The following is a 57,671-nucleotide window of genomic DNA, read 5'->3' as shown; positions in this document are numbered from 1 at the left end:
TGTATATCTGGACCCCATAAATTAATTCCTCTATGCCAGATAACCATAATATGTGCAGTTAAATCTTCGTCCCTTCCCTGCATATTATCACAATATTTTTCTATATTATCATGGATAGCCTGAATATGCATATTTGAAAAATGTAGTTCATATGGGACAGGATAATCACATGGTTTAAGACAACTTTTCAATACAATACTCATCTCCAACCCTTTAGGAGGAGTTTGGGGCAACAAAGTATAAAGAGATTGAATTATTCTTATTTTTTCTATCTGTGTTAAGGAATGTTCAACAACTACTAGAAAATCTACATCACTATTCTCCCAGATAAAGCTACCTGTTGCAAGAGAACCATGCAGATAGATACCAAGTAAATTCTCTCCTAATTCATTTTGGAATATGATACAAATTTCATTCAGTAATTCTTGAATATCATTACTCTTCATCATCCCTCAACGCCTCAAACTTGGCTTTCATGGTTGGGTTATTGCGGGTTAGTTTTTTGACGGAGACGTCATCTAGTTTATTATTGGCTAGGCGAAGCTGGTTTTCGCTGGTGGTCAGGGCTGCCTTGACAGCTTCCATTCGCTTGATTGCCTTGTCGATTTCATCAATAGCTTTTTGGAAATTGTTGCTGGCCGATTGATAGTTTTTTGCAAAAGCATTCTTGAATATTTCCAAATCTTCTTCAAAATGAGTAATATCGATATTCTGCTCCTTAACCAAGGCTAACTCCTGCTGGTATTGCAGACTATTAAGCGCAGCATTTCGTAAAATTCCGATTAATTGGATAAAGAACTGTGGTCGAATAACATACATCTTATCATATTCATGACTAACATCCACAATCCCTGTATTGTAATAGTCATTGTCCGCCTCTAACATGCTAACTAATACGGCATATTCGCATTTTTTCTCCCTACGGTCCTTATCCAACTCCTTAAAGAAATCAGCGTTTTTATGCTTGGTCTTGGTCGTATCCGCCTCATTTTTCATTTCGAACATGATGGAAATGAATTCCAAACCCGACTCGTCAAAATCACGGAAGATGAAATCTCCTTTTGAACCGGAAACTGATACTTCGTTGTCCTTCGCAAATTTGGCACGAGGAAAAGCATAGGAACGAACCTTGTTAAACTCCGCCTCAGCAAATTGCTCCAAGCTCTCTCCAATTGCCTTTGTAGACTGCTGGGCCTTGAAATTTTTGTAAAATTCCACCTGCTCATCCGCGGCCTTAAGCCGTACTTCGTACTCCTGACGAATAGTCGCCATGGCTAACTCTTGCTTTTGTTCCTGCAAAACCAAAGCATTTTGCGCCGCATCCCGCTCCTTCTCCATCTGAGCTACCGCCTGCTGCAACTCCAAATCCTTGGCAAGACGGATTTGCCCCAATTGAGCCTTAAGTTCTTGGATTTCTTGGTCTTTTTTAGAAATGGCAGAGCTGAGTTTGAGTTCCGTCTGACTAGCAAATGTATCAAGTTTTGCGGTCAGTTCCAGAATCTCCTTATCCTTATCACTCAATCTAGCCTGCAAATCATTTTCAGCCCGCTGAGCCAATAGTTCTGTCTCACGCGCCAATCGTTCATGGATTTCTTTATCAAATTCCGCACCACGCACCTGAGCTAAGAGTTGACTGTATTCTGTTTCATTGACCTGAAAGGCCGTCCCACAATGAGGGCAGGTAATATTATGAGTCATCTTTTTCTCCTCTAATCAGTAATCTTTCAATTGTTCTTCTAAAAAATATCCACTTCTCCTGTAAGTTTTTGCGCTCAGGTAAGTCCTCTAGATGTAAGAGCGCCCTGTATGCATTCGTTCTGAACGAGCCAACCAGTCATATCTTTTTGAGCGTTCGCAAATTCATTACCAAAATCTTCTGGAATTCGTTCCTCAAAAGAAATCAAGGTCCGATTTTCTTGATGAGACAGTGTAAATGAAACAATTGCTGAATCCCACGTGTAGGCAATTTTCTGGTTTTCTCGATAGTCAAGAAGAACCATCACTTCACAGAATCCTTCCATTTAAAAACCAGCTTATCGCCCTCAACTCTCAACTGTGGAAACTAGCGTACAAAACCAGAATCGGTCGCTAGCAGATTCCACGTTACAGCCAAACCAGCTGGAACAATATAAGAGATAGTTAGTAAATAGGTATCTAATTCTTTCTGGACATTAATCTTAAAACGTGACTCCTCTTCTATTTTCTTATTATACCAAAAAACACCGGCCAATAACCGATGTTCACTAGCTGTCTATAAATTTTTAATCATGACCAAACAAGGGAGCTATTCATTCCAAAGGATTGAAAAAATAATATCTTGATAAAAGCGACAATCTGTTCTCTTTCCTTCATCAACCATTTCTACCTATTGAAACACGGTTTACGTGGCACATGCTCCAAGATTTGTTTTCCAAGTGAATTTAGATTCTCTTGGCACACAATGAACATTGCTATTTTTGATATAGCTCTATTTATTAATACTTTTATTTCAATCATCTATCACCTAATGTATTTTACTATTCAGAATAGGATTAACTATTTCAATCATTCCTCTCCCGATTTGTGCTATACTAGTCTTATTGAAAACAAGGAGGATATTATGATAAAACTCATCGCCCTTGATATGGACGGAACGCTTTTAAATGAAAAAAAAGAGTTGAAACAAGCAGAGATTGACGCTATTCATAAAGCTGTTAAAGCTGGTGTCACAGTGGTTTTATGCACAGGACGTCCTTTAGTTGGCGTAAAACCCTTTGTCAAACAACTAGGGTTTGATACGGAAGAAGAATATATCATTGTCAATAATGGTTGTTCGACACATGCTACAAAAAATTGGGCCCTAGTTGACTGGGAGGAATTAGCTATTTCAGACATCGAATATCTCAGTACCTTCACAACTAGTGATGCTGTCCAAATCTCCCTTTTTGATGAAGAGGAGTACTTTGTATTAGCAGAACAAGCAAATGCGACAGTGTCCTTAGATGCTGGATTAGTTGGTATGACACCAATACCAATTGATCTTAAAGAGGCTACATCAGGTAAACATCGTTTCTTCGAAGCCATGTTTGTTGGTGAAAAAAATGCCATTGATGCATTTGAAAATCAATATAACACTTTGCTCAGCCAACGCTATTCCACCGTTCGTTCACAGGACTATCTCTTGGAAATTCTACCAGAAGGAGCAAGCAAAGCTTCTGGTTTGAAAAAGCTAGCAGACCGCCTCAGTATTCTTCCTGAGGAAATTATGGCCATAGGTGATGCCAACAACGACCTTGAAATGATAGCATTTGCAGGTCTGGGAATCGCCATGGGCAACGCCAATGAACAAGTCAAGGCTATTGCCCAAGACATTACAGATACCAATGAAAACAATGGTGTTGCAAAAGCCATTGAAAAACATATTTTGAACAAGTAAGGAGACAACATGAAATACCCTACACTTTTAGAACGTTTTTTAGTTTATGTCAAAGAAAATACACGCTCTGATGAAAGCTCAACAACTACACCTTCTACCTATAATCAAGTTGAGTTTGCACAAAACATTCTCTTGCCTGAAATGAAACGCATTGGTTTACAGAATGTTCACTATCTACCAAATGGATTTGCGGTAGGGACACTACCTGCCACTGATCCAAGTTTAACACGCAAAATTGGTTTCATTGCCCACATGGATACGGCTGATTTCAACGCAGAAGGTGTCAACCCACAAATCATCGAAAACTACGACGGCAATCCAATTGCCTTGGGCACTTCTGGCTATGAATTGCATCCAAAAGACTTCCCACAACTTGCCAACTACCAGGGTCAAACCCTGATTACCACAGACGGTACTACCTTGCTAGGATCTGATGACAAGTCAGGAATTGCAGAAATCATGACGGCAATTGAGTACCTGGTGCAGAACCCTGACATCAAACACTGTGAAATCCGTGTCGGATTTGGTCCTGACGAAGAAATCGGTGTCGGTGCAGACAAGTTTGATGTGGAAGATTTTGATGTAGACTTCGCCTATACGATGGATGGTGGACCGCTAGGCGAGCTCCAGTACGAGACCTTCTCAGCTGCAGCTGCTAAAGTTGATTTTCTAGGACGCAATGTGCACCCAGGTTCAGCCAAAGATCAAATGATCAACGCTTTCCAACTAGCTATCGACTTCCACAATGCTCTTCCTGAAGAAGACCGCCCTGAAAAAACGGAAGGCTATCAAGGCTTCTTCCACTTGATGAACATGGAAGGTACTGTTGATACCGCTTCAACTAGCTACATAATCCGTGACTTTGAAGAAAAAGATTTTAAGGCACGTAAACAACTCATGCTGGACATTGCTGAGGAAATGAATGCCAACTTTGACACTCCACGCGTCATTGTCCACTTGCATGATCAGTACTATAATATGAAGAAAGTCATCGAAAAAGACATGACTCCAATCAACATTGCTAAAGAAGTTATGGAAAATCTTGGTATCAAACCTCTCATTGAACCTGTTCGCGGGGGAACAGATGGGTCTAAGATTTCTTTCATGGGCATTCCAACGCCAAATATCTTCGCAGGTGGTGAAAACATGCATGGCCGTTTCGAATTCGTTAGTCTTGAAACCATGGAACAAGCTGTTGACGTCATCCTTGGAATTGTTACTTCTAAATAAGATTTAAATCGGTTATCAAATGATAGCCGATTTTTTAAAATGTTTAAAAAATATATAAAAAATGCAAAACTATATTGTATTATTGAACTAATACTATTATAATGGAATTATCAAATAGAAATGGAGAATTATTATGACAAACGAAACATTACTACAAGGTATCCTTATCGGTATTTGGGGAACAGCACTTCTTTTCTCACTTATTTGGTATATCTTGGTTGCTATTTCAAACTACCTCCTTTTTGAAAAAGCAGGCTATGCAGGTTGGAAATCATTGATTCCATTTTACAATCTCTATATCCAACAATGTATCACATTTGGCTATGAAAAAAGATGGTTCATCCTACTTTTACTGATTCCACTAGTAGGACCTCTATACGGCATCTATCTGGTTTACTCTTTTGGCCGTAGTTTTGGACTGTCAGCCCTACAAGCTGTCTTGTATGTTTTCTTTACACCAATCTTTAACCTCTACCTAGCCTTCAATGACGGAAGTCGTTACCAAGGCCCGCAGGAATTCTTTATTGATTAATATATTGGAAATAAGACTTGCGAAACAAGTCACTATCGTAGAGTACGACAAGCCGAAAGCGACGATGTATCAAAGCCAAATCAAATGACTAAACCTTGAAATGAGAAAGTAAAAGAGCTATATCTATAGCTTAATGACGCAAACACAGTTCTCCCTATTTCCAGCCTTCAAGATCTCCCAGATAGCTGAAACTAGGCTACTTTTGATTTTCATTGAGTACAAGATAGATTTTAAGCCCTCGCACAAGCAAAGACTTTTTTATACGAATAGAAAAATCAGAAGTACCATCACAGCAAGGCTAACCAGTATAGATAAGGAATTGACATTCGCAGGTTCTGCAGAACGGCTTCCTAATTTTAATGCATAAATTGGTGACATGACCGAAATTGGAGATGCTAAGCACACCAGAAGCATTATTTTCATAGACTGCTCAATTGGGAATAGAAAATAGATGAGGGCCCCCATCAAGATATTGGCCCCTACTCGCAGAAACAAGAGGTAGGACAATCGACCAATTTCCTTCCAATTCAGTTTTAAATCAAGGAGGATTCCCAACATCAGCATCGCTAAAAATGGATTAGCATTGCTAGCAATCGTCAAAGTAGAGAGAATTTCTTGTGGAAGTTGTATGGATAAACTAGCTAGTAAAAGACTGACTAAGTATACCATTAGCGGAATTGAGCGCGAAATGTTTTTTAAAAATGATGTAACAGACATCCCTTCTTTTTCTACATCAATTCCAGTTGCAATACTGTAATTTCCTCCTAAAACCATAATTGCATTTCCTGCATCAAAGACGATAACACTTAGCAAACTGCTCGCTGGAAAGAAGGCTTGAACAAAAGGTAGTGTGAAAGTACCTATATTGTATCCAGATAATTGCATGAGCCCGACTGACGCTTGATGTCCAGAGTGTTTAGCCTCCCAGTAACCCACTAGATTCAAAAGAAGATTACACAAAATTCCTAAAAGGAATGGGAGATAGAGACTGAGCGATACTTGTGCTGTTGAGGAGGCGATGAATAAGGAAGCTGGCAAAGTTACATTCATGACCAGAGTGGAAAAAATAGTGGCATCTTCTCTTCGGACTATTCCCTGGATTTTTAAAATGTAACCGAGACCTATTACGCAAATAAAACTAAAAGCGCGAGTTAATAATTCAAGTTCTTTCATGGATATAGTATAGCATAGAGAAGTTCATTCTGATTATATATAAAAATTTTATATAAACACTTGATTTAGGAAATGATAGGAATTGACCTTCCAAACTATTATGATCCAAAAGCCACAGATTACCTCTACATCTCTACACTATATGAAGAACTGACTATTCGATAATTGCAAAAAGCCCTCCTCACGGAAGGCTTTTTAGCTTAGTTGAATAATAAGATTGAAATGAGGGTTAGGATTGCTGGCCCTCCCTGGGTCAAAAGGATTTTAGGACTAGAAGTCGCTGCTCCGTAGCCTGCCGCTCCAATAACAAACAAGACAAAAATAGTTGTCACTTCAAGGTTGCCTGTGAAAATTCCATACAAGAGAAAGACAGCTAATAAACCATTATAGATTCCCTGATTCTTAAATAGAGTGGTCACAGATTTACGTTGCAACTCATCCTTGGCCATATTGAAGACACGGCTTGTAGAATTTGAATGGGTCGCAAAGGTTTCCAAGTACATGATATATAAATGTTCAATAGCTACGATACTAGCTAGAATAGTGGTAAAAATAGACATAATGTCTCCTCTCTAAAAATTAAATAGGTAACTCTTGCAAGCCAATTAGTAGTTTGTCAAGCATGGCAAGAAATTGATTCCTCTCTTCGAGAGTCAAAACTTGGTTCATTGCTTCCTTGATCGCAAGATGATGGGCTGGAGGGGCAGAAATCAGTGCTTCTCGAGCCTGCTCAGTCGGCCATACAAGTACTTCTCTCTGATTCTTAGGATTTCGTTCACGACTAATATAGCCTTGTTCTTCTAACAATTTCAGATGCCTAGTAATAGCTGCTCGATCAATCTGAAGTCGCTGCTGTAATGCTAATTGATGCATCGGGGCATCCTCCAACAATATCCGTAATATGGTGTAGCGTGTCAAGCTGATTCCCAATTGCTTTTCAAATAGATTAGAAATCGATTCATCAGCCACTTTCAATCTGTATAACAAATCTTCCATTTCTTGCATAGATTTACCTCTTTTGATTGATTCGTCAATCGTTGATAAATCAATTATATTACAATACGAACAATTTGCAATTTATTTGCTTATCTATCAAAAAAATGTGTTTCCTATACCTATATTTTGTTATAATGAAGGAAAACAAGCGGAAGGACATATTGATGGAAAATACTCCTAGACTAAACTTAGTCATAGATGTACTCATGCTAGCTGGTGCTATTTTAGCGCAAAGCGGAGCTGAAATTCATCGAGTAGAGGATACAATGATTCGGATTTCACATTCACAAGGAATCGAACAAGCTAATGTTCTGGCGATTCCTGCTGCAATCTTTTTCTCCATTGATCATACAAACATTTCTCGTATGAAACGTATTGTGAGCTCAAATTACGACATGCAAAAAGTTTGTGATGTCAATCAAGTCTCCCGCTCTCTTGCCAATGAAGAAATTAGTTTGGAAGAGGCTTGGCAACAATTAAATAGAATAAAACAACAAAAACCACCATATAATAATATCCAAGTAGCCTTGGCCGCAGTGATCGCTGCTCCTTTTTTTACCATTATGTTTGGTGGATCGCTTTTAGATGCTGCAAGCGCTATCCTTGCCACGGCCCTAGCTTTTCCTCTCTCTCTCATTGTAGATCGCTATATTGGAATTGACTTTGTCACAACTTTTGTCGGCGCTTTTGTGTTCTCACTCACATCCTACATACTAAGTACCCATACGAACCTTACCATCAATCCAAACCTGATTAACGCTGGTGCGGTCATGCCATTTGTACCTGGCATTGCATTCACAAATGCTGTGAGGGACCTGATGACCAACCATATTAATACTGGAATGACCAAGTTCTTTCAAACTGCGCTGATTATTTTATCACTTGGTGCTGGAACTACAGTCGCCCTGATGCTTGTGAGGTAAGGTATGACTTCCATTAATTTTTTGTTTCAGGCGATTGCATCTTATATCGCTATTGCTACTTTTTTAGTTGTTCTCAATGTTCAAAAGAAAATGTTGATTCCGGGTGGTCTTCTAGGTATGCTTGTTTGGCTTATTTATCTTTTACTATTGGAACCAACAAATGTCTTAATTGCTACCTTTTTCGCAGCAATTATCGGATCCTGTGTCAGTCAGATCATGAGTATTTGGTTAAAAACACCCTCCGTCATCTTTTCATTAGCTATACTTGCTCCACTTGTTCCGGGTTACCGCGCATACATGTCTACTACCTATTTTGTTTCAGGCGAATATGCTCAAGCACTCACCAATATTACAACCGTATTGACACTAGCTTTGGTTATCCCAATTAGTATGGCAAGTGGCACTATCTTATTACGCCTTTATAAGGTCATGAATGCTCATAAAAATTCAGTCTAACCCCTTGAAAACAGGGGGGCTTTTTGTTACAATGAAAACTTATTAAAGGAGATGCCATGAACCAAACTGTTTCCAATCTAAAGTTTGCTGAACGTGGTGCCTTACTATCAATAGGTACCTACATAGTCTTGTCAATTATAAAACTGACTGCAGGTCAAGTCTTTCATTCAGATGCCTTGCGAGCAGATGCCTTCAATAATATTTCCGATATTATTGGAAATGTCGCCGTACTGGTTGGATTGAAAATGGCCCAAAAACCTGCTGACACTGACCATAAATTCGGACATTGGAAAATGGAAGACCTCGCTAGTTTGATGACTTCTTTCATCATGTTCGTCGTTGGTTTTCAAGTCCTCTATGATACCTTACAAAAAATAATTAGTAATTCTCCAGTCGAGGTAGACATCACGGGGGCAATAGTAGGTGTTTTCTCCGCACTCGTTATGTTGGCCGTATATTTTTATAATAATCGCCTAGCGAAAAGAGTTCATTCTAAAGCACTTGAAGCAGCTGCCAAGGACAATCTATCTGACGCTGTCACCTCCATTGGAACTTCTATCGCAATCTTTGCTGCAGCCTTTAACTTCCCAATTGTTGATAAAATTGCTGCCATTATCATTACTTTCTTCATTCTAAAAACTGCATATGATATTTTTATGGAGAGCTTTTTCACACTCTCAGATGGTTTTGATGAAAACTTGTTGAAAAAGTACGAGGAAGATATTCTCAAACTTCCTAAAATTGTTTCTGTCAATTCACAACGTGGTCGCACCTATGGTGCCAATATCTATCTGGATATTGTCCTCGAAATGAATCCGGATATGTCCGTTTATGAAAGTCATGAAATAACCGAACAGGTTGAGCAACTCCTAACACTCAAACATGGTGTTTTTGATGTAGATATACACGTAGAACCATCTGAAATTCCTCACGATGAGATGTATGAACACGTCAATGATAAACTCTTCCGATTTGAAACAGAGATACAAGCACATGCAACTGGATATGAGACCTTAATTGATGAGAACTACCTTCTCATCGATGCCAAAGGTCGGTATCAAGATAAAACTCAAATGCTTGAAAGTCACCCTGTTCAAACAACCTATCTTTCCAACTATCAGATGATTTCTATTAGTCAAAAGTCTAAACTAGTTACATTTGAAATTGGCGACTTTGTCCACGCATCCCTCTGGCGTCGTCATGAAAATTGGACTGTCATTTTCCACCAAATATCAAAGAAACAAGCCTAGTCGAACGACTTGGCTATTCTTTTGCACCAAAAAAGAGCACTAGGCTCTTTTGATTATATTCTTAGTTTTTTACTGCATCAGTTGCCACATCATCTCCAAACCATTTTTGAGAGATTTCTTGGAACTTACCTTCTTGGTACAATTCAGTAAATGCTTTATTGATATTTTCTACAAGTGTCGTATCTGACTGACGAGCTCCGACAGCGAATGCTTCATTTTCAAAACCAGCATCAATGATATTATAGTCATCGATGATCCCCTCTTGTTGCAAGTAGTAATTAGCATATACTCGGTCAATCAAGAGACCATCAATACGATCATTTTTCAAGTCAATCAAGGCTTCATTGAATGTTGCATATTGGCTTGCATCATTATTTTGCACAATATCTTTTAGGATCGCAGGCTGGCCTTCAAATACTGAATATCCTGAGGAACCGGCTTGCGCGCCCAACACCTTGTCTTTCATATCAGATACCTGACTGATGTTGGAAGATTTTTTGGTGACAAGAACTTGTTGATTGTCCATGTAAGGATTAGTAAATAGAACTTTCTCTTTCCGTTCGTCCGTAATAGAATACCCATTCCAAATTAAATCAATATTGCCATTCGTTAATTCCGTTTCTTTCAAGTCCCAGTCAATTGGCTGCCATTCAACAGTTATTCCATATTTTTCAAAAACAGCATTTGCTAAATCAATATCAAAACCTGTGTAGGAACCATCTGTTTGTTCAAATCCCATAGGAACGAAGGTTTTATCAAACCCAATCGTAATAGATTTTTCAGATTCGTAGGTAGACCAGTTATCTGACTTGGTTGCTGAGTCGCTAGACCCACATGCTACTAAAGCGAGACTCGATACGAGAGCAACTGCTCCTAAAACAATCTTTTTCATATTCATCATTTTAATTACCTCAATGTTTTGGTTCAATTTTGATGATTTCATCTGCGATATTTTCAGCAAACTGCATATCGTGAGTCACTACGATTTGCGTTATACCTGTCGCCCGATTTTCAAGAATCAATTTTTCAACTTCTTTTCTCAATTCGGGGTCCAAGGCTGAAGTTGGTTCATCATAACCAATAATCTCAGGATCAATCATCATAGCACGGGCTAGGGCCACTCGTTGCTTTTGTCCACCCGATAAGGAAAATGGATAAGCAGTCGCATGGTTGGCTAACCCAAGAGTATCCAATAGTTTACGGGCCTTGTCTTCCGCATCTGAACGAGACATGTTCTGTGTCTTTATTGGTGAAAGAATCAAATTTTCCAAAACGGATAAGTGTGGAAAAAGCTGGAAATCTTGAAAGACAAAGCCCAGCAAATGTCGTTTCTCTAATTCTTCAAGCGGTAGAGTTTGACCATTGTAAATCAATGTTCCTGAATCAATTGTTTCCAATCCTGCCAACATCCTCAATAAGGTCGTTTTACCACCACCTGATTGACCAACAATAGCTACAATTTTCCCCTCAGGAATAACTAAATCATAGTTGGAGAAAATCTGTTTGTTACCAAAACGTTTTGTAAGATTACGTAATTCTAACATGGCTTCCTCCTATCTATAGTAGTCAAATTTCTTTTCTACCTGTTTAGAAACGAGTGTCACAACTCCAATCATCAAAAGGTAGATGGCACCTGCAATAAACATTGGTGCAAGGCTTGCATCTCGGTTGGCAGCCGTTCGACTAGCTAGCAAGAGATCGCTCACCCCAAGAGCATAAACCAATGAAGTGTCCTTCACCAATGTCATTACTTCATTGAAAACACTAGGTAGTACGATTTTTACTACCTGTGGTAAAACGATATATCGAATCGTCTGAACGGGTGTAAATTTTAATACTTTAGCGGCTTCGTATTGGCCGGCAGGGATGGCTTCAATCCCACCTCGGAAAATTTCTGAGAAATAAGCCGCATAATTTAGGGTGAAAGCAAGAATAACCGCTGGCATTCGATCAAAAGTAATACCCACACTTGGTAAAACGTAGTAAACAAAAATTAATTGTAACAGCAATGGTGTTCCACGCATAATTAGTACATAGATATGCAATAACCACTGCAAGGGTTTAAATCGAATCTGCATCAAAAACGCAAAAACTGCTCCTAAAGGCAGGGATAAAATTAATACGAAAAAAAATACCTGCAAGGAGACAACCGCCCCACTCAATAGACTGGGTAGGACTTCCAAAACATAATCCATAGAGCTCTCCTAAAAGAATTAGTAGGTTCTAGTATATCAAAAAATATCCTTTATTTCAAAGAATTTTTAATAAATTCTCCATCGTATTGTATATTTTTGCAAAAAGAGCCTGAAAACTTTAAAAAACGGATTTTTATTGCTTTGAACAGTGAAAAGGGCTGCGGAGAGCCCTTTTCAGCTTATCTCCTAAAAAAAGAAAGAGATAAAGAAAGAGAGAACGAAGTTCGTCCTCTCTAGGTGTTAGCTTTTCATCTACCCACTACAGTTGACAAAGAGCCGAAGATTTGGATTCACCAAATCTCCTCTACAAATTATTCAACTGTTACTGATTTCGCCAAATTACGTGGTTTATCGACGTCCAAACCGCGTTGTAATGTTGCATAGTAAGCAATCAACTGTGTTGGAACGACCATAGCAATCGCTGACAAGAATGGATGAACAGTTGTAACAGTGATGTCATCTTCTTCCTTAGCTACTGCTTCATCTACTATTGTCAAGACATTGGCACCACGCGCCACTACTTCCTGGATATTGCCTCGAGTATGACTTGCGAGATGTGGATGATTTGAAATCAAGGCCAAAACTGGAACACCATCTTCAATCAATGAAATGGTACCGTGTTTCAATTCACCTGCCGCAAAACCTTCACATTGGATGTATGAAATTTCTTTCAATTTCAAGCTTGCTTCCATAGAAACGTAATAGTCACTTCCACGTCCAATGTAAAATGCATTACGAGTTGTAGCTAACAATTTTTCCACTTTTTCAGCAATCACATCTTTTTCTGACAAGCTAGCCTCGATGGATTGTGCAACGATTGACAATTCATGTACCAAATCAAAATCTTTTGCGTAGGCATTGCCATTTGCATCACCGACAGCCTTAGCCAAAACTGCCAAGGTAGCAATTTGGGCAGTATAGGCTTTTGTAGAAGCTACCGCAATTTCTGGACCTGCATGGAGCAACATAGTGTAAGTTGCTTCGCGTGACAGTGTTGAGCCTGGTACATTGGTTACTGTCAAGCTTGGAATGCCCATTTCATTAGCTTTAACCAATACCTGACGGCTATCAGCAGTTTCACCTGACTGGCTAATCATGACAAAGAGCGGCTTTTTACTCAAAAGCGGCATATTGTAGCCCCACTCTGATGAAATTCCCAGCTCTACTGGTGTATCAGTCAATTTTTCCAAGAAGTCTTTTGAGGCAAATCCTGCGTGATAGGAAGTTCCAGCAGCCAAGATATAGATACGGTCAGCTTCTTGTACTGCCTTGATAATATCCGCATCAACCGTTACCTGACCAGCTTCATTAGTATATGCGCTAATCAATTTACGCATTACAGTTGGTTGCTCATCAATTTCCTTGAGCATGTAGTATGGATAAGTTCCCTTACCAATATCTGACAAATCAAGCTCAGCTGTATAACTTCCACGTTCAATCGCATTGCCATCATAGTCCATGACTTCAACACTATCTTTTTTCACGATAACCAATTCCTTATCGTGAATTTCCATATATTCACTTGTCTCACGAATCATAGCCATGGCATCTGAGCAGACCATGTTATAACCATCGCCTAATCCAATCAAAAGTGGAGATTTATTTTTGGCAACATAGATAGTATCTGCATCCGTAGCATCAATCAAGGCAAAGGCATATGAACCTTGAATAATCTTCAATGCTTTTTTGAAGGCTTCTAGAGTTGACAAACCTTCCTCAACAAATTGACCAATCAAGTGGACAGCAATCTCTGTATCTGTTTGTCCTTTGAAACTGTGGCCTTCTAAAAAATCATTCTTTATTTCTAGATAGTTTTCAATCACACCATTGTGTACGAGAACAAAACGACCAGTTTGTGATGTATGAGGGTGAGCATTGTCTTCAGTCGGTTTTCCATGTGTTGCCCAACGTGTATGACCAATTCCTGTTGTTCCTTCAGTCTTATCGCCAAGCTTTGCTGATAGTTCAGCAATACGGCCGACTGCTTTTACAAGATGCGCTTGGTCCCCATCTGCTACAAAAATACCTGCTGAATCATAACCGCGATATTCCAATTTTTCAAGACCTTGGATTAAGATATCAGTTGCATTTGCATTACCCACGACACCAACGATTCCACACATATTATTTACCTAAGATGTTTACTAACATATTCTTTCATTATTAATAAAATTGGTATAGCCCTATTTCAGGTCAATAAACCAGTAAAAACAGTATACAATACGCGTTTCTTTTTGTCAACACAAAAATTGGTATAGCCCTTTTCTTTATGTAAGCAAAAAAATAGGACTAGTTTTCGTTTACTAATCCTGTTTTTATAAAACCAAAATCTGAAAGCGGACTAATTCTAAACGTTAATCGACCAATCACATTTTTTTTAGGAATCAATCCAAAAGTCCTACTATCATCTTTATTCGTGCGATTATCATTCAAAACCAAAAAATAATCCCTTGGAATTACTTGAAGCTTTCCATCTGTGATGGTAGCCACCGTTAAATCCTCCGTATAATATTCTTGAAATTGAGGAGCATCCAAATAAGTTTCATCCACAACGACATCATTTCGATATAATACATCATCCATATAAGTAACTCTCTCATTAGTCATCGCAATGACTCTGCTGACATATTCGTGACCATCAATCTCATACAAAATGAAATCTCCATGTTCAATCGTTGCATTTTTAAATGCAATAATGTAATCATTTTCATGTAAATAAGTATTTGATTCATCTTTGGTAATTGTTACTGGCTCAAAAAACCAAACACGTAAACCAATGATTCCCGTTAGTAACAATAATAACAATACAATGTGTTTTACAAAATCTCTTTTAACCATAATCTCACCCTTTCACTTAACATTATATCATATTTCAAACTATTTCATTGACGAGATGACGGTAAATTTCAGAAGCAATTACTTGGTTTCCTAGTGGATTCAAATGGAGCCCATCACTATAATACTCATTATGACCTTTTGTTACTGAATAGAGATTTATAACTGGAAGATCCAATTGATTCCCTATTTCAGCAATAATTGTTTGAAGTTCTGCTTCAACAATTTGATTATTCAATCCAAAGCGACTGGTTGGAACAAAAGGTGGAATAACAAGATATACATCTGGCTGACTTGAGAGATTAGCATAACGCTCTGCCATTTCTTTATACTCCCGGACAAACCGTTCTCTATTCCAATAAGGCGCTCGGCTATCATTACTGCCTATCATGATGATCACAATATCCGCTTCGCTATCCAAAGATAACTGAGCATTTTTCTCATTAAAATAAGGAAAATCTGCAGTTGACTGAAGTGAACGCCCACTCAAACCATAATTTGAAACTTGATAATGTGAGCCAAGTTTCTCAGCTAGAATAAAAGGATAGGCATCTTTTTCACGATTCTCTAAGCCATATCCATAAGTCAAACTATCTCCGACTGTTGCAACTTTTACGGCCCCACTTCCAACGGTTAGGACCTCAGGATACATTATATCTGACACACGAACTCCTCAATTTTTCTTATTTTCTATTGTATCATGTTGAAAAAAATAAATAAACTTATGAATTTGTGATATAATTAACTTATGAAAAAACAAGTTATTATTATAGGCGGAGGAATAGTCGGTTCAACAGCCGCCTTCTATCTCTCCCAAGAAGAACAAATTGACCTTACACTAATAGACTCTGGAGTAGGAACAGCTACTCGAGCTGCTGCTGGTATCATTTGCCCATGGATGGCTCAAAAGAAAAATAAAGACTGGTATAAGTTAACATCCGATGGTGCTGTTTTCTACCGAAAATTGGTAGCCGATTTGGAAAAATCGGGTGCTACTGAGATTCCCTTCAAACAGACTGGAACTATCGGCCTAAAAAGCAAGCCTGAACTACTTGATAAAATACAAAAAATAGCGGAGGACCGTCGTGTTGACACTCCAACAATTGGGAAAATCACCCCTTTAATTGGCGCAGAAATCAGCCAGTACCTTCCACCACTCAAACCCGATTTTTTTGGAATTCATTTAGAAGGTGGCGGTCGTATAGATGGCGGTCGTTTAATCGATATCCTTCAAGAGCAAGTGTTAAAAAATGGCGGAGCGCTTCTACAAGGACAGGCAAAACTGTTAGATGCCAATACAGTCGAAGTAGAACATCAAGTGTTTAGTGCTGACCATATAATCTTAGCCACAGGGGCCTGGTTGCCACATATTCTTGAACCTCTTGGTTATCAAGTGGATGTTCGACCACAAAAAGGACAATTGTTAGAATTAGATACAGAATTCGATACAGATAATTGGCCAGTTTGTATGCCTTACGGAGAGATTGACATCCTACCATTTGAAAATGGAAAAATCATTATTGGTGCAACTCATGAAGATGATATGGGGTACGATTTAGAACTAGACCCTGAAAAAATCCAAGCCATGCATGTTAAAATAGCTGAATTCATGCCTGATTTGGCAAATTATCCTGTAGCAAGAACTCGCATTGGAACGCGAGCCTATACTTCAACTTATTCTCCATTCTACGGAAATATTGAGGATATGCCTAATGTCTGGGTTGCTAGCGGTCTAGGCTCTACTGGTTTAACAAATGGGCCAATTATCGCTTGGCAAATCGCAAATGAAATTCTTGGATACGAAACAAACTTTGATCGTACACCATACTCACCTAATAATTATATAAAAAGAGTCAAAAACTAGCCTTTGACTCTTTTATTTTTCCCTTTATTTAATATATTTGAGAACTGATTCATACTACTTGAAATTGCTAAACATATAAAAACCTACTGTACAACGAATAATCGTTGATACAATAGGCTTTTCCATTATTAAATTATTTTACAGTGCGGATACGCATTGTGTTTGTATTACCTGAACCAACTGGAACACCAGCGACGATAACGATGTTATCACCTGATTGAACCAATCCTGATTCAAGGGCAGTTTTTTCAGCAACTTCAAACATGTCATCAGTTGATGCAGGTTTTTCAGTTACAACTGGAATAACACCCCAGTTCATCATCAATGATTTTTGAGTTTTTTCGTCAAATGTTATAGCCAAGATGTCAGCATCTGGACGGTATTTAGAGATAAGACGAGCAGTGTTACCAGATTCGGTAAGAGCTACGACAAGTTTGATATCCATTGAGCTTGTTGCATCTTTAACTGCTGAAGCCACAACTTCTGTTTTAGAAGCACGGTTAAAGTGATCTGAAGTCAAACGACCGTATTCATTCAACAAACTTTGAGCATTCTTAGCAATAGTTGCCATTGTGCGTACTGATTCAACAGGGTATTTACCATTTGCTGTCTCCCCAGAAAGCATTGTGGCATCTGTACCATCGATAACTGCGTTGAACACGTCTGAAACTTCTGAACGAGTTGCACGTGGTTTTTCAGTCATTGTTTCCAACATGTTTGTTGCCGTAATAACTGCTTTACCAGCCGCATTCACTTTAGTGATAATCATTTTTTGGTAAACTGGAACCATTTCGAATGGTACTTCAATACCCAAATCACCACGCGCAATCATAATACCATCAGCTGCTTCGATGATTTCATCAATATTATCGATACCTTGTTGGTTTTCAATTTTTGCGAACAATTGAACGTGATCGTTACCAGTTTCTTTACAGATGTTACGAACTTCTTCAACGTCTTTTGCAGTACGTACAAATGAAATAGCGATGAAGTTCAAACCTTGCTCAAGACCAAAACGAATATCTGCGTTATCACGGTCTGCAAGAGCTGGGAAAGGAATTTTAGTGTAAGGAATGTTTACACCTTTTTGTTTTGCGATAACACCATCATTTTCAACACCAACGATGAATTCACGAGTTTCTTCGTCTTTTGCGATAACAGTCAATCCAAGCTTACCATCATCAATAAGAATTTGTTTACCAACTTCAACGTCGTCGAACACATCCAAACCACCTGCAACGTTCAAAGCAATCACTTCTTTAGTTGATTTAATACCTTGTTTTGTTGCTACACGCAGTTGGTCACCAGTGGTATAAGAATACTCTTTTGCATCACCTTCGAATAACTCAGTACGGATTTCAGGACCTTTTGTATCCAACAAGAAAGCTACTTTTTTACCAGCAATTTCTTCAGCTCGACGTACAGTTGCCATACGTTCCCCTTGCTCTTGGTGGTCACCATGTGAGAAGTTGAAACGGAATACGTTAGCACCTTCAGTAATCAATTGGGCAATTTTTTGAGCAGATGCTTCAACATCTAATTTTTCGCCCCAGTAACCATCGTCACCAAATTTTTTACCACCGCGGATTTCAACCGCAGGACCAAGAGTTGCAACGATTTTGACACGTTTGTTCATGATAAATAAAACTCCTTTTATAAATAACTGGTCTTATGACCCTTGTTTACAATCTATGATGTGTGACTTATTAGATTGAGATGTCACGATTTAACTTTGCAAGTCCCAAATCGGCTTTATGTGGATTATTGACAATAATCTTGCCATCTTCAGCCAAGCTGAACAATGCACCTTCTTCTGCAGTCCCTAGAATTGGATTTTCAACCATTTCTTCATTTCGAATTCCGACCGCTAAACCACCACGACCTGCTTTCAATAATTTAACTGCATGTGAGCCCATACGAGATGCGAGCACACGATCACGAGCTGTTGGTGAACCGCCACGTTGGATATGACCAAGTTCAGCTACACGAAGATCGCTAACGTCACCAGCTGCTTTCAATTCTTTAGCGAATTGACTAGCCGGCATAACACCTTCTGCCAATACAATGATACTGTGTTTCTTACCATTTTCATAGCCAGATTTAACTTTTTCAACAACATCTTGAATGTCAAATCCTTCTTCTGGGATAATGATAACATCTGCACCAGATGCAATACCTGACCACAACGCAATATCCCCAGCGTTACGTCCCATTACTTCAACAACGAAAGTACGGCGGTGACTTGAAGAAGTGTCACGAATTTTATCGATAGCTTCCATGGCTGTTGTAACAGCAGTATCAAAACCAATAGTGAAATCAGTTCCTACAATATCGTTATCAATCGTACCAGGTAACCCAATTGCTGGGAAACCATGTTCAGTAAGACGCATAGCTCCATGATAAGAGCCGTCGCCACCAATAACTACAACACCTTCAATTCCGTGTTTTTTCAATTGCTCGATCCCTTTTAGTTGACCTTCCAACTTGGCAAATTCTGGATAACGAGCAGTACCAAGGAATGTACCACCACGAGAGATGATATCTCCAACGGAACGGACAGTTAATGGGTGAATATCTCCAGCTACCATTCCAGCATAGCCTTCATTGATACCATATACTTCCATTCCTTCTGAAATTGCTTGGCGAACAACTGCACGAATGGCAGCATTCATACCAGGTGCGTCTCCACCACTGGTTAAAACACCAATACGCTTCATTTCATTTGCTCCTTTAAATTTCATTTTAACTGCCTTATTATAACATACTTGCAAGGAAGATGCTTGACTTTTTGCTATTTTTCAATGAAAAACCGTTTTCATAACAAATTCTGCCAACTCTTCTACTAATTGTGGTGATTTTACAACGCTAAATTGCTCAACTTTTATTGTTTCGTTCCGATCTTGATAGTGTAATATAACTGGGATGGGGCCTTTGTATCTGTCTAAGATTCGAGCAATCGCAAAATCATTTTCCCGATTTTCCATCAAAATCCAACATTTTTCCTGAGAAACCAATTCCAACTGGTCTAGTACAAGTTGGTGCTGTCCCTCTCTTTCTTGAACCCTTCCCGTGATATAACAGAAACTATTTTCCTTTAATAATGACTGATACTTCCTGTAAGTTTCAGGAAACAAGGTAACATCTAATTTCTGTTTCGTATCAGTCACCTGTAAAAAGGCCATCTGCTCCCCAGTTTTTTTTGTTCGAATAACACGCACAGATTGAATTTGAACCAAAACTGTCGCCTTGCTTTCAGTTTCTAAATCTGCAATGTCAGTAAGTCGTTGGGAAGATTGTTTTCGTAATTGAATGAGAGGGTGTGGACTAATCCCCAAACCAATTATTTCTTGTTCCATGTTGTATTTCTCGATATTCGAATAGTCATCCACATGCTTCCAACTATAGGCTTCCTCCGCAAAAAATGTCCCAAATGCTTCCGCAAAAACGAACAGATTTTCAAGATTTTCAACTATTTTCTTCCGATTCGACTCAATCTCATCAAATAAACCAAGTTGTATCAATGGCAATAATTGTTCTTTTTTTCTATATTGATGAGGTAGTCGTAGAATAAAATCTTCGAATGTAATGAATGGTCGATTTTCTATTATCCAAATAGCGAAATCTTTAGATAATCCTTTAATAGTTTTTAGACCCATGTAGATTTTATCTTTCTCAAATTTATCATGGTAGGGAATGGTATTGATGTACAATGGAGCAATGTGAAATTCGAATTGCAAGGCATCATGAATATAACCTACATTCGAATAATTCATCATCACTTCAAAAAATACATCTGGATAATGAGTTTTAAAAAAGGCCATCTGAAAGGCAAGGGCTGAATACGCATAGGCATGACTTCTATTAAAACCATAGCCAGCAAACTTGGCCATCATCGCAAAAATATCTTTGGTTTTTGACTTCTCATGGCCATTCTTTTCAGCTCCTAATAAAAAATCAGCCTCCATCGCTTGCATCTCCTGAGCATTTTTCTTAGACATGGCTCGACGGAGCAAGTCGGCTTTCCCAAGTGTAAATCCAGCATACACTTGAGCAATCTGCATGACCTGTTCTTGATAAAGCATAATCCCGTAGGTCGGTTCAAGAATGGAAGCAATTGATGGATCTAACAAGACGACTGCTTCTTTGCCCTGTTTTCGTTGAACAAAATTCTCTGAATAATCACTCGCACCAGGACGGTTCAAACTTGTAGTAGCTACAATATCCTCAAAACGAGTAGGTTTTACACGTTTTAATAAGCTAATAGCACCTGGCTGTTCAAATTGAAAAATACCTTTGGTCAGCCCTTTGGCAAATAATTCTAAAGTTGCCGAATCCTCCAAATCAATTGCAGCAATATCAATCGTTTTATTATATTTCTTCTTGACCAATTCCGCCATTTTCTGAACAAATGTCAGGTTTCTTAACCCCAGAAAATCCATCTTTAGAAGTCCATTAGCTTCAACCGCGTGAGCATCATACTGCGTTATCAGCATATCCTCGCCGATTTTTAATGGAATAGTATCCGTCAAGTCCTCGTCACTAACCACAACACCCGCAGCATGAATTGATGTTTGCCTTGGCTGGCCTTCAATTTGTCTAGCAATAGCAAAGGCTTTTTGATACTCTATTTTACTATTGATGATTTGGCGAAATGCGGCGTTTCTCTGATAAGCGGACTCCAGACTATCACGAAAAGAAATTTTTTTAGTAATATTGGTCAGTTCATATTCCGGTGTTCCAAAACGCTTAAAGACATCGCGGATAGCTTGCTTGGCTCCAAAAGTAGAATAGGTCACAATTTGAGCTGCATGCGTCCTACCATAGCGATCACGGACATAACGGATAAAATCCGAGCGATGGACATCCGGTATATCAATATCTATATCAGGCATAGAATACCTTTCACTGTTTAGAAACCGTTCAAATAGCAAGTTGTGTTTGACAGGATCAATACCTGTAATATTTAATGCATAAGCAACCAAACTTCCTACAGCTGATCCTCGTCCCATTCCCATATAGTAACCCTGGCTACGACCAAATCGAAGTAAATCCCATACAATCAGGAAATAATCATCAAATCCCATCTGATGAATGATGGCCAATTCCTTATCCAAACGTTCTTGATAAAGGGGGAAATCCAATTGTTTTTCCACTAAGCCTGCCTGTGCTTTTTCTCTCAATTCCTCAACTGCAGGTCGCTGACGATTAAATCGAGGAAGTTTAACTTTTTTATCAAGATGATAAGAAACGTTCTCCACTAATTGTGCAAGATTGGAGATTGCCTGAGGATATCGGTCGATGAAGCTCATCGTCAATCTTTCAGCAGATAATAAAACTTGTTGGTGTTCAATTTCGTTTACTTGATTAAGAGGAATGTTGTCTTTGATAGCACGTAAAACTTGTAGACTCTCTAGTTGATTTTCTTGAAAATAACGCACTGTATGTAACGGAAGGACAGGATGGTCAAAAGACTGAACTGGTGTATCTGAATAAATACCTATATAATAGTCTACCCCTAAATCAAGTTTATCGACACCATCTTTAAAAGGGACAATAACTGCAATATCTTGAAGGAATTGACGAATCGAATCAAAATCATCTTGACCGGTCATTTTTGCGGTAGAGATTTTCATCAGGTTTTGGTAACCCTTTGTCGATAATGCGATCAGTTTCGTTAAAATTTCTGACTGGCCGTTATTATATTTCCAGTCCAATTCACAACCAATGATGGGTCTGAGCCCTTCTTTTTGACAGGCTTCCAAAAATCCATATGCAGCGTACAAAGAATGAATATCCATGATTCCTATAGTTTGATAGCCGAGATTTTTTGCACGTTTAACGTATTCTTCAATTGTAACCATGCTATCCATAAAGGTATAGACGGTTTTTGTATCTAATTGCGCTAGCATGGTGTTCTCCTTTTTTATTATTATATACATTATACCAAAAATATCGATACCAAGCATTCCGTGGTTCGGTAATTCCAAAATTCAGAGTTCAAGTTTTACAACCTATCTTCACCTGATTTTCAATTCAAAATCATTCTAACCTCATATTTCTTGTCAAAAATACATCTTGATGAAACATTTCTCTTGCAGTCCAAGAAGTTTTTTTGTATTATGTATATAGAACAAAAATACAAACACAACCTAACCTATAGAAAGGCGCAAATCATGGCTTGGAAATTTGATAATAACATCCCAATATACATCCAGATAAGCAATACCATAAAATTGCAAATAGTAACAAACCAATTAAAATCAGGAGACAAACTTCCTACTGTCCGATATTTAGCTGAGACTGCTGGTGTAAACCCCAACACAGTCCAACGAGCGTTGTCTGACCTTGAAACAGAAGGATTCGTTTACTCCGTTAGAACCACTGGCAGATATGTGACAGATAACGAAGAATTAATCCGACGAACTCGTCTCCAATTAGCACAGAATGAAGTAGATAATTTTGTTACAAATATGCTTGATTTAGGTTTCAAGCAAGACGAATTAGTTAAACAACTAGATGATTTCTTGAAGGGAGTTTCTTATGAATAATGCGTTTACACTGGTCGAGTTACAACAAGTTTCCAAGTCATATGGAGGTGCTGTCGCACTGAACAATGTTAACTTGAAATTACCAGCTGGAAAAATAATTGGCTTGTTAGGTCCAAATGGTTCAGGAAAAACAACTATGATTAAGATTATCAACGGCTTACTTCAACCTGAGTATGGTCAAGTTCTCATTAATGGGCTTACCCCCTCACCAGAAACAAAAGCTATCGTTTCCTATCTTCCAGATACAACCTATTTGGACGAACAAATGAAAGTAATTGAAGCTGTACATTTTTTTGCAGATTTTTACAAAGATTTTAATATGGAACGTGCCTGCACCCTCTTAGCGGAATTGCAAATTGATTTGAATAGTCGAATGAAACATCTCTCAAAAGGGAACAAAGAAAAAGTTCAATTGATATTAGTTATGAGTCGACAAGCGCAATTGTATGTATTAGATGAACCAATTGGCGGAGTTGATCCTGCAGCACGTGATTATATTTTACGTACAATTATCAATAATTATTCTCCAACGGCTTCCGTTATCATCTCTACTCATTTAATTGCTGATGTTGAACAAATATTAGATGAAGTCATTTTCCTACAGTACGGTAGTGTTATCCGACAAGGGAACGTAGATGATTTGAGAATTGAAGCAGGAGAATCCATTGATTCACTCTTCCGTCAAGATTTTAAAGCAGAACATGTAAGGGGATTGTAATGTTTAAAAAACTATTAAAATATGAATTCAAATCCGTTGGAAAATGGTATTTAGGAATCTACTTGGGAGTCATTATTCTTTCAGTCGTATTAGGTTTTTGGATACAGGCTTTGGTATTAAAATCAAATACATCTGCTGTGAGTACTGCAAACGCAGAAATGTTCCTTTTCGGTACTTCATCAATGGTATTCGGTATTCTAATTGCAGCACTCTTTCTATCAACCTTCGTTCTGGTCATCAACCGTTTTAGAAGCAATATTTACGGAAGACAAGGATACTTAACCATGACCCTTCCAGTCAATAGTCACCAACTGATCCTTAGTAAACTAGTCGCCTCTTTAGTATGGTACTTCTTGGCAGGAATAACTGCTCTCCTAGCTATTGGAATAGTAATCAGTTTCGTACTTATGTCAACGAATGAATTATTAATTCCTGAACTGCAATACTTGTTTCAGCAAGTTGATATCGGTGTATTCATCGCATATGCTCTTAGTACATTGATTGAGAGTATAAGGGGAATCCTACTTATCTACTTCTCTATTTCAGTTGGTCAACTATTTCGAGATCATCGATTACTATTTGCCATTTTAACTTACATCGGTATCAGTATTTTGTCAGGCTCAATCAGTATGTTCTATTATATTAACCAAGGAGATGTATATGCAGATACCATTAGCTCTTTATATCCAAATCCGTTCTTTGTATTATTAAATATTGTTTTGGCCTTTGGGTATTACTTTGGTACCCATTATATCATGACCAAGAAGTTGAACCTACAATAATAAAAAGCTCTTTCCATGTCACTCGGACGTGGTATAGAGCTTTCTTTTTACAGGTAATTGTTGGTAGGCTAGCGAAAGAATGCGTAACAATTTTTCCTTTTCTTTCTCGCTAGCAAAACTTGCATGAATGGCGTGACAGTTAAATTGATAAAAATCTTCTTTAGTTGTACCGAAATGTTCGATAAACAGTTGGTACTCTTTATTTAAGTTTGTATTTGAAACGGTTCGATTATCGGTATTGATTGTGATTTTTGCTCCCGCCTCTATCAGTTGAGAATAGGGAAAGCTTGCTAGTGATGAGGCAGCTCCAGTTTGGAGGTTTGATGTTAGACACATTTCGACCGTTGCTCCACTATGAATAAGTCCCTGAATAACCTTCGGGTTCTTATAGAGGGCGGTTCCGTGTCCAATCCTCTTAATACCAAGTGCCAGAGCATGAGCAACATTGGTCACACAGCCACATTCACCAGCATGAAATGTGATAGGGTAGCCCAAGGATTGTGTAAATTGGATAAGCTCTTCTAAATCCTCCGTTGGATATTCAGCCTCATTTCCTGCAAAATCAAAACCAACTAAGCCTTTAAGGGCCAAATCTGCAATGGCTGAAAAGATTTCTTTAGTCTGACTTGGATTGGTTTGTTTTAATCCACAGACCAATAATTTAGCCATTATATGAAAATCTTTCTGAGCGCGCTCTAATCCTGCCAAAACTGCTTCTACGGCCTCTAGGACAGTGAGACCTCCATCAGTTGATAACTCGGGGGCAAAACGAATCTCAATATACAAAATATTATCCATTGCAGCTTGTTGCACAACATCGTACGCAGCTAATTCGAGAGCCTCAGAAGTTTGTAATAGTGGACGAGTATAATCAAACTTTTTCAAATAGGTCATCAAACTATCCACCTTGCCATCAACACTGACTAACTGACGTAAATCACTATCTTCTTCTGGGAGAGAGAGATTAGCTAATTGAGCAAGTTTTCGAATAAGTGAAAGCGACAATGAACCATCTAGATGACAATGCAACTCGGTTTTGGCTAATTTCTGAACATTCAATAGTATTTACATCTCTTTCATAAGTATATTGTCACTTATCATACCACATTTTCCTTAAAAATCAAGTTGTATGTGCCTTAAAATGAACGTCATTGATGGAAAGACTCTTTTGAAAAATAAAAAAGAACGATTTTAAATCGTTCTTGCAATACGGAAGACATGGGATTCGAACCCACGCACGCTGTTACACGCCTACCGCGTTTCCAACACGGCCTCTTGAGCCTCTTGAGTAATCTTCCATATATGGAGTTGGTGGGAGTCGAACCCACGTCCAAACATCTGCTAACTTATTCGTCTACAACCATAGGTTATGTCTTACTTTAACTTGGACTCGATACATAACTCAAACCGAGTACAAGCGAGTCAGTAAATCTCTTTTGGAACAGCCTGACTCAATTCCAACGTAGCTTGTAAAATTAAGACCAATCAACAAACACAAGCAATTTGCGAATGGTCACGCTAGCAGGTTATTAAGCTGCTAATGCGTAAGAATTTGTATTTTTTGCAGTTATATTTAACTGGCATTTTTACATCTGCCGATGGGTTGCAGAACAAGCCTCATAATGCCTGTCGAATCCGTAACAACCCCGTGGGTTAGATACGAGAGTTATTATATCAGATTCTTGAATGAATTGCAAAGAGTATTTATTTATGTTCCTGAATTTTAATTACAAAAGAAATATGGTAGAATGAAATTATGTATAAATTCTTTCAAAAAGTTATACAAGTTCTAAGTGTGCTTGTATTGATCGGCACAGCTATATTCCTTTTTTGGCTTTACAAAATCGGAATATTAAATGATCAGAATGCATTATCCAATTTATTACAAAATCAAGGTGTCTATGGCAGCTTAACTTTCATAGGATTACAAATTATTCAAGTTGTTTTCCCTATCATTCCTGGTGGGGTAACAACTGTCGTTGGTTTCCTTGTCTTTAAATTTTGGTGGGGTTTCATCCTAAATTACATTGGAATAAATATTGGAAGTATTATTTTATTCTGGCTCGCTCGGAGATATGGTAAAAAATTCTGTCTCTTATTTATGAACGAAGAAACGTTCGATAAATATGAAAAGAAAGTTGACAATAAGCGAGGTTATGAAATATTCTTCGTTTTCTGTATGTTATTCCCCTTCACTCCAGCCGATATTGTTGTGATGATTTCTGGACTGACAAGTATGAGCTATCGGAAGTTCATTTCGATTATCCTAATCTGTCGACCATTTTCTATCATTGCATACAGCTATTTTTGGATTTACTGTAGCTACTGGCTACATCATTTTTTGAAATAAAAAACTTGGTCCAATCAACCAAGTTTTTTTAGTATTTTGAAGAATTCTTTCTGCTTCTTATTCCGAAATACGTCGATACATATGAGGTCTGCGGTCTCTAAATAGTCCCCAATTCAAACGTTCACGCGCTCCCTTATCCAAATCATACACTGCAAGCAAGACAACTTCTTCCTCACGTCCCGCCTTTGTTAAAAGTTCTCCTGTCTCATCAGTCAAGAAAGAGGAACCATAGAAACATAAACTAGAAGACTGTCCACCATTTTCGTCAGATGGCTGGACTTCTTCCAAGCCAATACGGTTAGCTGCAATAACTGGTATGATATTGGCCGCAGCGTGCCCTTGCATGGTCCGTTGCCAATGTCCTTGGCTATCTGTATCCAAAATCGGCTCTGAGCCGATAGCTGTTGGGTAAAAAAGCAATTCTGCCCCATTTAGAGCCAAACAGCGAGCAGTTTCTGGAAACCATTGGTCCCAACAGATGCCAATACCAATCTTGGCATAGCGAGTTTCCCAGACCTTAAACCCAGTATTTCCCGGTGTGAAGTAAAACTTCTCCTGATAATAATGGTCGTCAGGAATATGAGTCTTACGGTAAACTCCCAAAACACTACCATCCGCATCAATAACCGCAATGGAATTATAGAGGCTATTTCCATCTTTTTCATAAAAAGAAATGGGTATAACCACCTGTAATTCTTTGGCAATGGGAATAAAGTGCTGAACAGCATCATTTTCCTCTACAGATTTAGCGTAGCTATAATAGTCATATTGGCGTTCTTGACAAAAATAAGGACGCTCAAAAAGTTCAGGCAGGAGAATAATCTGCGCTCCCTGACCAGCAGCCTGTCTGACCAAACGCTCTGCAGTCGCCAAATTTTCAGCTAAAATATGACTGCATTGCATTTGAACAGCAGCAACAGTAACATTTCTCATTTTTTTTGATCCTTTTCATAAATTCATGATGGGCAATTCAACGACGTCGTATCAGGGACATTTAGCACCATAAAGTGGGATTTGCTGGGTGATACAGTGAATATTTCCACCTCCTAGCAGGATGTCGCGGGCTGGTATGCCGACGACTTTTCTGATTGGAAAAAGCTGCGCTAGGAGATGCAGTGCATGAGCGTCATGCTCATCATCAAACTGAGGCACTAATACCGCACCGTTGCTGACGTAAAAATTCACATAGGAAGCTGCCAAGCGTTCGCCAGCAGTCCGTTCTTCTTCCCCTTCTTCATAGACATAGCCTGGCAAATCCTCTTCTGTTACTAGAATAGGATGTTTTGGAATAGGCAGTTTATGTACGGTAAACTTTCTGCCCTTAGCATCTACTTGCTCTTCCAAGTAGTCCAAATCAGCCTTGGACATGGCATATTGGGGGTCTGCCTCATCATCTGTCCAGGCTAAAACTATCTCAGCTGGACCAACAAAGGCCGCAACATTGTCCACATGTTCATTGGTTTCATCATTGAAAATTCCGTATGGAAGCCAGAGAACCTTTTCAGCACCTAGACTATCTAGAAGCACCTGCTCAATCTGGTCCTTGGTTAGATGAGGGTTGCGGCCTGGGCTTAGTAAACAGGATTCTGTCACCAAGATGGTTCCCTCACCGTCGCTATGGATGGCTCCGCCTTCTAGGACAAAGGGATGGGCATCGTGGACTGGCAGACCGATGGCTTGACTAAATCGACTAGCCACCTGATCATCTGACTCATAGTCCTGATAAAGACCATCATAGTTTCCGCCCCAAGCGTTAAAGGCCCAATCGATAGACAAGGCTCTGCCATTTTCATGGACCAAAACCGTCGGACCTGTGTCACGCGCCCAAGCATCGTTGGTGGGGATGTCCAGGTATGTGATGTTAGCCCCCAACATGGATTGAGCCTCCTCACGGTGTACCTCATCCACCAAGAGATAGACCTGCTCGCTTTCAGCAATGGTTTTAATGACCTGGCTAAAGGCTTTTTTCGCCCCCTGACCATCAAAGGGCCAGGATCCTGGGCGAGTCGGCCACACCATGAGGGTACCATGATGGGGCTCATACTCAGCAGGCATGCGGTAGCCAGCCGCTTTTGGACTTTCTATCATGACAACCTCCCTTTGAAATCTTCATATCCAAAACTCTTAACAATTCGGCAGTCACCAGTCTTGTCCATCAAGACCAGACTTGGCAGACCAATGCCATTGAAGGTATTGTTTTTTACAAAGGAATAAATAGCCATATCTTCAAAGTAGAGCTTGTCGCCAATCTCCACAGGTTTTTCAAAGGAATAATCGCCAATGATGTCGCCCGTCAGGCAGGTATTGGAAGATAGTCTGTATGTATAGGTCTTTTCACCTGCCTCAAAGCCATGACGAAGCGGTGGGCGATAGGGCATTTCCAAGACATCAGGCATATGGCAGGTGGCTGATGCGTCTAACACTAGCGTTTCAATACCATTTTCAATGATATCTAAAACTTCTGTCACCAAATAACCCGCATTGAGGGCAATGGCTTCACCAGGCTCAATGTAGACTTCTAATCCATAGGTTTCCTGCATGTGCTGGATAGAGGAAATCAGCAATTCTAGATCATAATCTTCTCTGGTCACATGATGGCCTCCGCCCATATTGAGCCATTTAATACGGTGTAGATAGGGACCGAATTTGGCCTCAACAGCATCCAAGGTCGTTTTCAAATCATCCGAATTTTGCTCACAGAGTGTATGGAAATGCAGACCATCCACCAAGTCCAGCAGGTCTTCTGAAAACTGGTCAATACGAACACCGAAGCGAGAACCTGCTGCGCAGGGATCATAGAGGGCATGGTCACCTTGGGTGGAGCACTCTGGATTAATCCGCAGGCCAACACTGACTCCAACTGCTCGGCATTTGTCCACGTGCTTGCGGAGTTGGCGCTCTGAGTTAAAGACGATATGGTCCGCAATCTCCAAAATCTCCTCCAAATCCGCATCCTTGAAGGCTGGAGCAAAGACATGGACTTCGCCCCCAAACTCCTCACGACCCAGCTTGGCTTCATAGAGGCCTGATGCAGTTGTTCCAGCTAGGTATTGGCTGATGAGCGGATAGGTGGCATACATGGAGAAGGCTTTTTGGGCCAAAAGGACCTTACAGCCTGTTCGCTCTTGGACCGACTTGAGAATTTCTAAATTGTTGACCAGCTTAGCTTCATCAATGACATAAGCTGGTGTTGGGACTTGATCAATTCTCATCTAGTCCACCAAAACTGGATTTTCTACTACTTGCCAAGGTAATCCGTATTGATTGAGCAAGTCCATAAATGGATCTGGATCCAATTCTTCCAAGTTGTATACACCTGGTTTTTTCCAAGTTCCGTCCATGACAAGCTTAGTTCCAATCATAGCAGGAACACCAGTTGTGTAAGAAATAGCCTGTGAACCCACTTCCTTATAGCACTCTTGGTGGTCACATACGTTATAGATGTAGATGGTCTTCTCCACACCGTCTTTGACCCCTGTGAAAATACAGCCGATGTTGGTTTTCCCAACAGTACGTGGACCAAGGCTGGCTGGATCAGGCAAGAGGGCTTTGAGGAATTGTATAGGCACTACTTCTTGTCCATTAAAGTTGATTGGGTCAGTCCGCAAGAGACCAACATTTTCCAAGCATTTCATATGAGTCAAGTAGGATTGACCGAAAGTCATAAAGAAGCGAATCCGCTTCACACCTGGAATGTTTTTAGCTAGGGATTCAATTTCTTCATGGTGGAGAAGATACATATCTTTCTGACCCACTTCTGGGAAATCATATTCTCGCTTGATAGACATGGCTTCAACTTCCACCCATTTGCCATTTTCCCAGTAGGAACCAGGTGCTGAAACCTCACGCAAGTTGATTTCAGGGTTAAAGTTGGTCGCAAATGGGTAACCATGGTCTCCCCCATTACAATCTAAGATATCTATATAGTGGATTTCATCGAAATAGTGTTTCAATGCGTAAGCAGAAAATACACTGGTCACACCTGGATCAAACCCGGATCCCAAAAGCGCTGTCAGCCCTGCTTTTTCAAAACGCTCCTTATAAGCCCACTGCCATGAGTAATCAAAGTAGGCTGTAAATCCTTCTTCTTCACAACGTTTTTCGTAAATAGCACGCCATTCAGGATTTTCAGTATCTTCACTTTCATAATTGGCTGTATCAATGTAGTCCACACCAGTCGCCAAACAAGCGTCCATAATGGTCAAATCTTGGTATGGGAGGGCAACGTTTAAAACGGCTTTTGGCTGGTAGCTTTCAATCAAGGCAATCACTTCTTCTACCTTGTCCGCATCCACTTGTGCAGTTTCGATTTTTACCGAAGTTTTTCCTTCTAAGGCAGCCTTCAAATCATCACACTTGGACTTGGTACGGCTGGCAATCATGACCTCCTTGAAAGTATCTTCTGCCTGACACACCTTGCTGATGGCAACCTGGGCTACGCCACCGCAACCAATGACTAATAAACGACTCATTTTCTTTTCTCCTCCTCTTCTAAAATGTCTTCTACATAGCGGGGCAAGAGAAATGCTCCCACATGAAGGTTAGCTGTATAATATTCTGTAAAAAGCTCGCGCGCTTTCCATTTTTCCTTATCATAATCTTCAATTGGATGGTATTTTTTAGAAGCAAATCCAAATAACCAATAACCTGCAGCTGAAGTTGGAATATGGGCTTGATAGACACGACTAATTGGAAATGATTGACTAGCCTTGCGATGCATGGAACGAAAAGCCGACTCATCCTCATCATAAAATGGCGAACCATGTTGGTAGACCATAATGCCATCTTCCTTCAAAGCCCTGTATGCATTACCGTAAAATTCCTTGGTAAACAACCCTTCCGTGTGTCCAAATGGATCTGTCGCATCATTGATGATAATGTCATATTCATTTTCACAATTGCGCAAGAACCGCAGGCTGTCCTGCAAATAAACCTCTACACGCTCATCTTCAAGTCCTGATGCATAGTCTGGGAAATACTGACGACACACTTCAACCAACAACTCATCTGGCTCTACTACATCAATGTGTTTTATTTCAGGATACATACTGAGAACTTGAGCAACTCCACCATCTCCACCACCTAAAATCAAGATTTTCTTAGGATTTGGATGAACTGCCATTGGTACATGTACTGCCATCTCATTGTAGACAAAGTCATCTGCATCCGAGAATAAAACACGACCATTAAGGGTTAATATTTTTCCAAAGGCTGGCGAGTCCAACACTGCTATATCTTGGTATTCGCTTTTTCCAGCATAAAGTTGTTGACTGGTGCGAATGGACAATTTTACATCAGGTGTTTGAACTTCTGAAAACCACATTTCCATGCCTATTTCTCCTTAATAACATTGATAAAATTAACATCTGGATCCTCTGTTCCTTGAACAGAACAGCCACGTTCCTTGGCAAAAATAATATAATTTACAATTTCTTGGGTCACTCGTTCACCTGGTGCCAAAAGCGGAATGCCAGGCGGGTAGCACATAACAAATTCCCCACAAACCTGTCCAACAGCATCTTGTAGCGAGAGACTGTCACGTTCTGCATAAAATGCTTGCTGAGGGGATAAGACCAATTGAGGCTGGATGTATTCCCCTGAAATTAAATCAGAACCATCACGTGAATACAAGCGCTTAATATCCGCTAAAGCACCCACCAACCGCTCAATATCTTGCAAACGGTCACCAATTGAAATATATGCCAAGATATTTCCAATATCACCAAATTCAATCTGAATATCGTATTCATCTCGCAGAAGATCGTAGACTTCGATACCAGTTAAGCCAATGCCTTGTGTGTAAATAGAAAGTTTCGTCACATCAAAATCATACACAGACTGTCCATCAATCAATTCTTTTGAATAGGCATAATAACCACCAATTGCATTGATTTCTCTACGGGCATATTCAGCCATTTCAATGACTTTTTCAAAAGACTCTTTCCCACGGAGAGCTAGATTTCTCCTTGAAATATCTAAGCTAGACAAGAGTAAGTAAGATGCTGAGGTAGACTGAGTTAAGTTGATAATTTGACGAACATATTCAACATTCATTTCAGAACCTACCAACAAAAGGGAACTCTGTGTCAAACTACCACCTGATTTATGCATGGAAACAGCAGCCATATCGGCACCAGCAGCCATAGCGGATAAAGGAAGTTGATCAGAAAAATGCAAGTGAGCCCCATGAGCCTCATCTACTAGAACTTTCATACCAGCTTTATGGGCCATCTCAGTGAGAGTTTTAACATCTGAACAAATACCATAATAAGTTGGATTATTTATCAAAACTGCAACTGCATCTGGATGCTCAACAATCGCCCGTGCAAAAGCGTCGTTCTCCAGTCCAAGAGCAATTCCAATCCTTGGCTGAACGGTCATATCAACATAAACAGGAATAGCCCCACATAAAACCAAAGCATTCAAGGCAGATTTATGAACATTCCGAGGAAGGATAATTTTATCCCCTGCCTTACATGTTGCTAAAATCATGGTCTGGACAGAAGACGTAGTTCCTCCAACCATAAGAAAAGCATGACTGGCCCCAAAAGCTTCTGCTGCCAATTCTTCTGCTTCACGAATGATCGAAACAGGATGCCCTAAATTATCTAAGGGTTTCATGGAATTGACATCAATGCCAACACACTTTTCACCTAGAAGCTCAACAAGCTCTGCATTTCCGCGTCCCCGTTTATGACCCGGAACATCAAAAGGAACTATCCGTTTGCGTCTTAATTTAACCAATCCCTCATAAATAGGGGCCTGGTGTTGATTTTTCATGTAGAAAAACTCCTTTGCTTTTACTTATAGTACAACATCTTATCTTTGCCCTTTTTAAACATGTAAAAAGAGCAGGGTAAAATCCTGCTCTACAATCGTTATTGACGTTTTTTATTCTTCTCTTGAGTTTATGTGCCTACCGTTTCCTACTCTCCAGTGCAAATATATACGTACTTTATTGACCGTTTCACAAGATGACGTGTGCTTTCACCACACTAAAATTTGATGTAAGAATTAGGGTAAATCCTAAAATCAACTTATAAAATTTGAGCTTTTAACTCAATCAATAATGTGGCTTTCGCCACGCTTCGGCATTCGACCCGCCTGTCCGTAGGCTTTGGTTATGACAATTTTCTGTCCCATATAGGTCTGATATTTGCTAGAATAGGTATCGCTACTTTTCCTAGGCCTGTTTATTGTAACACGGAAATAGTCCTTTGACAAGTAGAATTTGTAATATTTTATTCAAAAACAACAAACATTCTTTAAAAAATGGTTTCGAACGTTCGAAACCATCACATATTTATATTACTTAATTCCTAATGCAATACGAGCATAACGACTCATTTTTTGAACAGTCCAAGCCGGTGACCAGACAAGTCTCACATCCACTTCAGTCACTTCTGGGACATCTTTTAAAACATCATGTATTTGATCTGTAATCAAATCAGCTAAGGGACAGCCCATTGTGGTCAAAGTCATATCAATTTCAGCTTTGCCATCAATAAAACGAATTTCATAAATTAGTCCTAGATTGATAATATCTATCCCTAGTTCAGGGTCAATCACATCTTCAAGAGCTTGAAAAATACGCTCCTGGATATCTTTAATTTGATCTTCTGTATACGCCATTTTTCAATCACTCTCTTTCTAATGTTAAAAATGCAATGAAATTTTACTTGTTAATTATCTTCCCAAAACTTGGCTATAATAGGAAAATAAATTATTCGTTCTTTATATCAAATAGTTAGCGGGGAATAGGACTGTTGGAGCTGTGCGGGGGTGGGAGTTTAAAAGGTCTGGGAGACCTTTTAAAGTTGGAGATATAAGCTGACGGCAGTCAGCTCACATAAATTGAAGTCTGGGGATAGACTGTTTCAGCTCAACAACTTAAAACGAAAAATTGTTGACGAACCCTTCTATGAATGGTTGAGTCCTTTCCCACTCCCGTCAAAACAAATCACTGAACCTTGCCTGCTTTCTTATTTCTGGGCAGGCTTCAACAGTCTGGGAGACTGTTGAAGGTTGGAGATGAAACAAACGAAGTTTGTGTCAAAACCTCCCCCGCAAATTAGCCTGCTCTCTTATTTTCAAGCAGGTGTTAGAAAGGTACGCAGTACCTTCGCTCGTTTCCTGTTTTCGGCGAGCGGTTGATTTTGTCTCCCAGACAAAATCAATCCTCAATAAAGTCTCTGAGTGGTTTACTGCGGGATGGGTGGCGGAGTTTGCGAAGGGCTTTGGCTTCAATTTGGCGGATGCGTTCACGGGTTACGTTAAAGACCTTACCAACATCTTCTAACGTGCGCATTTTACCATCATCTAAACCAAAACGAAGACGCAATACGTTTTCTTCACGATCAGTAAGAGTATCCAATACCTCATCTAGTTGCTCACGTAGTACGACACGTGTGGTGTAGTCAACAGGATTTTCAATGACTTCGTCTTCAATAAAATCTCCTAAATGGCTATCATCCTCTTCACCAATAGGTGTTTCAAGTGAAACAGGCTCTTGCGCAATCTTAAGAATTTCACGAACTTTTTCAGGTGTCATGTCCATACGTTCTGCAATTTGTTCCGGAGTCGGATCTTGACCTAATTCTTGGAGAAGATTACGTTGTTCACGGACCAATTTGTTGATTGTTTCCACCATATGTACTGGAATACGAATGGTACGAGCCTGATCTGCGATAGCACGAGTAATGGCCTGACGGATCCACCATGTCGCATATGTTGAAAATTTGAATCCTTTTGAGTAATCAAATTTGTCAACGGCTTTCATCAAGCCCATATTTCCTTCTTGGATCAAATCAAGAAACTGCATACCACGACCAACATATCGCTTCGCAATAGAAACAACTAAACGTAGGTTAGCTTCTGCCAGACGTTGTTTTGCTTCTGGATCACCAGCTTCTACTGCCAAGGCTAATTCCTGTTCCTCTTCGTTGGTCAAAAGTGGAACAACACCAATCTCTTTCAAATACATCCGAACAGGATCATTTACTTTTGCCGAATTACTTCCTAGCAATTCTTCGTCAGATAATTCTGGTTCTTCTTCAACTCGTAATGCCCGTGCCGATGGATTACCTTCTTTATCAACAATCGCAATTCCGGCATCTTGAATACGCTGAAGCAAATCGTCAATACCATCCGCATCCAATGTAAAGGGAATGACTAATTGGTCATTGATCTCATCGTCGGCAGCAGACCCTTGCTTCTTATGGTTGCGAATAAATTCTGCAACTTGGATGTCAAAGGTTGTTACTTCAGTTTTTTTATCTTTATTATTTGTCATGCTTACTCCATTAGTTTTCTTTTATCCAGCAACTGTTGCAACTCATTAAGTGCAACATCACTATTTCCCATATGAGAGTATTCACGAATATTTCGTGAAATTAATTGATTTTCTTTTTTTAAAAGCTCCTTATCTCGCTTATTCTCCAATTCTTCTATTTCACCCTGAGCAACTTCTTCTGGCAAACGTTCTTCCAGCATCCGATACCAGGCTTGTTGAACCGAGGCATCCATTTGAGACAATTCATAACTTGTAATTTCGCCCTGTTCACGCAATGTTTCATAAATAACTTGAAGTTCTGGTGTAACAAAATAAAAATCATCTCTTAGTCGAAATTCATTTAAAATATAAGCGTGTTTAACCATCCTATATAATAAATGGTTCTCTGTCCGAATAAGACTTGTAGTACGAAGGAAAGGTTGTTCAGGAAACAGCTTTCTTGGAACAACTTGCTCATTTCCTCTACCAACTCTTGTCTGCCGTTGTTGCAGTCGTGCATTGTTGACCGCTAACTCAACTTGTGTGTAGTCAAAATCAGACAATAAATCTGCCACTTTGTATATATAAGAATTTTGAGCAGTAATGGATGGTGTTTTTGCAATAATCGGTGCAATCTTATCAACAAATTCAATTTGCATCTGCAAGTTATCAGGATTTTCAGGTTTGAGGTACTGAATTAAAAACTCAACATCACTCATCCTTGATTTTTCCAATATCTGTTGCAGTGCCTCTGGAGAATTCTTCTGTAAAAATTCATCCGGGTCCATATTATCAGGAAGCTTCACAATATCTATCTGAAAATTTTGCAATTCATCCAGTGCTTTCATGGTTGCAGCCTGGCCAGCTTTATCTCCATCGTATGTAAGGACAACTTTTTTACAAAATTTAGAAAGGTGACCAACATGCTCTTGTGTCAATGATGTTCCCATGGAAGCAACGGCATTTTCGATACCAGCCCGATGCGCCGCAATGACATCCAAGAAACCTTCCATTAGATACACTTCCCGTTGCTTTTTGATAGTAGCCTTAGCCTGATCCAAATGATACAGCTCATAGCTCTTATTAAAAATCGGCGTGCTGCGAGAGTTTTTATACTTGGCTAGTTGCTTATTTTCTTGGTCTTTTTTCGTCCAAATACGACCCGAGAATGCGATAACTCGACCATATTCATCACTCAAAGGAAAAATAATACGCCCTTGAAACGCATCGTAGATCATTTCGCCTTCACTTGGGTTAAATAAGCCCGACTGTAGTAAGTTTGCCTCATTGTACTCTGCTGATAATTTTTGATAAAGGATATTTTGCTCATGTGGTGAGAGACCGATTTGAAAAGTTTGAATCACTTCATCAGTCAAACCACGTTGATGCAAGTATCTCCTTGCCTCTTCACCCATCTTCGTCGTCATTAAGAAGGCATGGTAAAATTTTGCGGCATCCTTGTGTATATCAAAAAGAACCTGATGGGGATGCTGTCTTGATTGCGCCTGCTGATTAGTGGGGATGAATTCAGTTTGAAAACCAGCTTTTTCAGCAATAATTGCCACGGCATCAGCAAATGAAACGCCACGAAACTCCTCAATAAATTTAAAAACATCTCCTGATTTACCACAACCGAAACAATGATAAAATTGCTTATCTTCAACTACGTTAAAAGAAGGTGTTTTTTCCCCATGAAAAGGACACAAACCTAAATAATTACGCCCCGCTTTGGTAAGCGCAACCGATTCACCAATAATATCTACAATGTTAACCGATTGCTTAAGCTCATTTATTTTTTCTTTTGCTAACATCGGTTACCTCCATAAAATTCAGGGAATCTGCACATTTTAACATTCTTTATTGTATAATAAATTTCTTGAAAAGTAAAACTATCAAGTCGTTATAATTGTAAAAAAAAGAAAAGCGATTATAATAGAAAAGTAAAATATTTATGAAAGGACATATTTAGGATATGTTAAAAAATTTAAAAGCATTTTTGTTCAAACGCAATGTTATTGACCTTGCAGTCGCAGTTATCTTCGGTGCTGCATTCAAATCCATCATTGACTCATTGGTAGCTGATTTAATCACACCTTTGTTGTTAACTCCAGCATTAAAAGCTGCAGGTGCAGATAAAATTTCAGAATTGAGCTGGAATGGTGTTACTTATGGTAACTTCTTGAGCGCAGTAATCAACTTCCTCATCATTGGCACTATCCTCTTCTTCATTGTTAAAGCTGCAGAAAAAGCTTTCCCTAAAAAAGTTGAAAAACCAGCTCCTTCTGGACCAACTCAGGAAGAATTGCTTACTGAAATCCGTGATTTATTGAAGAAATAATTCTTGATTGGAGAGACAGGTGAATCACCTGTCTTTTTTTTGTTACCCAAAAAAGAAGATGTGAGCACTACGCGCACACCTTTATATTTTTAAAAATCAACATTAACCCTTATAACCATTTGGATTTTTAGATTGCCAATTCCATGTGTCTCGGCACATATCTTCAATTGTTTTTTCGGTTTTCCAATTGAGTTCAGCCAGAGCCTTGTCAGCATTTGCATAACAAGTTGCTACATCCCCAGGACGACGATCAACAATTTTATAAGGTACCTTAACTCCATTTACCTTTTCAAATGCTTGTACGAGTTCTAATACACTTGTTCCTTGTCCTGAACCTAAATTATAAGTATATACACCTGTCGTATCCGAAATCTTTTCAAGTGCTTTAATGTGCCCAAGTGCTAAGTCAACTACGTGAATGTAGTCACGAACACCTGTACCATCTACAGTATCATAGTCATTCCCAAATACACTCAACTCTGCCCGTTTACCAACAGCTACTTGTGCAATAAATGGCATAAGGTTGTTTGGAATACCAGCAGGATCTTCACCAATCAATCCTGATTCATGAGCACCAATTGGGTTGAAATAACGAAGAAGAGCAACACTCCATTCTTTATCAGAAACTTCGAGATCGCGCAAAATCTGTTCCAACATCACCTTTGTATAACCATAAGGGTTAGTCGCACTTGTTGGCATATTTTCCACCAATGGTGATGGATTGTTCAATCCATATACAGTAGCACTGGATGAAAAGACAATTTTCTTAACTCCAAATTCAGCCATCACCTCTACCAGAGCAAGCGTTGACATGATATTATTTTCATAATACATTACTGGTTTTTCTACAGACTCACCAACAGCCTTGTATCCTGCAAAATGGATTGCTGCTTCAATCGATTCTTTTTCAAAAACCGAACGGAGAGCCGCCTTATCAGCTACATCCAATTCATAAAAAGTCGGTCTCTTTCCTGTAATCTCCTCAATACGATCCAAAACCAGAATACTTGAATTAGAAAGATTATCAACAATGACAACCTCTTTGCCCAATTTTATCAATTCAACAACTGTATGGCTACCAATATACCCAGCACCACCTGTTACTAAAATACTCATGCAAGACTCCTTTTTTCATGAACAAAATGACTTGACTCAATTCTACATACCTATTATAAGTTAGATAAGGTAAAATGTAAATAAAAAACAGCCCTAAAGCTGTTTTAAATTCAATTAGAATTTTTTGCGCTTGCGAGCTGCTTCTGATTTACGTTTACGTTTTACAGATGGTTTTTCGTAGAATTCACGTTTACGTGTTTCTTGAAGAGTACCAGCTTTAGTAACCGCACGTTTGAAACGACGAAGAGCATCATCAAGTGATTCGTTCTTGCGTACTACTGTTTTTGACATTTTTTTCACTCCCCTCAATTTCAAAGTCTTTATCATTCTACTATGAATGCATCCGTTTGTCAATCTTTTTTGATTTTAAATCATAAAAACCTGTCCTAGGTCAACTTGCCAATCGATTGCTTTTTCGAGACCACGCAAGCATTGCCCAGAAGAACACTTCGTAAAGAACAAAAAATAAAATAAAGCAATGCAAGAAAAATTCCTCAGGTAAAATATAAATGACAGGATCCTTGACTGGATCAAATAACCAAGTAGAATCGCCAGGAAAAAGGACCGTATGAAAAAGAACAAAGAATTGGTCAAATCCCATAAGAAGCCCCATTAAGCCGATGACAACCGGTGCAAGCATCATCCACAAGAAGGTTTTTTGAACCAACCAGCCATGGCCTTTTAAAAGAATCTGTTTGATAAACAAGAAAAAAGCGGGAAAACTTAGAACAAACACACCTTGCGCTAAATGAAATAGTTTTTTCACATCAGCGAAATGTTTGAGACCATCAACTGAGGAAGAAAAGTTAGGCATGTCTAAAACTGTCTGAAATGGATTGGTTAAATAGTTCATCAAAATATTGAAATTATATGAGATGTCTGCCGATTTCATATAGACGATTTTTTCCAGCCCTAGATAAGAAATTTCAACAGGAAAAACTAGCCATGCCAAATAAATGGTAGCAAGGATTGCACCCGACAGCACAAATAAAACCGTTCCGAATACTTGTAGTTTAGTTTTCATCAAAGCTCCATTCATCTAAACTATTCAACACATGGGTTGGCGCAATTGGTAAATGAGCTACTTCTTCTGGCTTCGTAAAACCAGTAAGTACCAAAAGGGTTGAAAAACCATTATCAATACCTGCCCGAATATCTGTCAAATAATTGTCACCAACCATAATTGTCTGACTCTTTTCAGTTCCCAGTATCTCCAAGGCCTTATCCATAATGATGGATTTTGGTTTTCCAATGATGGCTGGTTTGATCCGAGTTGCAGCTTCTAATAGCGCCAATAATGAACCTGCTCCCGGTAAATGCCCACGCTCAGTTGGAATATTCAAATCTGGATTGGTGCCAATAAAGGTTGCTCCTTTTTGGATCGCTAATGTAGCAATCGTGAGTTTTTCATAAGTCAAATCAGTGTCTAGCCCAACAACGACATAGGCAGGATTATTTGTATCCTCAACGTAACCTGCCTCATAAATAGCTGATTTTAGCCCATCTTCACCGATTACATAAACGGTCTTGTCTTTACCCAAATCATTCATATAGTCGATGGTAGCAAGACTTGCAGTGTAGATGGTTTCGAGTGGCGTCACAATATTGAATTGCTCAGCCAGCATGGCCTGTATCGTTTCAGGTCTGCGGGTGGTATTATTGGTCACAAATAAATAGGGAATTTGTCGTTCCTGCAATCGATGTACAAATCGTTCCCCAGCTGGTATGCGCTTTTTCCCTTCATAAATTGTCCCATCTAAATCAATCAAGTATCCTTGGTACGTCATTTTTCCTCCTTAATCAAATCGTGTTTCCCAATGTTCGGCATGACAAGCTTCAAAACAAAGGGCTATTTGTTCTGGTGTATTTCTCCCTAAAGATAGCTGTGGCAAGTCGTCAAGTTCAAAATAAGCTGAGCCGATTGTTTCCAAATTTGGTTGAAATTCCCCACCAATAACCTTGCAAAGAATAAATACCTTTGTTACACGGTGTGCAGACTTGGTTGGATTATTCTTATGTTTGTCCAAAATCGCCACAACGCGTTTTGCTTCAACCTCGAGTCCCGCTTCTTCTTTTACTTCTTTAATCACATTATCCTTAACCGATTGATCTACGTCACACCAACCCTCTTATGTCAAGTAAATGACACTATTTTTCTACACTGAAAACACCCTTATTATACCACAAAGCTACTTTTTAAGAAAGAGACTCGCTATTACACAAGTCTCTCATTAGATTATCTATAGACAACTGTAAAAGAACCTTGGCCATTGACGACAATCCTCTCGATATGAGTGTCAACCACTTCCCTGGTCATTTTTTTGTCAAATGCTATATTTTCCCTACCAACTACCTTTAATTGTTCTTCTATTTCCATTATAGAATTATCTAAGTTCTGACGTTTTTCCATGTAAGTTTCTCTTGTCATCAAGCCCTCTTTATAGTCTTGAAAATGAGAAACCTTTTGAGTTTTCAGCCGTTCAGCTTCTCTTATAAGATTCGTTTTTGATAGCTTTGGAGAGTTCTTCGGCAACCGAGACTTTAATTCTTTCTCGATAGCCTCTTCTATTCTATCTATCCGACAGGACTTCATGGTCTGGCCTTGACTTCTACAGTAACGACAATAAAAATAATCATAGTTGTTATAGTGGCTATATCGAAGGAGACGATGCCCGCAATGTTCACAGATAACTAAGCCTCGTAATAAAACTTCTTCTGGCTGGTTGCAAGTCTGATTTTTCGGCCCACTAATGCGAGAGGCAAGTGATCGTTGAGCTTTGTCAAAGTCCTCACTTGATACAATTGCCTCATGATTATTGTCAAGACGTTCCCACTCTGATTCAGGCCGCCGAATCTGCTTACCATTTACCGTTGTTCTAGTATTAAACAGGTATGTCCCCTTATAGGCTTCATTTTTGAGTATTTGGAGAATACCACTTCTCGTCCATACATTCCTCTTTTGTTCGGCAGTAATGATAATTGATTTTGTATACCTTGCTTGACTAACCTGCATTTTCCTCTCAGCTGGAGTAATCGTCTGTTCACTATTAAGTAACATCGCTATTTTTTGAGTTCCCATTCCCTCAATGCAAAGTCTAAAAATTCGTCTCACAATTGGAGCGACTTCCTCATCAATGATAATCTTAAATCGGTCATTTGGGTCCTTGATATAACCAAACGGTGGTAACCAACTCATGTTCTTCCCAGATCGTTTCATACTGTTCATTGCACTCTTGACTTTTTCAGAAACATCTTTGGCGTAGAAATCATTGAGTAAGTTTCTAAAGGGCACATCAATATCCAGTCCATTATGTTCAGACACCAGGCTATCATAATGGTCGTTGAGAGCAATAAATCGAACTCCGAGAAAAGGAAAGATATTCTCCAAATAGTTTCCCAATTCCAAATAGTCACGCATAAATCGAGACAAATCCTTGACGATGATATTACGGATAGTTCCAGCCTTAACATCAGCCATCATGCGTTTAAAGGCTGGACGGTTAAGACTGGTGCCCGAAAAACCATCGTCCACAAACTCCAAACGTTCCCAGTTCTTGAACTTAGGTTCTTGGTTAAGAAAATGGTTTAATAAGTACCGTTGATGAGTAATTGAGTTGCTTTCATCTGTATTAGCCTCATCAACTGACAAGCGGAGGTATAGAGCGATTTTAGTCATGCTTGTCCCCCCCGATCCGACAGTTAAAAGTTACTGTGACTGTTTTGTCCACATCAACTTCAATCCGTTCTATTAAAGCATTTAAGAGTTCTGCCGTTAAAACTGCTTGATTGCTACTCTTGGCTAGATGTCTAACCCAATTCACCTGCTTACTGTGCTCCTCCTCAATCTGCTTTATTGAAGTTTCACATTGGGCTAATTCTTGTGAAATGGTTTTGATTTTTGAGTTTATTTCTTTCTTTTTGGAAAGATAGTCTTCTCGCTTAGACCGGTTAAGACTGAACGCTGCGTAAAGATCGCTTAGTTCAGCATTCCATTGTACTATTGAACCTTGATGACCCCTCAGCTGCTTTTGATATATCTTTAGGCAATTCTCCTTTTTAGATTCAAGTCGAGGCAATAAAGTCTCAACTGTACCTAAACGCTTCATTTCTGATTGTATCAGCTCTACTACTATCTTATCCAGAGCATTTTCACTGATATAAACGGTTTTTCTCTCAGCTGTCTCTGAATCATAGTGATAGTCCATAAAGTAATAGTAATCATAATCAGACTTATTATTTGAAAAATGGCGACGCTTTCGAACCATTTGAGTTGATTTGGTTTTGCCATAAATCAAACCTTTATAGCGATTTGGAGTTTTTACTCGGTCAGTCTTTTTAACAGACTTACGACTAGCAGAATACTGAAGAATTTTTTCGTAGTCATCTTTGCTGATATAGGCTTCCTGTGCATTTTCAAAATAGATATAGTCATCTTCAGATAAGGATTTGTTTCGTGTTCGCTGAACAAGGTCTCCCCTGTAAAAAGGCATCTTAATCAGACGAAGTAAATTTCCTGCTTGCCATCTTTTCGTATCCTGCTCACTTCTATATAATTGACCTGTCTTACGGTAGGAATGAGGTACAGCAATTTCTCTACGATTCAATTCAGCAGTAATCTGAGGCATGGATTTACCTTCGATTGCCTCTTGAAAAACAAACTCTAAAATTGGCCTAACCTGATTATCTATGACTAACCTTGCACCAGCTTCATTGCGGTCAATGCGATACCCATACGGAGCAGAAGTTCCAATATAGTACCCTTGACTAGCCTGCTGAATATGATAAGTCATAACTTTCTTTGAAATATCCTTAGAGTATAAGTCGTTGACCAAATTATTAATTTCCACCTCAAAGGATTTCTTATCTTCTAATCCGTTGAGTGTGTCTAAGTTGTCATTGATTGAAATAAGACGAACTCCCAAAAAGGGGAATACTTTATCAATCAGTCGTCCCATCTCAATGTAGTTTCGACCCAAACGGGATAAGTCCCGAATCAAGATACAGTTGATAATCCCTTTTTTGATATCTTCCATCATGTCCTGGTAGGCAGGTCGATTAAAGGTTGTTCCAGAATATTCATAGTCGATGTAACACTTGGTTACAGTTAACCCTTTCTCCTTGGCAAAGGCTCTAGCTAGACTTTCTTGTGTCTCTAAGGACTGCGACTTGTTTCTCCAGGTTTCAGTACGTTCTTTGGATAGGCGAATGTAAATGCCTGTACGATAAGTTTGAAGTGATACCTCTTCTATTATCGTTTCCTTGCGGTAGCGGTTCTTGGTACGTGCCATTAGATCACCTCCGTCTCTCTATGAGAAAACTGCTGGAGGACTTCTAGTTCTGCCACATCATGAAATACCAAGGTCAACTCCTGATTCTCATGAATGACAATCCGGTCAAGTAAGGTCACTAAAGTGAGACGATTGAGTTCTTTATCTTTTTGGATTTCACTCAACTGATTTAACCACCGTTCCTTATCCTGAAGTTTGTCATACAGGGTTTGAGCTAGTGCTTTCTTTTGAATGATGGTGTCCTCAATCTGTTTTAGCTTTTGACGATAGCTTCGCTGAAACTCTTGGTATTCTGTATCATTAATCAAACCGTCGTCTAAATCCAAATACAAGGACTGGAGCAACTGTTCATACTTCTTGCGATTCGCAAGCAAAGAAGTAAAATCAACTTCCAAAAACTGTTCTTGGTTCAAATAATCAGGAACTGCTTTAATCAGATAAGACTTCCAGTCAAGGTATTGATGAATAAAGGTCAATACTAAGTCTAGTAATCTCTCTTGTTTAATTGCATGACGGCTACATCCTCGTCCATTATTGTAGGTGCTACAAATATATTGAACAGTCTCTTTGTCCTTATAGCGAAGTTTTCGTTGTACAAGCTGAGCCTGACAGTCGCTGCAAAATAATAATCCTGCAAAAAGGTCAGGCAGCTTCTTCCCGTGCTTAACATCCCTGAGTAAGAGGTTATTCGCAATAGCAAAGGTACTTTTTGAAATAATGGCTTCATGGGTATCTTCCACTCGCACCCAATCTTCTGGATTGACAGCTACAGATTTTTGCGACTTGTAATTAAGTTTGGTCTGTTTACCTTGTTCCAAGGTACCAGTATAGACACGGTTGGTCAAAATACGGTTGACCATTTTGGTGTTCCACTTATGGCAATGGCCATAAAAAACTTTAATCTTTTCCTGACAGGCTTTCTTACGTTGCAAGGGAGTCTCTATCCCTGCCTGGTTAAGAAAGCCTGCAATAGCGTTTGACGAATATCCCTCTAGTTTAAGAGCAAAGATTTTCTCAATAGTAGGGCGTACATTCTCATCAACCACTAGATGATTCCGTTGCTTGTCATCTTTGCGATAGCCATAAGGGGCAAAAGCTCCAATAAACTCGCCCTTTTGCCGTTTAGCTTTTTGGGTACTTCTAACTTTGGTTGAAATATCTCGACAGTAACTATCGTTAATAAGACTTTTTATAGGCATAACCAAATGTGTTTCATTGGTGTCTGCGGTCATACTATCATAGTGGTCATTGACCGAGATAAACCTAACTCCCATAGCAGGAAAAATTCGCTGAAGGTATTTCCCAGTCTCAATATAGTCACGACCGAAGCGAGACAAGTCCTTAACAATAATAGTATCAATTGTCTTATCATTTACCATTGCCATCATACGGTTAAAGTCAGGGCGGTTAAAGGTTAAGCCACTAATACCATCATCCATAAATTCTTCTAAAATCGTGAAATCATGATTTCTGGCATAATCTCTCAAAAGTGAGCGTTGGTTGATGATGGAATTGCTTTCCACATTATCCCCATCATCTCGTGACAGGCGTAAATAAATACAGGCTTGTGTCATGTTTATCTCCTTAATCAGTGTTTAGGTGCTTACCGATTAAGGATTGAGGTTCTACTATTCTATTTTACATAATCTACCAAGACTTGTCCGCTAAAAACTCAAATTTTTTCAAGCTGTCTCCCCAGCAAATCATCTAAAACGTCTGTAAGGCTTAGTGGCTTATTCGTCACTTGCACCGTCACCTTATAACCTTCAATCACAACTTGCGGTAACTCCGCACCAGTTTGTGTTTTTTCCATAATTCTTATTTCCTTTACATCAAAATGTTGACCTCAGTGGGTAGAACTGGTTAGGTTCTACATGGGGATTGCACCCGCTGTCCTTTCTCGCTGGCAGCCTAAACGGTTAGAAGTATCATTGTCCTCATTTGCATCCTGGCAGATAGGTGACCAACCTATTTTATAGCCGACAATACTCGCTCATATCACAGCGTATCTGACTAACTTGCTCCACAAATGATTAACGTCCCACCTTGGTCTATTCAATTGTCAAAGGGCAATAACAGGAATTTTAGAACCTATATTCACAATTTAACCAATGACTTGAACAAGCTCATTTTAGCTCACTCACCGTCAGATACTCTGGTCTACGCTTAGTATTTCTGCAAAAAAGCGTCCTCAATTGGGTCAAACTTAGTCCAATCAGTTTAACATTTTTATTGTGAATACAGGTTCTTAGCCCCCTTCACTATATAGAGTGAAAATGTGGCAATTTTTACCACCCTACTCCAATAACTTTTTGAGATGCTTCAAAATTTTATCTCTCCGTCTTGCAACAGTTGAAATAGAAATTTGATTAGACAGAGAAATTTCATTCAATGTTTTTTCCTCAAAAAGCAAGTTTTTGACAAGAGAAAACTCATCATCATTAAGGGTAAGCAAAGCTTCATACAGTAACTGAAAAATCTCTTTAGTCTCCAGTATTTTTTCGATATTCATTTTGCCATCGGAAATAAAACTTGTTAATTGACTATCAGCATAATCTGAAAATGGTCTAACATGATATTTAACCTCTAATCGATTAATATAATTTTCCCGATTTGTCAATCGCCAATACTCACGGTAAACCTCTCTGGAAACAGGGACTCGTATCCCATTCACATAGATAAAATATGACATTCTAATCCTCCTTTTTATTCTTAAAAGGAGATTAGAGGGGGGTGAACGATTTTTCATAAAACACTCTCAATTTTTAGACTTCACTATTAAGAGTGAAAATTTTCATGGATTTTACCGCTGTTTTCACAAAAAAATATAAAAAAGGCGATAAAGCAAACTGCTCTATCGCCTAGATTGTAATAACCTTACATAATTTCAGCTGGTGGTAAAATGGGCTTTGGTATAGGAATCGGCTTTGGATATTTAATTGGTTTAACTGTTCCAATTCCATATAGGGGTGGTCGAAGGCTTCCGCCTGAAATATGGGACAGTTGAGAGAGATGTAGTTCTTTAAGCATATAATATACCTCCTTATATAAAATCATTATTAACCAAACATTAGAATAAGATAATTAACAACAGATATAATAACTAGTAATCCGTTATTCAGTAGATGCACAACAATCGAATCGACAATGTTTTTACGACGATCGTATGCCAAGTAAAAAATTGCTCCTAACAGGAAATACACAATAAACTCGATTGGATAGAACATATGTAACAATGCAAAAATGGAAGAGCTCACAGTCAATTTCAACAACTTACGATTGTTTTTGAAAAAATAACGACCAAAGAATCCTCTGAACACAAGTTCTTCCAAGATCGGAGCAAAGATACCAATAGCAAGATGAAAGGCAACAAAGTATAAAGGGAACATCTGGCTAAGCTGCTCATTGGTTGCCATCAAGGCGGCATCATTGGCTGAGGTTGCATTACCCGTGACCATTTGAATTAAAAAGGTTCCACCAATGGCTACCAGACGAGTAGCAAGATAAAAGAGAAGAGCAATTCCAAAGTCTTTCCAGGTAAAGGGTAATTTTTCCTTTTCATCCTTGTTTTTATATTTTTTCCAAACAAGAACAAGGACGATACCAGTAGCCAATAAATAACCTAGACTAGCAAGCCACTGCATATAAGTTGGCGTTGTCTCCTGAGTAGCAATTAATCTCATTGGAAAGATATTGACACTTAAGGTAAGAAAGATTAGCCCAATAAACTTCAGTATATTTTTAAAACGTTGCATTATCTAACCCTCCTGCTTAGTTCTCAAACGACTGATGCCTGTGAATCCCAAAGCCAGTAAGAAGGCTAGACCGATACGCACAAGATTAATCGAATTGACCTCTCCTGTTCTAGGCAAAGTTGAGGATCCAGAAACTCCAGTAACACGACTTGCTAGTGGTGTTACTGTTACCTGTGATGTGGAGCTTGCTGACTTAATCAAGGTTTCTTCTTTATTTTCTTGCTCTTTAACATCAACTTTGACACTCTCATCTCTGGCACTAACATCTTCGATAGACTTATCTGTAACCTCTTTGGATTGTTCTGAAGAATCAGCCTTGGTTTTATCAGAGGAAGAGACGGTTTCGGATAACTCTTGATTCGAAATTTCCTCAGTGTTAGCTTTATTATCTAACGCAGTGCCTGACTGTGTCCCTTCCTCTTGATTAGTTTTATTCAGTTCACTATTTTCAGCCTCGTCAGCAGGTTGTTCAGGTGATTTTCCAAGATAGAGGTAGTCGTAGAGTTGCTGAGCATTGACTCCTCCACCAACCCATCCAGAAACAGGTTGACCATTTTTTAGGTAGATAATGGTTGGTGTTCCAGGGATACCGACTGTTTTAAACAAGAACTCTTTAGCCTCATCATCTGCACTATCTGTATCGTAATACTCCAACTGACCAGCAATTAGCTGGTTAAACTCCTTCAAGTCTGGTGAAAATTGACGGCAATAATAACAGGTCCCACGACCGAAATACAAGGTGTGTTCCAAACCGTCAGCCGTAAAAGCTGTATGAACATTGTCAATAGTTACCTTCTTAAAATCAGCGACATTTGTAGCATACTCCTCGATGGTCACTTCTGCAAGTTCTTCACCGGTTGTAGCTTCGCCTGTCTGATCAGGTGTTGTTTGGCTAGATGGCTGTTCTGTCACCAGAGAAGGACTATGTTCTTCTAATGAGTTAGTTTCAGAACTGTCAGCCAAAACAGGACTAGTAACTAAAGCTGCCAAAGCCACTGTACTGAAAAGTAGTGATTTGAATAGTGTTTTCTTCATGATGAAACTCCTTTATTATTGATGATCTTATTCTATAATTTTCACAAGCAAAATTTCGTAAAATTCCTGAACAGTCATCGAAACGTCCTGAATGGGAAGTGTTAACCTTTGTGAGCAATAAATCTAACGCTCACAAATACTCTAACCATATAATCAACCCACTTAAAAACATGTACCGCCTACTTAATAACAATGCCATGAGAATCTAGGCTATGGCACTGCAAATGAAAAAATCACACAGCTTCCTTCTTGACGGTAATTAAAGCATCCTAAGGGGAAAAATAGCAGAACATAAAAATCACACTGATTCTAGTTTATCAGTGTGATCAACTTATGACTTACTTTTAAAATGAGATTAGTAATTCCAAAATATATAAGACCAGAGCTATTATAGTCAGTATTTTTAAATAATGGTATGTTTTAGAGTCTACTTTAACAATAAACTTTAAGAATATTAAAGAGAGAATTGCAATGCTTAGAAGCAGAAAAATCTTATTTCTAATCTCCAACATAATGAGCAAATACTGAACCCCCAATTTGGGTTTCCTCCTTGAATTTCTTCCAAGACGAAGGTATTTAATTCAATATGTTTATCAAAATTTCATATCAATATCAGCCTCCAAATTTATTTCCTATGTCTGTTTTTTATCATGAGATATCTTTTGTATAACTATTCAACCGTTCAAGATGAATACTTTGCTGTACTTGACTTGATAATTTTTGGGGAGGTTAAAAACATTTAGCATACTTTGAAAATCTACAAATAGACCAAAATCGAATTTCTCAATCAAAAATCCAGTCTAAAAGATAACTGCATAATAGATAGATAAGAGGAGCTACCCCAGCAATGATTAGTTTCTGATTATTCTTTCGAAGACCGATTAGTATAACTACAAGGGGAATTATGAATAATAAAAGCGATAAAAGACTTTTATAATCCATTTATGATTGCCTTTCCGCTCCCAACAAGGCATCCTACTCCAGCCGCTGCACCTCCTGAAAATGCACCTCCGATAATAGCTCCACCTATACAGTGTCCTACAACTGATCCCCAATTAATTTGACCGCCAGTTACATTTGCTAAGTCAAGTTCATGTAGAACCTCAAAACCATTATACTGCTTCATGATATAAACTCCTTCCTTAGTTAAACTTATTACCAATCATTCCACCCATACATGCAAAGCCTCCTGCAATTGCCCCAACATGAGCTCCGACAAATGCACCTGGAAGTGCTCCAACACCTCCTGCTGGAGCTCCCCACAGAGCTCCACTTCCAGCTCCTGCCAATGCATATCCTCCCATGTCTTTTAAACAATCCTTACCAGAGTATCCACCCTCAACTGTCGAAAGAAGTTCAGCATCTAAAACATCAAATTTACAAATAGTTATTGTATTCATTGTAAATATCTCCTACCTAATATTTTTATTTTGTCGGGTTGCAACCTTGACAAGTCTAGTATAGCACTACTTCAAAAAATAATTTCCCCATTTCTTGAACAGTCATTTAACTTTCCTAAATGGGAAAATTTACCGTTACTTATTTATATTAATAAACCAAATCAAAAGTCACACCAATAATTTATATTAGTGTGACGACAAACAATATTAGAAACACCAAGTTTTATCGGACCAGAAAAGCTTATCTAGCCAATACATTAGTAACAATGATAAAACCAAACTCAACCAGTATACCCAACTTTCTAAGCCATACTTATCCAATAAATAGACATTCAGATAGAGCTCTAAACTTCCATAAAGAGTCAATTTAAGAACTCGCTTCATTCGCACCCGTTCCTCTAGATTTTTTAATTTATTATGAGTTAAATTAACAAGCTGGTAAAACTTTCCTTGGATAGGCTGGGATATAATCTACACAATTAGATTGTGGAGGATGAACAATTGTCATCCGACTTTTGATATATCTCTTAAATGCTATCTTTTGTTTTTTCTATACGGAATAAGAAGTATCAAACAAAAAGTTAGTAACGATCCTAATAACAAGACGTAGTCTTTGAATGTTTTTGGAAAAATTGGAAAAATAATTACTATCAAAAAGCCAAATGCCATTATAAAAGCAGCTAAATTAAACTTTCTCACTTTTATGAACCTATTTGCATAAAGCAACTGCAGCACCTACTCCTGCCATTGCCCCGCCAAATACACCTAAGGGGCCAGTAAGTGCTGCCCCTGCGAGAAATCCTCCTCCCGCTGCTGCCATAACTCCCCAAACACAATTATTTTTTGAAGCTCCTGCAGAAATATTTACTAGTTCTACCTCTTTTAATGTATAATACATTTTTAATTAATTCCTCTCTTTTAGTCAGCAATATTAATGTTTATCTACAAGCAATAATTGCACCAGCCGCTGCCCCGACTGCTGTACCAATAGCACCGGCCAATAGACCTCCTGCTAGTCCTCTACTACCACCCCAAAATGCTCCTCCAGCTATTGTAGCAACACAACGCGTTGAAACTCCACCTTCAACAGTAGCAAGAGAATCAGTATTAAGCACGTTGAATTGTTCCATTGTTTTTGTCTCGTTGAAATTTTGATAAATCTAATATAACACTCTAGTGTCATATTTTTTCTAAAAATCTTGAAATGTCTTTTTTTCATCATGAAATGAATTTTTCCATAGATTTTCAACCACTCAAGATAAAAACATCAGCCGGAGCTGGTGTGTGGATAAAATCACTTCTCAAAAATGATCCTTTTATATTATGATAAGAAACAGAAAAATCCAATAATATTCAAAGTGAAAAGTGCTGGGGCAACTCTCTAAAAAATTAGATACCGAAACTATAAGAATTCCTGTAATTATAGCAGTTGAAACTACCTTTTTTCTTATCCATAATAATTACCATATTTCAATAGTTCCATTGACATAGACCATTGTGCCTTTTAACAGAAGATGGCTACTCTACCTCAAAAATCAATGATTGCACACCTATCATATTAGCTATGTCTTCTTCTGCTTAAATAACTATTGAATCTAAAACATCCGATACTACTGAGCTGAGTCATAGTAATTAAAAAAGTATTGTATCATGTCTCGGATAAAATTTAGTATTACAATTACTCCGATTATTGATTTAACTTTTTTTAATCCCACATCTTCTTTAGAATTACCAATAAAATGGATAATACACAGTATTAGAAAATATGGAAAGAAATCACTAAAAATGATTACTGAAATATCCTTAAGCATTATTTTAACAGATCTCCTGTTATTGATTTTCCGCCATTAACGACACAAGCTCCTAAAGCAGTCCATGGTCCACCAACTAGTCCAATTACCCCTGCGCCAATACACTGTGCCCCAGCAACGACCCAGTTTACTCTTCCACCACCATAGATAAGTTCTAAAGTTTCGTCTGGTAAATTTTTTTGCATATTCATACTATTTTCCCCCTAATATATTTCCAATACAGTAAATACTGCCACCTATTTGTCCTAGCCCGATTCCGATTCCTGCTCCTATAAGCCCTCCAGCTAGGGCTCCTCCAATTGCTCCTTCAGCCATTCCCCAGCCAATATCTGCTAGACATTTCCCGGCGGAATATCCACCTTCAACACTAGCAAGCTCAGTTGGATTTAAAGTAACAAATTGTTCCATTGATTTTGTATTCATAACGAATACCTCCTTATATAATATTTTTATTTGTCCAGTTGCAACCTCGACAAGTCTAGCATAGCACTTCCTCAAAAAATAGTTCCCCCATTTCCTGAACAGTCATTTAACTTTCCTAAATGGCAAAATTTTGTCGTTGAAGATGATGTAATGACCATTCGAGAATTATTTTTAGTTTGAGTCAATATCTCTTTTTTTCCATCCTGGACGTTTCCATGACCATTTAAGATTTGGACGCTTTTTTCTTTATTTTGGATTGAAAGAAATTATCTATCTTCTTCGCACATAAAATAAGCATTAAAAATATACCGAATAGTAATAGATCAATTATTGTTGTATTGGGAAAAAAATAACTAGAAAAATCTTTACACTAAAAATATAACAATAATATAAATTTATGTTTTCAGAAAAACTTCATGATTACTTTTCTTACTAAATCTTTTATAGGGTAATTCCCCCTAAACCCGATCCAACAATTCCACACCAGGAACCACACACTTAAACCTGATGCTGCTCCATGTCTCGCACCTTCAACAGATCCAGTCCTTGCTAACGCCCAAAATTCCGTCATGACTTTATCCGAAATAGCTCAAATCCACTTCGCTCTCTTGATTCAGACTTTGAATCGGTTACACTAAACTAGACAGAATTTATAAAGTGTTCTACACTAAAGAAAACAGGAGAAACAATATGTCTAGAAAAATACGCCGTCATTTTACAGATGACTTTAAACAACAAATCGTTGACCTTCACACTGCAAGTATGAAACGAAGTGCGCTGATCAAAGAATATGATTTAACCCCTTCTACCTTTGATAAGTGGGTGAGACAAGCTAAAACAATGGGCTCCTTCAAATCAATTGATAATATTACCGATGAACAGCGGGAGCTGATAGCTCTTAGAAAGCGAAACAAAGAACTTGAAATGCAGATAGACATCCTAAAGCAAGCGGCGGTGATTATGGCACAAAAAGGGAACTAATCACTGCTAACAAGGATAAATACAGCATTTCAGCCATGTGTCGTTGGTTGAATCTCCCGCGCTCTAGCTACTACTATAAAACCTCAGAACCAGTATCTGAAGCTGATCTTGAAGAAAAGGTGAAACAAATTTTTCTCGAGAGCCAATCGAGATACGGTGCCAGAAAGATCAAGCAATGTCTGGCTACAGATGGGATTATCTTATCTCGTCGCCGCATTCGTCGAATCATGAAGCGGTTAAATCTCGTATCTGTTTACCAGCAGGCTAGCTTCAAGCCATATGCTAAAGGGAAAAACGAAGCCCCTATTCCAAATCTCTTAGACAGACAGTTCCACCAAGAAAAACCACTGGAAGTGATTGTGACAGATTTGACCTATGTCCGTGTTGGTCAGTGTTGGGCTTATGTTTGCTTGATTATTGACCTCTTTAATCGTGAAATTATTGGCGTATCTGTTGGCTGGCAGAAGACTGCAGAGCTCGTCAAACAAGCCATTCAGAGTATCCCTTATGCTTTAACCAAGTCAATCTTTTCCATTCTGACCGTGGCAAGGAGTTTGACAATCAATTAATTGATGAGGTCTTAGAAGCCTTTGGTATCACCCGTTCGCTAAGTCAAGCTGGCTGTCCTTATGACAATGCAGTAGCTGAGAGTACCTACCGTTCCTTCAAACTGGAGTTTATTCATCAAGAAACCTTTCATTCACTTAAAGAACTAACCCTTAAAACCAAGAACTATGTCCACTGGTGGAATCATCATCGCATTCACGGTAGTCTCAATTATCAAACACCCATCGCTAAGCGAGTGACCGCTTAACAAAAAACACTTTATAAAAATTGTACAGAAAAGTGTTACCTTTTCAAATTATTATTCAAATCCTAAACAGTCACCGAAACGTCTTGAATGGTTTATCATAGACACAAAAAAGAGCAGTTCATTCTACTACTGCTCTTTCCATCTTTTTTCGCTGCAATCGCATTTGTAATTTTAGATCATTTTAGACATCCTTATTTCGTAACTTATTATCTAGGCAAGAGCGTACCTGAAGGATGATCTCACCATACGATTCGTCACGCCTTTCGTAATAAGCCATTGACAGAGAGAAACATTAATAAACATATGGCAAAGGTTCGTTATCGTATTGAACATGTTTTTGGTTCTATTGAAAATAACTTGAAAGGAAGTAATTTTAAAGGCATTGGGTTAGCAGGAGCTAGAACAAATGTGACCTTAACTAATTTGCTATATAACATCTGCCGTTTTGAACAAATTAAACGGCTATCTTTAAACTCTAGGGCGTAGTGCGTCCAAAAAAGGGGTAAAGCTGAGTAATCACCCAAATATGAAGGAACCCCTAGAGCAACATCATTTTTTAACTAAATTCTCTTAAGGGAGAAGTTGTTAGAGGTGCCCTAAAGAAAGTCCATATACAATGAATTTGTCATCCGATACAATCTATATTCCTTTTTGAGAATTGTTATAGGATGACACTCAGCGGCTAGACTGGGACTGGTTGGAGATCAAAATTAACCCATTCCCCTTGATGACATTGATTAGACTACCGCTACCAGTTATTTGCTATAAAGCTAGGATATCAATTCCTTTTTTCATTTATTCTTAAAAAGAAATTAATAACAATAAGTAAATATACTATCCAGATAAATACTAACTTTTTATAAATAAGAAATAAAATGATAAACACGTTGATAACTGACAAGTCTATCGATTTTTCTATTAGGTGTTTACTTTTCCAATCTGTATATACACTGTACAATTGTACAAAAATGACTGTAATAAAAAATAGTAACTTCATGGTTATCCAACAGCAGTATAGGCTAAATAGCCGCATACTACTGCACCTCCGACACCTCCGATAGCAGCGCCCCAAACTCCCAATTTGGAACCATATTTAATCCCAGTTGCTGCACATCCCATTCCTGCAACTACGGCAGCGCCTGCAGGGTTCCCACCTTCGATTTTTTGAAGGATACCTTCATCAAGTATTTTATAATTTGACATAACTTCATTCTCCTTTAAAATCCACCAGTTGCACCAGTTACACCTGCCCATAGAGCCACACCAAATTTAGCTCCTATATAGCCACAGGCTGGTGCTAGCGGTGCCCCTACACCAGTAACAGTACAGATAGTAGTCCCTAGCCCCCACCCAGCAGTAGAGCCGCACCAACACCTTCTAACACATTATTTTGCCAATTATTTTTTCCACCATCAACACTCGCAAGCATTTCTACGTCCATTTGTTTAAATTGTTCCATTGATTTTGTATTCATAACGAATACCTCCTTATATAATATTTTTATTTTTCCAGTTGCAACCTTGACAAGTCTAGTATAGCATTTCCTCAAAAAATATTTCTCCCATTTCCTGAACAGTCATCGAAACGTCCTAAACAGTAAAATTTTACCGTTTAAGACGATAATAGAACCATTCAGGAGTTCTTTTTAACTCCAAGATTTTTCTGTGCTTTGCCATTCAGGACGTTTCGATGACCATTTAAGATTGAGACGTTTTTTTCTTTAAATTTTTGTCATAATAGTCTTGTCACTAACAAGAAAGGATTTGACAAATGACCTCTTATAAACGAACCTTTGTTCCTCAAATTGATGCCAGAGACTGTGGTGTAGCTGCTTTAGCTTCTATTGCCAAGTTTTACGGTTCTGACTATTCTCTAGCTCATTTGAGAGAATTAGCCAAAACTAACAAGGAAGGAACAACCGCACTTGGTATCGTTAAAGCTGCCCAAGAAATAGGCTTTGAGACAAGAGCCATCCAAGCTGATATGAGCCTTTTTGATATGAATGATGTCGTGAAAAGGCAACACTTTTCTGTACAAAATTTATAAAGTGTTTTTGTTAAACGATTGCTCTTTTAGTCATGGGTGTTTGGTAATTAAGTGTGCTGTGGATGCGATGGTGATTCCACCAGTGGACATAATCCTTAGTTTTAAGGGTTAATTCTTCCAAAGAGC

Annotated in this window: 58 protein-coding genes, 1 tRNA gene, 1 other RNA gene and 5 pseudogenes (1 of these 65 running past the window's edge); 15 read left to right on the top strand and 50 right to left on the bottom strand. The window is 38.7% G+C overall.

Annotated features, from left to right (window positions below):
- The 4 genes from ACPC57_RS00955 to ACPC57_RS00940 all read right to left on the bottom strand — a co-directional run.
- Positions 1–449, bottom strand: partial view of a nucleotidyltransferase domain-containing protein gene (locus tag ACPC57_RS00955; protein WP_172040280.1) — the 5' portion only. The gene continues 328 nt to the left of window position 1, outside the view; the window shows 449 of its 777 coding nt (coding positions 1–449); its start codon is at positions 447–449; its stop codon lies off the left edge, out of view.
- Positions 436–1,698: a DUF2130 domain-containing protein gene (locus ACPC57_RS00950; RefSeq protein WP_434066107.1), complete on the bottom strand. Its 1,263-nt coding sequence runs from the start codon at positions 1,696–1,698 to the stop codon at positions 436–438. The genes ACPC57_RS00955 and ACPC57_RS00950 overlap by 14 nt, the downstream gene beginning before the upstream one ends.
- A gap of 74 nt (positions 1,699–1,772) precedes the next feature.
- Positions 1,773–2,021 carry a hypothetical protein gene (locus tag ACPC57_RS00945; RefSeq protein WP_434066106.1) on the bottom strand — a complete coding sequence of 83 codons (249 nt, stop codon included), beginning with the start codon at positions 2,019–2,021 and terminating at the stop codon, positions 1,773–1,775.
- 41 nt (positions 2,022–2,062) lie between these two features.
- Entirely contained in the window at positions 2,063–2,230 is a 168-nt protein-coding gene (locus ACPC57_RS00940; protein ID WP_274504774.1) for a hypothetical protein, read from the bottom strand.
- A gap of 369 nt (positions 2,231–2,599) precedes the next feature.
- Here ACPC57_RS00940 and ACPC57_RS00935 point away from each other — a divergent pair, with 369 nt between their 5' ends.
- The 3 genes from ACPC57_RS00935 to ACPC57_RS00925 all read left to right on the top strand — a co-directional run bounded on the left by ACPC57_RS00935 (position 2,600) and on the right by ACPC57_RS00925 (position 5,177).
- Entirely contained in the window at positions 2,600–3,415 is an 816-nt protein-coding gene (locus ACPC57_RS00935) for a Cof-type HAD-IIB family hydrolase (RefSeq protein WP_434066105.1), read from the top strand.
- 9 nt (positions 3,416–3,424) lie between these two features.
- A complete protein-coding gene (pepT, locus tag ACPC57_RS00930; protein WP_434066104.1) occupies positions 3,425–4,645 on the top strand; it encodes a peptidase T in 1,221 nt (406 codons plus the stop codon).
- A gap of 133 nt (positions 4,646–4,778) precedes the next feature.
- Entirely contained in the window at positions 4,779–5,177 is a 399-nt protein-coding gene (locus tag ACPC57_RS00925) for a DUF5684 domain-containing protein (protein ID WP_289648966.1), read from the top strand.
- Positions 5,178–5,435: 258 nt separating this feature from the next.
- On the opposite strand, the gene ACPC57_RS00920 is transcribed toward ACPC57_RS00925, so the two are convergent.
- The 3 genes from ACPC57_RS00920 to ACPC57_RS00910 form a co-directional block, all read right to left on the bottom strand.
- On the bottom strand, positions 5,436–6,215 hold the full coding sequence (locus ACPC57_RS00920) for an AEC family transporter (protein ID WP_434066103.1): 780 nt from the start codon (positions 6,213–6,215) through the stop codon (positions 5,436–5,438).
- 335 nt (positions 6,216–6,550) lie between these two features.
- On the bottom strand, positions 6,551–6,910 hold the full coding sequence (locus ACPC57_RS00915; RefSeq protein ID WP_024405053.1) for a DUF1304 domain-containing protein: 360 nt from the start codon (positions 6,908–6,910) through the stop codon (positions 6,551–6,553).
- 19 nt (positions 6,911–6,929) lie between these two features.
- A complete protein-coding gene (locus ACPC57_RS00910) occupies positions 6,930–7,355 on the bottom strand; it encodes a MarR family winged helix-turn-helix transcriptional regulator (RefSeq protein WP_130555077.1) in 426 nt (141 codons plus the stop codon).
- Positions 7,356–7,510: 155 nt separating this feature from the next.
- Between ACPC57_RS00910 and ACPC57_RS00905 the strand changes: the two genes are divergently transcribed.
- From ACPC57_RS00905 to ACPC57_RS00895, 3 genes are read left to right on the top strand one after another with little or no spacing between them, the layout of a single operon-like run.
- On the top strand, positions 7,511–8,269 hold the full coding sequence (locus ACPC57_RS00905; RefSeq protein ID WP_434066133.1) for a threonine/serine exporter family protein: 759 nt from the start codon (positions 7,511–7,513) through the stop codon (positions 8,267–8,269).
- A gap of 3 nt (positions 8,270–8,272) precedes the next feature.
- A complete protein-coding gene (locus tag ACPC57_RS00900) occupies positions 8,273–8,725 on the top strand; it encodes a threonine/serine exporter family protein (RefSeq protein WP_434066102.1) in 453 nt (150 codons plus the stop codon).
- A gap of 56 nt (positions 8,726–8,781) precedes the next feature.
- Positions 8,782–9,975: a cation diffusion facilitator family transporter gene (locus ACPC57_RS00895; RefSeq protein WP_434066101.1), complete on the top strand. Its 1,194-nt coding sequence runs from the start codon at positions 8,782–8,784 to the stop codon at positions 9,973–9,975.
- Between the two features lie 61 nt (positions 9,976–10,036).
- Here ACPC57_RS00895 and ACPC57_RS00890 read toward each other — a convergent pair whose 3' ends face one another.
- The 6 genes from ACPC57_RS00890 to ACPC57_RS00865 all read right to left on the bottom strand — a co-directional run bounded on the left by ACPC57_RS00890 (position 10,037) and on the right by ACPC57_RS00865 (position 15,669).
- Entirely contained in the window at positions 10,037–10,867 is an 831-nt protein-coding gene (locus ACPC57_RS00890; RefSeq protein ID WP_289648970.1) for an amino acid ABC transporter substrate-binding protein, read from the bottom strand.
- A 19-nt stretch (positions 10,868–10,886) separates the two neighbouring features.
- The gene (locus ACPC57_RS00885) at positions 10,887–11,519 is read right to left on the bottom strand and encodes an amino acid ABC transporter ATP-binding protein (protein ID WP_024396247.1); all 633 of its coding nucleotides are present in this window, start codon (positions 11,517–11,519) and stop codon (positions 10,887–10,889) included.
- A gap of 9 nt (positions 11,520–11,528) precedes the next feature.
- Complete coding sequence (locus ACPC57_RS00880; protein WP_024392702.1) at positions 11,529–12,170, bottom strand: amino acid ABC transporter permease; 642 nt, start codon at positions 12,168–12,170, stop codon at positions 11,529–11,531.
- Between the two features lie 311 nt (positions 12,171–12,481).
- On the bottom strand, positions 12,482–14,293 hold the full coding sequence (gene glmS / locus ACPC57_RS00875; protein WP_274504768.1) for a glutamine--fructose-6-phosphate transaminase (isomerizing): 1,812 nt from the start codon (positions 14,291–14,293) through the stop codon (positions 12,482–12,484).
- Between the two features lie 166 nt (positions 14,294–14,459).
- A complete protein-coding gene (lepB, locus tag ACPC57_RS00870; RefSeq protein WP_274504767.1) occupies positions 14,460–15,008 on the bottom strand; it encodes a signal peptidase I in 549 nt (182 codons plus the stop codon).
- Positions 15,009–15,042: 34 nt separating this feature from the next.
- Complete coding sequence (locus tag ACPC57_RS00865; RefSeq protein WP_216806977.1) at positions 15,043–15,669, bottom strand: GDSL-type esterase/lipase family protein; 627 nt, start codon at positions 15,667–15,669, stop codon at positions 15,043–15,045.
- A gap of 84 nt (positions 15,670–15,753) precedes the next feature.
- On the opposite strand from ACPC57_RS00865, the gene ACPC57_RS00860 reads away from it, so the two are divergent.
- Entirely contained in the window at positions 15,754–16,869 is a 1,116-nt protein-coding gene (locus tag ACPC57_RS00860; RefSeq protein WP_434066100.1) for an NAD(P)/FAD-dependent oxidoreductase, read from the top strand.
- 133 nt (positions 16,870–17,002) lie between these two features.
- Here ACPC57_RS00860 and pyk read toward each other — a convergent pair whose 3' ends face one another.
- The 3 genes from pyk to ACPC57_RS00845 form a co-directional block, all read right to left on the bottom strand.
- Entirely contained in the window at positions 17,003–18,505 is a 1,503-nt protein-coding gene (pyk, locus tag ACPC57_RS00855) for a pyruvate kinase (RefSeq protein WP_434065562.1), read from the bottom strand.
- A 70-nt stretch (positions 18,506–18,575) separates the two neighbouring features.
- Positions 18,576–19,586 (bottom strand): 6-phosphofructokinase, encoded by a 1,011-nt coding sequence (gene pfkA, locus ACPC57_RS00850; RefSeq protein ID WP_217375151.1) that lies wholly within the window; start codon positions 19,584–19,586, stop codon positions 18,576–18,578.
- 81 nt (positions 19,587–19,667) lie between these two features.
- The gene (locus ACPC57_RS00845; RefSeq protein WP_434066099.1) at positions 19,668–22,778 is read right to left on the bottom strand and encodes a DNA polymerase III subunit alpha; all 3,111 of its coding nucleotides are present in this window, start codon (positions 22,776–22,778) and stop codon (positions 19,668–19,670) included.
- A 264-nt stretch (positions 22,779–23,042) separates the two neighbouring features.
- On the opposite strand from ACPC57_RS00845, the gene ACPC57_RS00840 reads away from it, so the two are divergent.
- Genes ACPC57_RS00840 through ACPC57_RS00830 form a run of 3 tightly spaced genes read left to right on the top strand, consistent with a single transcriptional unit; the run spans position 23,043 to position 24,917 of the window.
- A complete protein-coding gene (locus tag ACPC57_RS00840) occupies positions 23,043–23,417 on the top strand; it encodes a GntR family transcriptional regulator (RefSeq protein ID WP_434066098.1) in 375 nt (124 codons plus the stop codon).
- Positions 23,410–24,135, top strand: a complete 726-nt coding sequence (locus tag ACPC57_RS00835; RefSeq protein ID WP_277836713.1) for an ABC transporter ATP-binding protein — start codon at positions 23,410–23,412, stop codon at positions 24,133–24,135. Before ACPC57_RS00840 ends, ACPC57_RS00835 begins: the two co-directional genes overlap by 8 nt.
- Complete coding sequence (locus tag ACPC57_RS00830; RefSeq protein ID WP_434066097.1) at positions 24,135–24,917, top strand: ABC transporter permease; 783 nt, start codon at positions 24,135–24,137, stop codon at positions 24,915–24,917. Before ACPC57_RS00835 ends, ACPC57_RS00830 begins: the two co-directional genes overlap by 1 nt.
- Positions 24,918–24,935: 18 nt before the next feature.
- Here ACPC57_RS00830 and add read toward each other — a convergent pair whose 3' ends face one another.
- The 3 genes from add to ssrA all read right to left on the bottom strand — a co-directional run bounded on the left by add (position 24,936) and on the right by ssrA (position 26,565).
- On the bottom strand, positions 24,936–25,982 hold the full coding sequence (gene add / locus ACPC57_RS00825; protein ID WP_434066132.1) for an adenosine deaminase: 1,047 nt from the start codon (positions 25,980–25,982) through the stop codon (positions 24,936–24,938).
- A gap of 145 nt (positions 25,983–26,127) precedes the next feature.
- Positions 26,128–26,215: transfer RNA gene (locus ACPC57_RS00820), tRNA-Ser, on the bottom strand.
- Between the two features lie 2 nt (positions 26,216–26,217).
- Positions 26,218–26,565, bottom strand: a transfer-messenger RNA (tmRNA) gene (gene ssrA / locus ACPC57_RS00815).
- Positions 26,566–26,673: 108 nt separating this feature from the next.
- Between ssrA and ACPC57_RS00810 the strand changes: the two genes are divergently transcribed.
- A complete protein-coding gene (locus ACPC57_RS00810; RefSeq protein WP_217374936.1) occupies positions 26,674–27,267 on the top strand; it encodes a TVP38/TMEM64 family protein in 594 nt (197 codons plus the stop codon).
- A 57-nt stretch (positions 27,268–27,324) separates the two neighbouring features.
- Here the strand turns inward: ACPC57_RS00810 and aguB are convergent, their stop codons facing one another.
- The 9 genes from aguB to dnaG all read right to left on the bottom strand — a co-directional run bounded on the left by aguB (position 27,325) and on the right by dnaG (position 38,349).
- Entirely contained in the window at positions 27,325–28,200 is an 876-nt protein-coding gene (gene aguB, locus ACPC57_RS00805) for an N-carbamoylputrescine amidase (RefSeq protein WP_434065568.1), read from the bottom strand.
- Between the two features lie 51 nt (positions 28,201–28,251).
- On the bottom strand, positions 28,252–29,355 hold the full coding sequence (aguA, locus tag ACPC57_RS00800) for an agmatine deiminase (protein ID WP_434066096.1): 1,104 nt from the start codon (positions 29,353–29,355) through the stop codon (positions 28,252–28,254).
- On the bottom strand, positions 29,352–30,479 hold the full coding sequence (gene nspC, locus ACPC57_RS00795) for a carboxynorspermidine decarboxylase (protein WP_434066095.1): 1,128 nt from the start codon (positions 30,477–30,479) through the stop codon (positions 29,352–29,354). The genes aguA and nspC overlap by 4 nt, the downstream gene beginning before the upstream one ends.
- Positions 30,480–31,739 (bottom strand): saccharopine dehydrogenase family protein, encoded by a 1,260-nt coding sequence (locus ACPC57_RS00790; protein WP_024396263.1) that lies wholly within the window; start codon positions 31,737–31,739, stop codon positions 30,480–30,482.
- Positions 31,736–32,596 (bottom strand): polyamine aminopropyltransferase, encoded by an 861-nt coding sequence (gene speE / locus ACPC57_RS00785; protein WP_434066094.1) that lies wholly within the window; start codon positions 32,594–32,596, stop codon positions 31,736–31,738. The genes ACPC57_RS00790 and speE overlap by 4 nt, the downstream gene beginning before the upstream one ends.
- Positions 32,597–32,598: 2 nt before the next feature.
- The gene (locus ACPC57_RS00780) at positions 32,599–34,047 is read right to left on the bottom strand and encodes an aminotransferase class I/II-fold pyridoxal phosphate-dependent enzyme (protein ID WP_434066093.1); all 1,449 of its coding nucleotides are present in this window, start codon (positions 34,045–34,047) and stop codon (positions 32,599–32,601) included.
- 528 nt (positions 34,048–34,575) lie between these two features.
- Positions 34,576–34,899, bottom strand: a complete 324-nt coding sequence (locus ACPC57_RS00775; protein WP_024392443.1) for a metal-sulfur cluster assembly factor — start codon at positions 34,897–34,899, stop codon at positions 34,576–34,578.
- 541 nt (positions 34,900–35,440) lie between these two features.
- Positions 35,441–36,559, bottom strand: a complete 1,119-nt coding sequence (rpoD, locus tag ACPC57_RS00770; protein ID WP_217374931.1) for an RNA polymerase sigma factor RpoD — start codon at positions 36,557–36,559, stop codon at positions 35,441–35,443.
- A gap of 2 nt (positions 36,560–36,561) precedes the next feature.
- The gene (dnaG, locus tag ACPC57_RS00765) at positions 36,562–38,349 is read right to left on the bottom strand and encodes a DNA primase (protein WP_217374930.1); all 1,788 of its coding nucleotides are present in this window, start codon (positions 38,347–38,349) and stop codon (positions 36,562–36,564) included.
- Between the two features lie 161 nt (positions 38,350–38,510).
- Between dnaG and mscL the strand changes: the two genes are divergently transcribed.
- Positions 38,511–38,876, top strand: coding sequence for a large conductance mechanosensitive channel protein MscL (gene mscL, locus ACPC57_RS00760; RefSeq protein WP_434065983.1), 366 nt, complete (start codon positions 38,511–38,513; stop codon positions 38,874–38,876).
- A 102-nt stretch (positions 38,877–38,978) separates the two neighbouring features.
- Here the strand turns inward: mscL and galE are convergent, their stop codons facing one another.
- The 19 genes and pseudogenes from galE to ACPC57_RS00665 form a co-directional block, all read right to left on the bottom strand.
- A complete protein-coding gene (galE, locus tag ACPC57_RS00755) occupies positions 38,979–39,992 on the bottom strand; it encodes a UDP-glucose 4-epimerase GalE (RefSeq protein ID WP_217374928.1) in 1,014 nt (337 codons plus the stop codon).
- 114 nt (positions 39,993–40,106) lie between these two features.
- Entirely contained in the window at positions 40,107–40,283 is a 177-nt protein-coding gene (gene rpsU, locus ACPC57_RS00750) for a 30S ribosomal protein S21 (protein ID WP_000048054.1), read from the bottom strand.
- Between the two features lie 100 nt (positions 40,284–40,383).
- The gene (locus tag ACPC57_RS00745) at positions 40,384–41,016 is read right to left on the bottom strand and encodes a TIGR01906 family membrane protein (protein WP_217374927.1); all 633 of its coding nucleotides are present in this window, start codon (positions 41,014–41,016) and stop codon (positions 40,384–40,386) included.
- Complete coding sequence (locus ACPC57_RS00740; RefSeq protein WP_217374926.1) at positions 41,006–41,779, bottom strand: TIGR01457 family HAD-type hydrolase; 774 nt, start codon at positions 41,777–41,779, stop codon at positions 41,006–41,008. Before ACPC57_RS00740 ends, ACPC57_RS00745 begins: the two co-directional genes overlap by 11 nt.
- A gap of 9 nt (positions 41,780–41,788) precedes the next feature.
- Positions 41,789–42,118 (bottom strand): annotated as a pseudogene (locus ACPC57_RS00735) (NUDIX domain-containing protein); the annotation flags it as partial.
- A gap of 110 nt (positions 42,119–42,228) precedes the next feature.
- A complete protein-coding gene (locus ACPC57_RS00730) occupies positions 42,229–43,668 on the bottom strand; it encodes a recombinase family protein (RefSeq protein ID WP_115265871.1) in 1,440 nt (479 codons plus the stop codon).
- Entirely contained in the window at positions 43,661–45,280 is a 1,620-nt protein-coding gene (locus ACPC57_RS00725) for a recombinase family protein (RefSeq protein ID WP_434066092.1), read from the bottom strand. The genes ACPC57_RS00730 and ACPC57_RS00725 overlap by 8 nt, the downstream gene beginning before the upstream one ends.
- A complete protein-coding gene (locus ACPC57_RS00720) occupies positions 45,280–46,854 on the bottom strand; it encodes a recombinase family protein (RefSeq protein WP_434066091.1) in 1,575 nt (524 codons plus the stop codon). The genes ACPC57_RS00725 and ACPC57_RS00720 overlap by 1 nt, the downstream gene beginning before the upstream one ends.
- A 98-nt stretch (positions 46,855–46,952) precedes the next feature.
- Positions 46,953–47,093 carry a hypothetical protein gene (locus tag ACPC57_RS00715; protein ID WP_434066090.1) on the bottom strand — a complete coding sequence of 47 codons (141 nt, stop codon included), beginning with the start codon at positions 47,091–47,093 and terminating at the stop codon, positions 46,953–46,955.
- A 483-nt stretch (positions 47,094–47,576) separates the two neighbouring features.
- The gene (locus ACPC57_RS00710; RefSeq protein ID WP_434066089.1) at positions 47,577–47,972 is read right to left on the bottom strand and encodes a sigma-70 family RNA polymerase sigma factor; all 396 of its coding nucleotides are present in this window, start codon (positions 47,970–47,972) and stop codon (positions 47,577–47,579) included.
- Between the two features lie 367 nt (positions 47,973–48,339).
- A complete protein-coding gene (locus tag ACPC57_RS00705; protein ID WP_065973047.1) occupies positions 48,340–49,035 on the bottom strand; it encodes a CPBP family intramembrane glutamic endopeptidase in 696 nt (231 codons plus the stop codon).
- 3 nt (positions 49,036–49,038) lie between these two features.
- Positions 49,039–50,070, bottom strand: a complete 1,032-nt coding sequence (locus ACPC57_RS00700) for a thioredoxin fold domain-containing protein (protein WP_065973046.1) — start codon at positions 50,068–50,070, stop codon at positions 49,039–49,041.
- A gap of 931 nt (positions 50,071–51,001) precedes the next feature.
- Positions 51,002–51,196 carry a class IIb bacteriocin, lactobin A/cerein 7B family gene (locus ACPC57_RS00695; protein WP_039671026.1) on the bottom strand — a complete coding sequence of 65 codons (195 nt, stop codon included), beginning with the start codon at positions 51,194–51,196 and terminating at the stop codon, positions 51,002–51,004.
- A gap of 16 nt (positions 51,197–51,212) precedes the next feature.
- Complete coding sequence (locus ACPC57_RS00690) at positions 51,213–51,470, bottom strand: Blp family class II bacteriocin (protein WP_039671027.1); 258 nt, start codon at positions 51,468–51,470, stop codon at positions 51,213–51,215.
- A gap of 207 nt (positions 51,471–51,677) precedes the next feature.
- Complete coding sequence (locus tag ACPC57_RS00685; RefSeq protein ID WP_434065988.1) at positions 51,678–51,854, bottom strand: hypothetical protein; 177 nt, start codon at positions 51,852–51,854, stop codon at positions 51,678–51,680.
- Positions 51,855–52,179: 325 nt separating this feature from the next.
- Positions 52,180–52,368 carry a hypothetical protein gene (locus tag ACPC57_RS00680; RefSeq protein WP_039671028.1) on the bottom strand — a complete coding sequence of 63 codons (189 nt, stop codon included), beginning with the start codon at positions 52,366–52,368 and terminating at the stop codon, positions 52,180–52,182.
- A 40-nt stretch (positions 52,369–52,408) separates the two neighbouring features.
- Positions 52,409–52,600, bottom strand: coding sequence for a Blp family class II bacteriocin (locus ACPC57_RS00675; RefSeq protein ID WP_039671029.1), 192 nt, complete (start codon positions 52,598–52,600; stop codon positions 52,409–52,411).
- 680 nt (positions 52,601–53,280) lie between these two features.
- Entirely contained in the window at positions 53,281–53,472 is a 192-nt protein-coding gene (locus tag ACPC57_RS00670) for a hypothetical protein (protein ID WP_024405076.1), read from the bottom strand.
- Position 53,473: 1 nt separating this feature from the next.
- On the bottom strand, positions 53,474–53,704 hold the full coding sequence (locus ACPC57_RS00665) for a bacteriocin class II family protein (protein ID WP_115265875.1): 231 nt from the start codon (positions 53,702–53,704) through the stop codon (positions 53,474–53,476).
- A gap of 690 nt (positions 53,705–54,394) precedes the next feature.
- Here ACPC57_RS00665 and ACPC57_RS00660 point away from each other — a divergent pair.
- Positions 54,395–55,499 (top strand): annotated as a pseudogene (locus tag ACPC57_RS00660) (IS3 family transposase).
- A gap of 207 nt (positions 55,500–55,706) precedes the next feature.
- Positions 55,707–55,985, top strand: a pseudogene (locus tag ACPC57_RS00655) (transposase); the annotation flags it as partial.
- 513 nt (positions 55,986–56,498) lie between these two features.
- Here ACPC57_RS00655 and ACPC57_RS00650 read toward each other — a convergent pair.
- Both ACPC57_RS00650 and ACPC57_RS00645 read right to left on the bottom strand, forming a co-directional pair.
- Positions 56,499–56,702 (bottom strand): Blp family class II bacteriocin, encoded by a 204-nt coding sequence (locus tag ACPC57_RS00650; protein ID WP_039671032.1) that lies wholly within the window; start codon positions 56,700–56,702, stop codon positions 56,499–56,501.
- A gap of 14 nt (positions 56,703–56,716) precedes the next feature.
- Positions 56,717–56,973, bottom strand: a pseudogene (locus ACPC57_RS00645) (Blp family class II bacteriocin).
- Between the two features lie 296 nt (positions 56,974–57,269).
- On the opposite strand from ACPC57_RS00645, the pseudogene ACPC57_RS00640 reads away from it, so the two are divergent.
- Positions 57,270–57,509 (top strand): annotated as a pseudogene (locus ACPC57_RS00640) (cysteine peptidase family C39 domain-containing protein); the annotation flags it as partial.
- A gap of 46 nt (positions 57,510–57,555) precedes the next feature.
- Here ACPC57_RS00640 and ACPC57_RS00635 read toward each other — a convergent pair.
- A partial coding sequence (locus tag ACPC57_RS00635; RefSeq protein WP_434066131.1) for an IS3 family transposase occupies positions 57,556–57,671 on the bottom strand: 116 nt, incomplete at its 5' end.

This window comes from Streptococcus sp. VTCC 12886, from assembly GCF_049893425.1.
Classification (GTDB): Bacteria; Bacillota; Bacilli; order Lactobacillales; family Streptococcaceae; genus Streptococcus; species Streptococcus suis_AA.
Note: the sequence above shows the minus strand (reverse complement) of the source record. Positions and strands in the feature narration are given on the sequence as shown.

What these genes read in the sequence shown, in the direction of transcription:
- ACPC57_RS00950 (WP_434066107.1), bottom strand. Translation starts at nt 1,698, where the DNA reads ATGACTCATAATATTACCTGCCCTCATTGTGGGACGGCCTTTCAGGTC.
- ACPC57_RS00945 (WP_434066106.1), bottom strand. Translation starts at nt 2,021, where the DNA reads ATGGAAGGATTCTGTGAAGTGATGGTTCTTCTTGACTATCGAGAAAAC.
- ACPC57_RS00935 (WP_434066105.1), top strand. Translation starts at nt 2,600, where the DNA reads ATGATAAAACTCATCGCCCTTGATATGGACGGAACGCTTTTAAATGAA.
- pepT (WP_434066104.1), top strand. Translation starts at nt 3,425, where the DNA reads ATGAAATACCCTACACTTTTAGAACGTTTTTTAGTTTATGTCAAAGAA.
- ACPC57_RS00925 (WP_289648966.1), top strand. Translation starts at nt 4,779, where the DNA reads ATGACAAACGAAACATTACTACAAGGTATCCTTATCGGTATTTGGGGA.
- ACPC57_RS00915 (WP_024405053.1), bottom strand. Translation starts at nt 6,910, where the DNA reads ATGTCTATTTTTACCACTATTCTAGCTAGTATCGTAGCTATTGAACAT.
- ACPC57_RS00910 (WP_130555077.1), bottom strand. Translation starts at nt 7,355, where the DNA reads ATGCAAGAAATGGAAGATTTGTTATACAGATTGAAAGTGGCTGATGAA.
- ACPC57_RS00905 (WP_434066133.1), top strand. Translation starts at nt 7,511, where the DNA reads ATGGAAAATACTCCTAGACTAAACTTAGTCATAGATGTACTCATGCTA.
- ACPC57_RS00900 (WP_434066102.1), top strand. Translation starts at nt 8,273, where the DNA reads ATGACTTCCATTAATTTTTTGTTTCAGGCGATTGCATCTTATATCGCT.
- ACPC57_RS00895 (WP_434066101.1), top strand. Translation starts at nt 8,782, where the DNA reads ATGAACCAAACTGTTTCCAATCTAAAGTTTGCTGAACGTGGTGCCTTA.
- ACPC57_RS00890 (WP_289648970.1), bottom strand. Translation starts at nt 10,867, where the DNA reads ATGAAAAAGATTGTTTTAGGAGCAGTTGCTCTCGTATCGAGTCTCGCT.
- ACPC57_RS00885 (WP_024396247.1), bottom strand. Translation starts at nt 11,519, where the DNA reads ATGTTAGAATTACGTAATCTTACAAAACGTTTTGGTAACAAACAGATT.
- ACPC57_RS00880 (WP_024392702.1), bottom strand. Translation starts at nt 12,170, where the DNA reads ATGGATTATGTTTTGGAAGTCCTACCCAGTCTATTGAGTGGGGCGGTT.
- glmS (WP_274504768.1), bottom strand. Translation starts at nt 14,293, where the DNA reads ATGTGTGGAATCGTTGGTGTCGTGGGTAATGCAAATGCAACTGATATC.
- lepB (WP_274504767.1), bottom strand. Translation starts at nt 15,008, where the DNA reads ATGGTTAAAAGAGATTTTGTAAAACACATTGTATTGTTATTATTGTTA.
- ACPC57_RS00860 (WP_434066100.1), top strand. Translation starts at nt 15,754, where the DNA reads ATGAAAAAACAAGTTATTATTATAGGCGGAGGAATAGTCGGTTCAACA.
- pyk (WP_434065562.1), bottom strand. Translation starts at nt 18,505, where the DNA reads ATGAACAAACGTGTCAAAATCGTTGCAACTCTTGGTCCTGCGGTTGAA.
- pfkA (WP_217375151.1), bottom strand. Translation starts at nt 19,586, where the DNA reads ATGAAGCGTATTGGTGTTTTAACCAGTGGTGGAGACGCACCTGGTATG.
- ACPC57_RS00845 (WP_434066099.1), bottom strand. Translation starts at nt 22,778, where the DNA reads ATGCTAGCGCAATTAGATACAAAAACCGTCTATACCTTTATGGATAGC.
- ACPC57_RS00840 (WP_434066098.1), top strand. Translation starts at nt 23,043, where the DNA reads ATGGCTTGGAAATTTGATAATAACATCCCAATATACATCCAGATAAGC.
- ACPC57_RS00835 (WP_277836713.1), top strand. Translation starts at nt 23,410, where the DNA reads ATGAATAATGCGTTTACACTGGTCGAGTTACAACAAGTTTCCAAGTCA.
- ACPC57_RS00830 (WP_434066097.1), top strand. Translation starts at nt 24,135, where the DNA reads ATGTTTAAAAAACTATTAAAATATGAATTCAAATCCGTTGGAAAATGG.
- ACPC57_RS00810 (WP_217374936.1), top strand. Translation starts at nt 26,674, where the DNA reads ATGTATAAATTCTTTCAAAAAGTTATACAAGTTCTAAGTGTGCTTGTA.
- aguB (WP_434065568.1), bottom strand. Translation starts at nt 28,200, where the DNA reads ATGAGAAATGTTACTGTTGCTGCTGTTCAAATGCAATGCAGTCATATT.
- aguA (WP_434066096.1), bottom strand. Translation starts at nt 29,355, where the DNA reads ATGATAGAAAGTCCAAAAGCGGCTGGCTACCGCATGCCTGCTGAGTAT.
- nspC (WP_434066095.1), bottom strand. Translation starts at nt 30,479, where the DNA reads ATGAGAATTGATCAAGTCCCAACACCAGCTTATGTCATTGATGAAGCT.
- ACPC57_RS00790 (WP_024396263.1), bottom strand. Translation starts at nt 31,739, where the DNA reads ATGAGTCGTTTATTAGTCATTGGTTGCGGTGGCGTAGCCCAGGTTGCC.
- speE (WP_434066094.1), bottom strand. Translation starts at nt 32,596, where the DNA reads ATGGAAATGTGGTTTTCAGAAGTTCAAACACCTGATGTAAAATTGTCC.
- ACPC57_RS00780 (WP_434066093.1), bottom strand. Translation starts at nt 34,047, where the DNA reads ATGAAAAATCAACACCAGGCCCCTATTTATGAGGGATTGGTTAAATTA.
- ACPC57_RS00775 (WP_024392443.1), bottom strand. Translation starts at nt 34,899, where the DNA reads ATGGCGTATACAGAAGATCAAATTAAAGATATCCAGGAGCGTATTTTT.
- rpoD (WP_217374931.1), bottom strand. Translation starts at nt 36,559, where the DNA reads ATGACAAATAATAAAGATAAAAAAACTGAAGTAACAACCTTTGACATC.
- dnaG (WP_217374930.1), bottom strand. Translation starts at nt 38,349, where the DNA reads ATGTTAGCAAAAGAAAAAATAAATGAGCTTAAGCAATCGGTTAACATT.
- mscL (WP_434065983.1), top strand. Translation starts at nt 38,511, where the DNA reads ATGTTAAAAAATTTAAAAGCATTTTTGTTCAAACGCAATGTTATTGAC.
- galE (WP_217374928.1), bottom strand. Translation starts at nt 39,992, where the DNA reads ATGAGTATTTTAGTAACAGGTGGTGCTGGGTATATTGGTAGCCATACA.
- rpsU (WP_000048054.1), bottom strand. Translation starts at nt 40,283, where the DNA reads ATGTCAAAAACAGTAGTACGCAAGAACGAATCACTTGATGATGCTCTT.
- ACPC57_RS00745 (WP_217374927.1), bottom strand. Translation starts at nt 41,016, where the DNA reads ATGAAAACTAAACTACAAGTATTCGGAACGGTTTTATTTGTGCTGTCG.
- ACPC57_RS00740 (WP_217374926.1), bottom strand. Translation starts at nt 41,779, where the DNA reads ATGACGTACCAAGGATACTTGATTGATTTAGATGGGACAATTTATGAA.
- ACPC57_RS00730 (WP_115265871.1), bottom strand. Translation starts at nt 43,668, where the DNA reads ATGACTAAAATCGCTCTATACCTCCGCTTGTCAGTTGATGAGGCTAAT.
- ACPC57_RS00725 (WP_434066092.1), bottom strand. Translation starts at nt 45,280, where the DNA reads ATGGCACGTACCAAGAACCGCTACCGCAAGGAAACGATAATAGAAGAG.
- ACPC57_RS00720 (WP_434066091.1), bottom strand. Translation starts at nt 46,854, where the DNA reads ATGACACAAGCCTGTATTTATTTACGCCTGTCACGAGATGATGGGGAT.
- ACPC57_RS00715 (WP_434066090.1), bottom strand. Translation starts at nt 47,093, where the DNA reads ATGGAAAAAACACAAACTGGTGCGGAGTTACCGCAAGTTGTGATTGAA.
- ACPC57_RS00710 (WP_434066089.1), bottom strand. Translation starts at nt 47,972, where the DNA reads ATGTCATATTTTATCTATGTGAATGGGATACGAGTCCCTGTTTCCAGA.
- ACPC57_RS00705 (WP_065973047.1), bottom strand. Translation starts at nt 49,035, where the DNA reads ATGCAACGTTTTAAAAATATACTGAAGTTTATTGGGCTAATCTTTCTT.
- ACPC57_RS00700 (WP_065973046.1), bottom strand. Translation starts at nt 50,070, where the DNA reads ATGAAGAAAACACTATTCAAATCACTACTTTTCAGTACAGTGGCTTTG.
- ACPC57_RS00695 (WP_039671026.1), bottom strand. Translation starts at nt 51,196, where the DNA reads ATGAAGCAGTATAATGGTTTTGAGGTTCTACATGAACTTGACTTAGCA.
- ACPC57_RS00690 (WP_039671027.1), bottom strand. Translation starts at nt 51,470, where the DNA reads ATGAATACAATAACTATTTGTAAATTTGATGTTTTAGATGCTGAACTT.
- ACPC57_RS00685 (WP_434065988.1), bottom strand. Translation starts at nt 51,854, where the DNA reads ATGAAGCGAGTTCTTAAATTGACTCTTTATGGAAGTTTAGAGCTCTAT.
- ACPC57_RS00680 (WP_039671028.1), bottom strand. Translation starts at nt 52,368, where the DNA reads ATGTATTATACATTAAAAGAGGTAGAACTAGTAAATATTTCTGCAGGA.
- ACPC57_RS00675 (WP_039671029.1), bottom strand. Translation starts at nt 52,600, where the DNA reads ATGGAACAATTCAACGTGCTTAATACTGATTCTCTTGCTACTGTTGAA.
- ACPC57_RS00670 (WP_024405076.1), bottom strand. Translation starts at nt 53,472, where the DNA reads ATGAATATGCAAAAAAATTTACCAGACGAAACTTTAGAACTTATCTAT.
- ACPC57_RS00665 (WP_115265875.1), bottom strand. Translation starts at nt 53,704, where the DNA reads ATGAATACAAAATCAATGGAACAATTTGTTACTTTAAATCCAACTGAG.
- ACPC57_RS00650 (WP_039671032.1), bottom strand. Translation starts at nt 56,702, where the DNA reads ATGTCAAATTATAAAATACTTGATGAAGGTATCCTTCAAAAAATCGAA.